This is a genomic window from Pseudomonas sivasensis (genome assembly GCF_052938085.1).
Map to the genome: position 1 here is coordinate 1,018,082 of NZ_CP176442.1, position 57,671 is coordinate 1,075,752.

The 57,671-nt window shown below is 60.8% G+C and carries 47 protein-coding genes (2 of these 47 running past the window's edge); 29 read left to right on the plus strand and 18 right to left on the minus strand.

The genetic code is table 11. The annotated features are described in order from the left end of the window. Positions 1-278 carry the beginning of a LysR family transcriptional regulator gene (locus tag ACKZ62_RS04880; RefSeq protein ID WP_447096391.1) on the minus strand. It extends 613 nt beyond the left edge of the window, so the window shows 278 of its 891 coding nt (coding positions 1-278); the start codon lies at positions 276-278; its stop codon lies beyond the left edge, outside the window. A 99-nt stretch (positions 279-377) separates the two neighbouring features. Here ACKZ62_RS04880 and ACKZ62_RS04885 point away from each other — a divergent pair, with 99 nt between their 5' ends. From ACKZ62_RS04885 to guaA, 4 genes are all read left to right on the plus strand, one after another. After that, positions 378-1,145 (plus strand): sulfite exporter TauE/SafE family protein, encoded by a 768-nt coding sequence (locus ACKZ62_RS04885; protein WP_032890728.1) that lies wholly within the window; start codon positions 378-380, stop codon positions 1,143-1,145. A gap of 137 nt (positions 1,146-1,282) precedes the next feature. Next, positions 1,283-1,831 carry a hypothetical protein gene (locus ACKZ62_RS04890; RefSeq protein WP_032890730.1) on the plus strand — a complete coding sequence of 183 codons (549 nt, stop codon included), beginning with the start codon at positions 1,283-1,285 and terminating at the stop codon, positions 1,829-1,831. A gap of 104 nt (positions 1,832-1,935) precedes the next feature. Continuing rightward, on the plus strand, positions 1,936-3,405 hold the full coding sequence (gene guaB, locus ACKZ62_RS04895; RefSeq protein WP_003209646.1) for an IMP dehydrogenase: 1,470 nt from the start codon (positions 1,936-1,938) through the stop codon (positions 3,403-3,405). Between the two features lie 80 nt (positions 3,406-3,485). After that, on the plus strand, positions 3,486-5,063 hold the full coding sequence (gene guaA, locus ACKZ62_RS04900; RefSeq protein WP_032890732.1) for a glutamine-hydrolyzing GMP synthase: 1,578 nt from the start codon (positions 3,486-3,488) through the stop codon (positions 5,061-5,063). A gap of 661 nt (positions 5,064-5,724) precedes the next feature. On the opposite strand, the gene ACKZ62_RS04905 is transcribed toward guaA, so the two are convergent. Beyond that, a complete protein-coding gene (locus ACKZ62_RS04905) occupies positions 5,725-6,495 on the minus strand; it encodes an APH(3')-II family aminoglycoside O-phosphotransferase (RefSeq protein WP_447096392.1) in 771 nt (256 codons plus the stop codon). Between the two features lie 19 nt (positions 6,496-6,514). Continuing rightward, positions 6,515-7,219 carry a trehalose operon repressor gene (gene treR / locus ACKZ62_RS04910; RefSeq protein WP_032890738.1) on the minus strand — a complete coding sequence of 235 codons (705 nt, stop codon included), beginning with the start codon at positions 7,217-7,219 and terminating at the stop codon, positions 6,515-6,517. A 227-nt stretch (positions 7,220-7,446) separates the two neighbouring features. Here treR and treP point away from each other — a divergent pair, with 227 nt between their 5' ends. The 5 genes from treP (at position 7,447) to ACKZ62_RS04935 (ending at position 14,767) form a co-directional block, all read left to right on the plus strand. Then, complete coding sequence (gene treP / locus ACKZ62_RS04915) at positions 7,447-8,889, plus strand: PTS system trehalose-specific EIIBC component (protein ID WP_032890740.1); 1,443 nt, start codon at positions 7,447-7,449, stop codon at positions 8,887-8,889. Positions 8,890-8,959: 70 nt separating this feature from the next. Further along, positions 8,960-10,606, plus strand: coding sequence for an alpha,alpha-phosphotrehalase (gene treC / locus ACKZ62_RS04920; RefSeq protein ID WP_122753163.1), 1,647 nt, complete (start codon positions 8,960-8,962; stop codon positions 10,604-10,606). A gap of 72 nt (positions 10,607-10,678) precedes the next feature. After that, positions 10,679-11,899 carry a maltoporin gene (locus ACKZ62_RS04925; protein ID WP_447096393.1) on the plus strand — a complete coding sequence of 407 codons (1,221 nt, stop codon included), beginning with the start codon at positions 10,679-10,681 and terminating at the stop codon, positions 11,897-11,899. A 49-nt stretch (positions 11,900-11,948) separates the two neighbouring features. Beyond that, positions 11,949-14,465 carry a phosphoenolpyruvate--protein phosphotransferase gene (gene ptsP / locus ACKZ62_RS04930; protein WP_447096394.1) on the plus strand — a complete coding sequence of 839 codons (2,517 nt, stop codon included), beginning with the start codon at positions 11,949-11,951 and terminating at the stop codon, positions 14,463-14,465. 2 nt (positions 14,466-14,467) lie between these two features. After that, complete coding sequence (locus ACKZ62_RS04935) at positions 14,468-14,767, plus strand: PTS sugar transporter subunit IIB (RefSeq protein ID WP_032890748.1); 300 nt, start codon at positions 14,468-14,470, stop codon at positions 14,765-14,767. A gap of 68 nt (positions 14,768-14,835) precedes the next feature. On the opposite strand, the gene mltF is transcribed toward ACKZ62_RS04935, so the two are convergent. Then, positions 14,836-16,296, minus strand: a complete 1,461-nt coding sequence (gene mltF, locus ACKZ62_RS04940) for a membrane-bound lytic murein transglycosylase MltF (protein WP_032890750.1) — start codon at positions 16,294-16,296, stop codon at positions 14,836-14,838. Positions 16,297-16,582: 286 nt separating this feature from the next. On the opposite strand from mltF, the gene purL reads away from it, so the two are divergent. Together purL and ACKZ62_RS04950 are read left to right on the plus strand one after the other, a co-directional pair. Beyond that, positions 16,583-20,479 carry a phosphoribosylformylglycinamidine synthase gene (gene purL, locus ACKZ62_RS04945; protein WP_095185811.1) on the plus strand — a complete coding sequence of 1,299 codons (3,897 nt, stop codon included), beginning with the start codon at positions 16,583-16,585 and terminating at the stop codon, positions 20,477-20,479. 4 nt (positions 20,480-20,483) lie between these two features. Continuing rightward, a complete protein-coding gene (locus tag ACKZ62_RS04950; protein ID WP_095185810.1) occupies positions 20,484-20,795 on the plus strand; it encodes a YqfO family protein in 312 nt (103 codons plus the stop codon). 66 nt (positions 20,796-20,861) lie between these two features. Here the strand turns inward: ACKZ62_RS04950 and ACKZ62_RS04955 are convergent, their stop codons facing one another. The 8 genes from ACKZ62_RS04955 to ACKZ62_RS04990 all read right to left on the minus strand — a co-directional run bounded on the left by ACKZ62_RS04955 (position 20,862) and on the right by ACKZ62_RS04990 (position 35,118). Beyond that, positions 20,862-26,540 carry a membrane-targeted effector domain-containing toxin gene (locus ACKZ62_RS04955; RefSeq protein ID WP_447096395.1) on the minus strand — a complete coding sequence of 1,893 codons (5,679 nt, stop codon included), beginning with the start codon at positions 26,538-26,540 and terminating at the stop codon, positions 20,862-20,864. A 77-nt stretch (positions 26,541-26,617) separates the two neighbouring features. Then, positions 26,618-28,324, minus strand: a complete 1,707-nt coding sequence (gene nagE / locus ACKZ62_RS04960; RefSeq protein WP_447096396.1) for an N-acetylglucosamine-specific PTS transporter subunit IIBC — start codon at positions 28,322-28,324, stop codon at positions 26,618-26,620. A 26-nt stretch (positions 28,325-28,350) separates the two neighbouring features. Further along, positions 28,351-30,861 (minus strand): phosphoenolpyruvate--protein phosphotransferase, encoded by a 2,511-nt coding sequence (gene ptsP / locus ACKZ62_RS04965; RefSeq protein ID WP_447096397.1) that lies wholly within the window; start codon positions 30,859-30,861, stop codon positions 28,351-28,353. Between the two features lie 36 nt (positions 30,862-30,897). Beyond that, complete coding sequence (locus ACKZ62_RS04970; protein ID WP_032890762.1) at positions 30,898-31,908, minus strand: SIS domain-containing protein; 1,011 nt, start codon at positions 31,906-31,908, stop codon at positions 30,898-30,900. Further along, positions 31,901-33,007, minus strand: a complete 1,107-nt coding sequence (gene nagA, locus ACKZ62_RS04975; RefSeq protein WP_447096398.1) for an N-acetylglucosamine-6-phosphate deacetylase — start codon at positions 33,005-33,007, stop codon at positions 31,901-31,903. The genes ACKZ62_RS04970 and nagA overlap by 8 nt, the downstream gene beginning before the upstream one ends. Positions 33,008-33,026: 19 nt before the next feature. After that, positions 33,027-33,776, minus strand: coding sequence for a GntR family transcriptional regulator (locus tag ACKZ62_RS04980; RefSeq protein ID WP_032890767.1), 750 nt, complete (start codon positions 33,774-33,776; stop codon positions 33,027-33,029). 261 nt (positions 33,777-34,037) lie between these two features. Then, positions 34,038-34,541 (minus strand): L,D-transpeptidase family protein, encoded by a 504-nt coding sequence (locus ACKZ62_RS04985; protein ID WP_095185804.1) that lies wholly within the window; start codon positions 34,539-34,541, stop codon positions 34,038-34,040. Positions 34,542-34,569: 28 nt separating this feature from the next. Next, entirely contained in the window at positions 34,570-35,118 is a 549-nt protein-coding gene (locus ACKZ62_RS04990; protein WP_032890771.1) for an NUDIX hydrolase, read from the minus strand. A 146-nt stretch (positions 35,119-35,264) separates the two neighbouring features. On the opposite strand from ACKZ62_RS04990, the gene ACKZ62_RS04995 reads away from it, so the two are divergent. The 5 genes from ACKZ62_RS04995 (at position 35,265) to purT (ending at position 38,522) form a co-directional block, all read left to right on the plus strand. Then, positions 35,265-35,867, plus strand: coding sequence for a CoA pyrophosphatase (locus tag ACKZ62_RS04995; RefSeq protein ID WP_032890773.1), 603 nt, complete (start codon positions 35,265-35,267; stop codon positions 35,865-35,867). 35 nt (positions 35,868-35,902) lie between these two features. Next, on the plus strand, positions 35,903-36,427 hold the full coding sequence (locus ACKZ62_RS05000; RefSeq protein ID WP_447096399.1) for a gamma carbonic anhydrase family protein: 525 nt from the start codon (positions 35,903-35,905) through the stop codon (positions 36,425-36,427). Continuing rightward, positions 36,424-36,639: a DUF1289 domain-containing protein gene (locus tag ACKZ62_RS05005; RefSeq protein WP_032890777.1), complete on the plus strand. Its 216-nt coding sequence runs from the start codon at positions 36,424-36,426 to the stop codon at positions 36,637-36,639. The genes ACKZ62_RS05000 and ACKZ62_RS05005 overlap by 4 nt, the downstream gene beginning before the upstream one ends. A gap of 164 nt (positions 36,640-36,803) precedes the next feature. Beyond that, positions 36,804-37,271: a VUT family protein gene (locus ACKZ62_RS05010; RefSeq protein WP_032890779.1), complete on the plus strand. Its 468-nt coding sequence runs from the start codon at positions 36,804-36,806 to the stop codon at positions 37,269-37,271. A 69-nt stretch (positions 37,272-37,340) separates the two neighbouring features. Beyond that, complete coding sequence (gene purT / locus ACKZ62_RS05015; RefSeq protein ID WP_003193969.1) at positions 37,341-38,522, plus strand: formate-dependent phosphoribosylglycinamide formyltransferase; 1,182 nt, start codon at positions 37,341-37,343, stop codon at positions 38,520-38,522. A 128-nt stretch (positions 38,523-38,650) separates the two neighbouring features. Here the strand turns inward: purT and ACKZ62_RS05020 are convergent, their stop codons facing one another. The 3 genes from ACKZ62_RS05020 to ACKZ62_RS05030 form a co-directional block, all read right to left on the minus strand. Beyond that, entirely contained in the window at positions 38,651-39,961 is a 1,311-nt protein-coding gene (locus ACKZ62_RS05020; protein ID WP_032890781.1) for an MFS transporter, read from the minus strand. Between the two features lie 222 nt (positions 39,962-40,183). Further along, entirely contained in the window at positions 40,184-41,422 is a 1,239-nt protein-coding gene (locus tag ACKZ62_RS05025; RefSeq protein ID WP_099602734.1) for a transporter associated domain-containing protein, read from the minus strand. Positions 41,423-41,434: 12 nt separating this feature from the next. Continuing rightward, positions 41,435-42,247, minus strand: coding sequence for a cytochrome C assembly family protein (locus tag ACKZ62_RS05030; RefSeq protein WP_122756106.1), 813 nt, complete (start codon positions 42,245-42,247; stop codon positions 41,435-41,437). Between the two features lie 233 nt (positions 42,248-42,480). On the opposite strand from ACKZ62_RS05030, the gene ffh reads away from it, so the two are divergent. From ffh to ACKZ62_RS05085, 11 genes are all read left to right on the plus strand, one after another. Then, positions 42,481-43,857: a signal recognition particle protein gene (gene ffh, locus ACKZ62_RS05035; RefSeq protein WP_003193965.1), complete on the plus strand. Its 1,377-nt coding sequence runs from the start codon at positions 42,481-42,483 to the stop codon at positions 43,855-43,857. A 250-nt stretch (positions 43,858-44,107) separates the two neighbouring features. Continuing rightward, positions 44,108-44,359: a 30S ribosomal protein S16 gene (rpsP, locus tag ACKZ62_RS05040; RefSeq protein ID WP_003175899.1), complete on the plus strand. Its 252-nt coding sequence runs from the start codon at positions 44,108-44,110 to the stop codon at positions 44,357-44,359. Between the two features lie 5 nt (positions 44,360-44,364). Next, positions 44,365-44,901 carry a ribosome maturation factor RimM gene (rimM, locus tag ACKZ62_RS05045; protein WP_027605457.1) on the plus strand — a complete coding sequence of 179 codons (537 nt, stop codon included), beginning with the start codon at positions 44,365-44,367 and terminating at the stop codon, positions 44,899-44,901. Then, the gene (gene trmD / locus ACKZ62_RS05050; RefSeq protein ID WP_024077235.1) at positions 44,883-45,656 is read left to right on the plus strand and encodes a tRNA (guanosine(37)-N1)-methyltransferase TrmD; all 774 of its coding nucleotides are present in this window, start codon (positions 44,883-44,885) and stop codon (positions 45,654-45,656) included. The genes rimM and trmD overlap by 19 nt, the downstream gene beginning before the upstream one ends. 45 nt (positions 45,657-45,701) lie before the next feature. Then, the gene (rplS, locus tag ACKZ62_RS05055) at positions 45,702-46,052 is read left to right on the plus strand and encodes a 50S ribosomal protein L19 (RefSeq protein ID WP_003175895.1); all 351 of its coding nucleotides are present in this window, start codon (positions 45,702-45,704) and stop codon (positions 46,050-46,052) included. An 82-nt stretch (positions 46,053-46,134) separates the two neighbouring features. Next, complete coding sequence (locus tag ACKZ62_RS05060; RefSeq protein ID WP_032890787.1) at positions 46,135-46,548, plus strand: acyl-CoA thioesterase; 414 nt, start codon at positions 46,135-46,137, stop codon at positions 46,546-46,548. Positions 46,549-46,626: 78 nt separating this feature from the next. Next, a complete protein-coding gene (gene xerD, locus ACKZ62_RS05065; protein ID WP_032890789.1) occupies positions 46,627-47,523 on the plus strand; it encodes a site-specific tyrosine recombinase XerD in 897 nt (298 codons plus the stop codon). 144 nt (positions 47,524-47,667) lie between these two features. Continuing rightward, on the plus strand, positions 47,668-48,399 hold the full coding sequence (locus ACKZ62_RS05070; RefSeq protein ID WP_003175893.1) for a thioredoxin fold domain-containing protein: 732 nt from the start codon (positions 47,668-47,670) through the stop codon (positions 48,397-48,399). A 129-nt stretch (positions 48,400-48,528) separates the two neighbouring features. Then, positions 48,529-49,833, plus strand: coding sequence for a homoserine dehydrogenase (locus ACKZ62_RS05075; RefSeq protein WP_032890791.1), 1,305 nt, complete (start codon positions 48,529-48,531; stop codon positions 49,831-49,833). A 66-nt stretch (positions 49,834-49,899) separates the two neighbouring features. Further along, positions 49,900-51,309 (plus strand): threonine synthase, encoded by a 1,410-nt coding sequence (thrC, locus tag ACKZ62_RS05080; protein WP_447096400.1) that lies wholly within the window; start codon positions 49,900-49,902, stop codon positions 51,307-51,309. 315 nt (positions 51,310-51,624) lie between these two features. Beyond that, a complete protein-coding gene (locus ACKZ62_RS05085; RefSeq protein ID WP_447096401.1) occupies positions 51,625-51,909 on the plus strand; it encodes a DUF3509 domain-containing protein in 285 nt (94 codons plus the stop codon). Between the two features lie 170 nt (positions 51,910-52,079). On the opposite strand, the gene ACKZ62_RS05090 is transcribed toward ACKZ62_RS05085, so the two are convergent. Both ACKZ62_RS05090 and ACKZ62_RS05095 read right to left on the minus strand, forming a co-directional pair. Continuing rightward, on the minus strand, positions 52,080-52,949 hold the full coding sequence (locus tag ACKZ62_RS05090; protein WP_179179910.1) for a TIGR02285 family protein: 870 nt from the start codon (positions 52,947-52,949) through the stop codon (positions 52,080-52,082). A gap of 16 nt (positions 52,950-52,965) precedes the next feature. Further along, positions 52,966-54,165: a CaiB/BaiF CoA transferase family protein gene (locus ACKZ62_RS05095; protein ID WP_447096402.1), complete on the minus strand. Its 1,200-nt coding sequence runs from the start codon at positions 54,163-54,165 to the stop codon at positions 52,966-52,968. A gap of 147 nt (positions 54,166-54,312) precedes the next feature. Here ACKZ62_RS05095 and ACKZ62_RS05100 point away from each other — a divergent pair, with 147 nt between their 5' ends. Both ACKZ62_RS05100 and recJ read left to right on the plus strand, forming a co-directional pair. Next, complete coding sequence (locus ACKZ62_RS05100; RefSeq protein WP_032890801.1) at positions 54,313-54,855, plus strand: YaeQ family protein; 543 nt, start codon at positions 54,313-54,315, stop codon at positions 54,853-54,855. A 96-nt stretch (positions 54,856-54,951) separates the two neighbouring features. Then, on the plus strand, positions 54,952-56,661 hold the full coding sequence (gene recJ, locus ACKZ62_RS05105; RefSeq protein WP_122753149.1) for a single-stranded-DNA-specific exonuclease RecJ: 1,710 nt from the start codon (positions 54,952-54,954) through the stop codon (positions 56,659-56,661). 137 nt (positions 56,662-56,798) lie between these two features. On the opposite strand, the gene ACKZ62_RS05110 is transcribed toward recJ, so the two are convergent. Next, positions 56,799-57,671, minus strand: partial view of a virulence factor family protein gene (locus ACKZ62_RS05110; protein ID WP_095185797.1) — the 3' portion only. Its footprint extends 408 nt past the window's final position; only the last 873 of its 1,281 coding nucleotides appear in the window; its start codon lies beyond the right edge, outside the window — the gene reads right to left on this strand; its stop codon occupies positions 56,799-56,801.

Below are 57,671 nucleotides of genomic sequence, written 5' to 3' on the forward strand. Positions count from 1 at the left end.
GTGCCGAGCTGGCCGTTACCGACCTGGGTCGCGGTTTCACTGGCCTTGAGTAGCTCGCTCAGCAAATTGCGTGCCCTCGGGTAGAACGCTTCACCGGCGGCGGTCAGGCGTGGCTGACGCGCGGTGCGTTCGAACAATGGCGTTTGCAGCTGTTTTTCCAGCTCCTTGATCTGTCGGCTTAGAGCCGATTGCGCCACAAACAGACGTTCGGCGGCAGCGCTGAAGCTGCCGCTGTCGGCGATTTCAACGAAGTAGCGCAGTTGGCGAGTGGAAATCACGCGTCATGCCTTTTCGAGATGGGTGGAGGGCTTTGAAGATATTAGTCGCAACCCTCGCCGATGGCTAAAGTGATGGTTATCTCTTTCAAGGAAGACTCCATGAGCCCACTTGAGCTGATGAACCAGTGGTCGTTTAGCGGTGTGGATTGGCTGGTGATCGGCCTGGGTGTCGTCGTGGCGTACATCGTGTTTGGTATTGCCGGCTTCGGGACGGCGCTGGTGGCGGGGCCTATCCTGATTCTGTTTATGCCGCTGTCGAAGATCATTCCGTTGCTGGTGCTGCTGGATTTTGTCGCGGCCTTTGGCGGCCTGTTGCAAACGCGGCGGGATGTGAATACGTCGGAATTGCTGCGGCTGCTGCCGTGTATGGCCATTGGTTGCACACTGGGCGTGGTGTTTTTGCTCAATCTGCATTCGGACTTGTTGCTGCTGTTGATGGGGCTGTTTATCAGCGCCTATGCCGTCTACACCTTGGCAGTAAAAGCCCGTCCCACGCAGCTCGGCAAAGGCTGGTCGATTCCCATGGGCACCGTCGGCGGCCTGTTTGGCGCGCTGTTCGGCAGTGGCGGCTTTTTATATGCGATCTATCTGAACAGCCGATTATCCAAGGACGCGGCGCGGGCGACTCAAAGTGCGCTGATCAGTTGCAGTACCGTGGTGCGCCTGAGCCTGTTCCTGATCGCCGGGGTGTACGCGGATCTGCCATTGTTGCTGTTGGCGCTGTGCCTACTGCCAGCGATGGGCCTTGGGCTGTGGTTTGGGCGTAGGTTGACGATGCGCATGTCGCGTGAGGCGTTTGTGCGGTTAGTGACGTGGCTGGTGCTGGCCAGTGGTATTGCGTTGATTGGACGGTATCTGAGCACTTGACCGGATTTCTTCAGGGATTAAGCTGCCAGCCTCCCGGGCGTCATCGCGGGCAAGCCCGGCTCCCACAGTTGAGCGCATTCCAATATGGGAGCCGGGCTTGCCCGCAATGACGCCAGAAGCCACACCGCAGGACTCTCATGAACTCCCAAAGCATCCTTGTCCCGAAAATCTCCACCTTGCCCGTCCACGAGCCCCGCGCGCGGGCGATCGTGCGTTGGCTGGTGCGCAAGAACATCATCAAGGAAGAACTCACCACTTGCGGGCGCACCGGCAACCGCATGGCCTACGCCCTGGCCGACGGTGCCCGCGCCGTGGTCCGGCACCCCGAAGCGCTGCCGTTCAACGAGCCGGTCAACGGCCTGGAGATCATCTACAAACGCTGCATCTACACCCCGGCCAAGGGCTTTCTCGAAGAGGCCGGCTGCCCGGAATGCCGCAAGGAAGTCGGCGAGGCGCTGTTTGAAAGCCTGGAAGACTGGATGCCCGGCCACACCGACAACTTCACCTGCCCGCTGTGTGGGCATGAAGATGACATCAATGGGTTTCTGTTCCTGCAGGAATGCGGGTTTTCCAACCTGGGATTCATCTTCAATAACTGGGCAGAGGCGGGGTTCAAGCAAAGCTTCATCGACGAATTCGCCGATTGGCTGGACCAAAAGATCAGTTGGGTTAAGGTCGAACTTTAATCCATCTATCAGTATTACCAAGTTTGTCAGAGTTTTACATTGAGCCCGACAGGGTGCATGTATATAATGGCGCGCTTCCATTTTCCCGCTCGGGAGCCCCCGCGATGCTGCGTATCAGCCAAGAAGCTCTGACATTCGACGACATTCTCCTAGTGCCCGGTTATTCCGAGGTGCTTCCTAACGAAGTCAGTCTCAAGACCCGCCTAACCCGTGGCATCGAGCTGAATATTCCCCTGGTTTCCGCTGCGATGGACACCGTTACCGAAGCCCGCCTGGCCATTGCCATGGCGCAGGAAGGCGGTATCGGGATCATCCACAAGAACATGACTATCGAGCAGCAAGCTGCCGAAGTGCGCAAGGTCAAGCGTTACGAAGCCGGTGTGGTGAAAGATCCAATCACCATCGAAGCCGACGCCACCGTGCGTGATCTGTTCGACCTCACTCGTCTGCACAACATCTCCGGTGTTCCTGTGCTGCACGATGGCGACCTGGTCGGCATCGTCACCTCCCGTGACGTGCGTTTCGAAAACCGTCTTGAAGTCACCGTCCGCGAAGTGATGACGCCTAAAGAGCGCCTCGTGACTGTCAAGGAAGGCGCCGACAAGAACGACGTGCGCGAACTGCTGCACAAGCACCGCATCGAGCGCGTGCTGATCGTCGACGACAAATTCGCCCTCAAAGGCATGATGACCGTCAACGACATCGAAAAAGCCAAGGCTTACCCGCTGGCCAGCAAGGATGACCAAGGTCGTCTGCGCGTGGGTGCTGCCGTCGGTACCGGCAAAGACACCGGTGACCGCGTTGCAGCCCTGGTAGCCGCGGGTGTGGACGTGGTGGTGGTCGATACCGCTCACGGTCACTCCAAAGGCGTGATCGACCGCGTACGTTGGGTCAAACAGAACTTCCCTGACGTGCAGGTCATCGGCGGCAACATCGCCACCGGCGCAGCGGCCAAGGCCCTGGCCGAAGCCGGCGCTGACGCAGTCAAGGTCGGTATCGGCCCTGGCTCGATCTGCACCACGCGTATTGTCGCTGGTGTGGGCGTGCCGCAAATCAGCGCCATCGCCAACGTTGCCGCTGCCCTTGAAGGCACCGGCGTTCCGTTGATCGCTGACGGCGGCATCCGTTTCTCCGGTGACCTGTCCAAGGCCATCGTCGCCGGTGCCTCCTGCGTGATGATGGGCTCGATGTTCGCCGGTACCGAAGAAGCACCGGGTGAGATCGAACTGTTCCAGGGCCGTTCGTACAAGGCTTACCGTGGCATGGGTTCGCTGGGCGCCATGTCCCAGGCTCAAGGCTCGTCCGACCGTTACTTCCAGGACTCCTCGGCAGGCGCCGAGAAGCTCGTTCCGGAAGGCATCGAAGGCCGTGTTCCTTACAAAGGCACCCTGAGCGCCATCATCCATCAACTGATGGGCGGCCTGCGTTCTTCGATGGGCTACACCGGCAGCGCCGACATCGAAGAAATGCGCACCAAGCCAGAGTTCGTACGGATCACCGGCGCCGGCATGGCTGAATCCCATGTCCACGACGTGCAGATCACCAAGGAAGCGCCAAACTACCGCGTAGGTTGAGGCTTCCAGCAAAATGTTAAGTAACCGGGGCTGTTCTTCAGCCCCGAGTTGTTTCTGATTCATTAGACGAGACTGACTTCATGGCCCTCGACATTCACGCCCACCGCATCCTGATCCTCGACTTCGGTTCCCAGTACACCCAACTGATCGCCCGCCGCGTGCGTGAAATCGGCGTGTATTGCGAACTGCACCCGTTCGACATGGATGACGAAGCGATTCGCGAATTCGCACCGAAAGGCGTCATCCTCGCCGGTGGCCCCGAGTCCGTGCACGAAGCCAACAGCCCGCGCTGCCCTCAAGCCGTATTCGACCTGGGTGTGCCGGTCTTCGGTATCTGCTACGGCATGCAGACCATGGCCGAGCAACTGGGCGGCAAGGTTGAAGGTTCCGAGCTGCGTGAATTCGGTTATGCCCGTGTAGATGTGGTCGGCAAAAGCCGCCTGCTGGACGGCATCGAAGACCACGTTGACGCCGATGGCCTGTTCGGCCTCGACGTGTGGATGAGCCACGGTGACAAGGTCACCAAGATGCCGGAAGACTTCCACATCCTGGCCAGCACTCCAAGCTGCCCGATCGCCGGCATGTTCAGCGACGAGCGTCGTTACTACGGCGTTCAGTTCCACCCGGAAGTGACCCACACCAAGCAAGGCGGCCGCATCCTGTCGCGCTTCATCCTCGACATCTGCGAGTGTGAAGCCCTGTGGACCCCGTCGAAAATCGCTGAAGACGCCATCGCCAACGTGCGTGCCCAGGTCGGCACCGACAACGTGCTGCTCGGCCTGTCCGGCGGCGTTGACTCCTCTGTGGTTGCTGCGCTGCTGCACAAAGCCATCGGCGACCAACTGACTTGCGTGTTCGTCGACAACGGCCTGCTGCGCCTGCACGAAGGTGAGCAAGTGATGGCCATGTTCGCCGAGAACATGGGCGTCAAGGTGATCCGCGCCAACGCTGAAGACCAGTTCCTCAACAACCTGGCCGGCGAGTCCGACCCGGAGAAGAAGCGCAAGATCATCGGTCGTACCTTCATCGACGTATTCGATGCCCAGTCCAACAAACTGGACAACATCAAGTACCTCGCCCAAGGCACCATCTACCCTGACGTGATCGAGTCGGCCGGCGCCAAGAGCGGCAAGGCCCACGTGATCAAGTCCCACCACAACGTGGGTGGCCTGCCTGAGGAAATGAACCTCAAGCTGGTAGAACCACTGCGCGAATTGTTCAAGGACGAAGTCCGTCGTTTGGGCCTGGAACTGGGCCTGCCGTACGACATGGTCTACCGCCACCCATTCCCAGGCCCGGGCCTGGGCGTGCGTATCCTTGGTGAAGTGAAGAAGGAATACGCCGACCTGCTGCGTCGTGCCGACCACATCTTCATCGAAGAACTGCGCAAGGCCGACTGGTACCACAAGGTCAGCCAGGCATTCGTAGTGTTCCAGCCGGTGAAGTCGGTTGGCGTTGTCGGCGATGGCCGTCGTTACGCCTGGGTCGTTGCCCTGCGTGCCGTAGAAACCATCGACTTCATGACCGCCCGCTGGGCCCACCTGCCGTACGAACTGCTGGAGACTGTCAGCGGCCGTATCATCAATGAGATCGAAGGCATCTCGCGCGTTACTTATGACGTGTCGAGCAAGCCGCCGGCGACGATTGAGTGGGAATGATCGAACGCCCGGCATTGTCCGGCACGATCTAGCAAGAAATACCCTGGAGCCCGCGTAATTGCGGGCTTTTGGTTTTTTGGTGCTGGCAAGTTCTGGCCGCTTTGTGCATCGCTAAGACAGTTACTTCATCAACGATACTAACGCTGTATCACAGTCTTCCAGTGGGGGGCTAAGCCGGTAGATGCAGGGCATTTTCTGCTCCGCCAAATCAAGGATGGAACATTTATGAAAATACGGATCTGGCTCAAAAGCTTCGCGTTGCTAATGCTGGTGGGCCTGGTGTTGAGTACAACGCTTCACTTCGCGCTTTAGCTGCCGTTCATTGTGAAATACGTGGGGGTGGGTAGTTCACTCGGCCAGAAGATGCTGATATTCACTGCCATGGACATCCTTGCTTACCTAGTCTGGGTCTTGCCGGCAGGGTTGTTGTTGATATTCAACTTACGAAAGTCCGCCTACGGTGTAATGCTCATCGTAATTCTGACCTCCCTGAAATTCCCAGAGGCTCTTGCGCTGGCGCAATTGCTGATGTGGCTGTGGGCTGTGTGTCTGGTGCTGAGGACTGTGTTGCTGGCGGTGTGGCTAAGCGGGTGCAAACTTCGCGACCTTTATAACTATCACCGTTCCAAATGATTGCGACCCCAGCAGGGCTCCAAGCGAGTTAGAAGAATTCATCCAGCAAGCAGTAAAACCTCATGCGCTGCTCATCAGGCTCAATACCGTAACGCTCGAAAAATGGCTTTACCCATTCCGGCCCAAGGTTACGCCCGATGCTGCGTGCCGCGAGCGCCAAGTCTTGGTATCGGTCGCTGATACCCAGGCGCCCGCAATCGATGAACCCACTGAAACGGCCGCCTTGTGCCATGAAATTTGGCAGGCAGGCGTCACCATGGGCCACTACCAGATCATGGGTGTTTGGCTGAGTCGACAAGAGTTCGGCCAGCACATCTTCCGCGCTGCGTCCGAGTCGTTCGTCGTCGAAGTCTGTCTCATCGACCAGCCCGGCACGAACGCGCTCCCGCGCGAGCCCGATGCGTTGCTGTAGAGGGTGATCGAAGGGGCATTGCGCGAGGGGTATCTGGTGCAAGGTACGCAGGGCCGTTGCCAGTATGTCGATGGTTTGCGCGGCAGACAGCGTATTGGCGCTGGCCAGATCCTGTCCCGGAAGGGCGGTCATCAGCACCCAGTGGTGATGGTTTTCTGTCAACTGAGCCAGCACGATGGGCGCCGGCAAATTAACCTGCTGGAGCCACCGAAGGCGCTCGACTTCATCCGCAAGCTCACCGAACGCTCCTTGGGGCTCGGCCTTCAGGAACAGGTCTGCACCACAGCCCTGGCTCAGGCGAAACACGTCAGCCCGCGATTCACCGATGGCCTGTTGCTCAATCAGGGCCTGCGGGAACTGTTCACGCCACGCGTTCGGAATATTCACTGTGCTTTCCGTTCTCGGCTCAGCGCCGCGCAATATCCGAAAAGTAAAACTTATCCAACGTATGCCGCGACTCGGTGTACTCGAACTGCCGCCCATCCTGCAAAAACGTCTGGTTGCTCACCACGATCACATGGCTTTGGCCGTCGAGGTCTAGGTGTGTCTGGTCGTCTTTACTGCGGGGCAGGGCTTCGATGGTGCGTTGGGCGTAGCTGATCTGCAGCTGCAAGGTCTGCTCGATAAACGCGTAGATCGACTGCTCGGCAATTGCTTGGTCCAGGCCAGGGATCAGGTCGGCGACAAAGTGGTTGATGTCGAGAATCACCCGTTTACCACCGATACGCCGCACGCGTTTGATGCGGGTGATCAGGCTGCCGGGTTCGGCTTCGATGTGTTGCTGCAATGAGCCTTCCAGCGGGAACTGCGTGAACTCGACCACTTCGGTGTGTACGTCATCGCCCAGGTCGGCGTGAGTTTCGTGGAAGCTGACGATGCCACCCAGTTGAAATTCGATCGGGTTGGGCGACAGGACGAAGGTGCCTTTGCCGTGGATTTTTTGCGCAAAGCCGCGTTCCTGCAGCTGCTCGATGGCGCGACGCACGGTGCCACGGCTGGCCTGGTAGCTGTCCATCAATTCGGTTTCGGAAGGAAGGCGCGTACCGCGTTGCAGGCGTTCAGTGGTGATGCTGGCAAGCAGATCCGTATAGATCTGGTTGTATTTGCTCATGTGATGGCTGCTCTGTGCCCGGCTTTCTGTAGGTGAACGGTGCGTTCAAGGCAGGAACCTTAGTGGCAGCGGTGGGGTTTGTCCATTGGGCCTTGGAAAGCGGTAAGCCAATATTTTTAAACTCGTCTGTACGAGTTATTGCTTTAACTCGTACAGACGAGTACTTTTGGCTTCGGCGTGCTGCCAATGACTGCCCTCAAATAAAAAAATCAAAGTGGAAACCAAGCATGAGCCACGACTATTCAACGATCGCCCGCGAGATTCTCGACAACCTCGGGGGGCGCGAAAACCTTGAGCAAGCTGCCCACTGCGTGACCCGCCTGCGCCTGGCGCTCAAGGACCCAAGCCTGGTCAATAACAGCGCGCTGAACCAGGTCGATCTGGTCAAAGGCTCGTTCTTCACCGGTGGTCTGTTCCAAGTGGTCATCGGCCCCGGCGAAGTGGAAAAGGTCTACGCCGCCCTGCGCGAACAGACCGGCCTCGCCGCTGCCACCATCGCCGACGTAAAGAAGAAGGGCGCCGACAAGACCAACGCCATGCAGCGTCTGGTGCGGGTGTTTTCCGATGTGTTCATGCCGATCCTGCCTGCGCTGATCATCGCCGGCCTGCTGATGGGCGTGAACAACTTGATGGGCGCCAAGGGCATGTTCATCGAGGGCAAGACGTTGCTGGAGGCGTATCCGAACCTGGATGGCCTCTGGAGCCTGATCAACCTGATGGCCAACACCTCGTTCGTGTTCCTGCCGGCGCTGGTGGGCTGGTCGGCGGCGAAGCGGTTTGGCGGCAGTGAAATCCTCGGCATCGTGCTCGGGCTGATGCTGGTGCACCCGGACCTGCTCAACGCCTGGAACTACGGCAAGGCGGTGGCGGGGCTCGACGGCCAGAGCCTGCCGTATTTCGATATTTTCGGCTGGTTCAAGATCGAGAAAGTCGGCTACCAAGGGCAGATCCTGCCGATCCTGATGGCGGCGTATGTGATGAGCGTCATCGAGAAATGGCTGCGTGCTCGCGTGCCCAATGCCATTCAACTGCTGGTCGTGCCGATCACCACCATCGTTGTTACTGGCGTGCTGGCGTTGGCGATCATCGGCCCGGTGACCCGTCACCTCGGCATCCTGATCACCGAAGGCGTGGTCACCCTGTTTGACCTGGCGCCCATGCTCGGCGGGGCGATTTTCGGCCTGCTGTATGCACCGTTGGTGATCACCGGCATGCACCACATGTTCCTCGCCGTGGACCTGCAACTGATTTCCACCCAGGGCGGCACCTTTATCTGGCCGATGATCGTGATGTCCAACCTGGCCCAGGGCAGCGCCGCGCTCGCGGTGTTCTACATGACCCGTAATGCGCGGGACAAAAGCATGGCCTCGACCTCGGCGATTTCCGCGTACTTCGGTATCACTGAGCCGGCGATGTTCGGGGTGAACCTGCGCTTCAAGTTTCCGTTCTATGCGGCATTGCTCGGCTCGGCGCTGGGCAGCATTTTCCTGTCGATGAACAAGGTGCAGGCGTCGGCCATCGGGGTGGGTGGCTTGCCTGGGTTTATTTCGATCGTGCCGAGTGCCATTCCGATGTTTGTGATTGGGATGGTGGTCGCGATGGTGGTGCCGTTTGTTCTGACCTGTGCGTTGAGCATGAAGATTGTTCGGCCGGGTTATCGCGTCGCCTGATCGACCGCTATCGGGGGCAAGCCCCCTCCCACATTTGATCGCGCTCACAATTCTACTGAAGGAACCCAGCATGCAAACCTGGCAACACTCGGTGATCTACCAGATCTACCCCAAAAGCTTCCACAGCCACGCGGGTAACGCCACCGGTGACCTGCTGGGCATCGTGGACAAACTCGATTACCTCCAATGGCTGGGCGTGGATTGCCTGTGGATTACTCCGTTCCTGCGCTCGCCGCAACGGGATAACGGCTACGACATCAGCGACTACTACGCCATCGACCCCAGCTACGGGACCATGGCCGACTGCGACCTGCTCATCAGCGAAGCGGCCAAGCGCGGAATCAAGTTGATGCTCGACATCGTGGTCAACCACACCTCCATCGAGCACGAGTGGTTCCAACAAGCGCGCAGCAGCCTCGACAACCCGTACCGCGACTTCTACATCTGGCGTGACCAGCCGAACAACTGGGAATCCAAGTTCGGCGGCTCGGCCTGGGAATACGAAGCGCAGACCGGCCAGTACTTCCTGCACCTGTTTGACCACACCCAGGCCGACCTCAACTGGGACAACCCCAAGGTCCGTGCCGAAGTGTTCAAGCTGATGCGCTTCTGGCGCGACAAAGGCGTAGGCGGTTTCCGGCTGGACGTGATCAACCTGATCTCCAAGCCTGCCGACTTCCCCGAAGACACCAGCGACGGCCGCCGCTTCTATACCGACGGCCCCAACGTGCACGAATACCTGCAAGAGATGCACCGCGAAGTCTTCGAAGGCCATGACCTGATCAACGTCGGCGAAATGTCGTCCACCAGCCTGGAACACTGCATTCGTTACTCTCGGCCTGAGTCGAAAGAACTGTCGATGACCTTCAACTTTCATCACCTGAAAGTGGACTACCCCAACCTGCAAAAGTGGGTAAAGGCCGACTTCGATTTCCTGCAACTCAAGCGGATCTTGTCTGACTGGCAACTGGGCATGCAGGCCGGTGGCGGTTGGAATGCATTGTTCTGGTGTAACCACGACCAGCCGCGAGTGGTCTCGCGCTTTGGGGATGACGGTGAACATCGCGTGGTCTCGGCGAAGATGCTCGCCACGGCGCTGCACTTCCTCCAGGGCACACCGTTCGTGTACCAGGGTGAAGAGTTGGGCATGACCAATCCGGGTTTCGACGCGATCGAACAGTACCGCGATGTGGAGACCCTCAATATCTATCGCCTCAAACGCGATGCCGGTGAATCCGAGGCGTCGAGCATGGCGGCGATCATGCAGAAGTCCCGCGATAACGGACGCACACCGATGCAGTGGAACACGCAGGCCAACGCCGGATTCAGCAGTGGCGAGCCGTGGATCGGCGTTGCGGCCAATGCGGCGCAGATCAATGTCGACAGCCAGCGTGATGACCCGGACTCGGTGCTGCATCACTACCGTGCGCTGATCGCCTTGCGTCGTCACGAACCGCTGATTCAAGAGGGCGTTTACTGCGAACTGCTGCAAGACCATCCCCAAGTCTGGGCTTACCTGCGCGAGGGCCACGGCGAACGCCTACTGGTGCTGAACAATTTCTACGGGCAGCCCTGTGACATCCAACTGCCCGAGAGCGTGATCAGTGCGGCGAGCGAGCAGCGTCTGTTGATCAGCAATTACCCCGACTGTCCGCGGCGTACGTCTTCGGTGGTGCTGCGCCCTTACGAATCCTTCGTGCTGCACCTCAAGGACTAAGACCCGTTGTAACCCCCGTATGGGAGTGCGGGGGCGCTGCAAAAAAACATAATAAAAATATCGGAGTGCTTCATGAAAACAACAATAAAGTTGGGCCTCGTTGCATCCTGCCTGAGCCTGTCTCTCGGCGCTCAAGCCCTCGAATTCGCCGGCTATTTGCGTAGTGGCGCGGGGACGTCAACCGGCAGTGGCCCGCAGCAATGTTTCCAACTGCCGGGCGCGCAATCCAAATACCGTTTGGGTAATGAATGCGAGCAATACGGCGAACTGGAACTGCGCCAGGACCTGCTGACCTTTGACGATGGCTCGGTGCTTAGCGTCGATGCCATGGCTTCCCTCTACAACAAGTACGACCGCGAGCTGAAATTCCAGGGCGAGAATAACGGCTCGGCGCGCATGCCGCAGATGTATGCGCAATGGTCGAACCTGCCCGCCCTCAACGGCGGTTCGGTGTGGGCCGGTCGGCGTTACTACAAACGTAACGACATCCATATCTCCGATTTCTACTACTGGAACCAGAGCGCCACCGGCGGCGGCATCGAGGACGTGCTGATCGGCGACCTTAAATACAGCTACGCCATTTCGCGCAAGGACAACCTGTACCAGAAGGAATACGCCACCCGTCACGACTTCAACGTCGCGGGCTTCAAGACCAACCCCGGCGGCGAGCTGGAGCTGGGCTTGAGCTATATCGAGAAAGCCGGCGGTCGCGATACCAACAGCGGCTGGGCACTGACAGCGCAGCACGTGCAAAAACCTTTCCTCGGCGGCAAGAACAAATTCGCCCTGCAATACGGCGAAGGCCCCGGCACTGGCCTGGGCTACACCGGCAATACCTTCCTGGATAAAAGCAGCAAAAGTTATCGCGCCGTGGAGTTCTTCGACTGGCAAGTGACCCCGCGCTTTGGTGGGCAGATCGAGGCGGTGTACCAGAAGGATATTCGCCCCGGCAGCCAGGACCAGACCTGGATGTCCATCGGCGTGCGCCCGGCCTATGCCCTCAGCGAGCAATTCAAACTGGTCACCGAGCTGGGCCATGATCAAGTCGATGCCAGCGGCGGTACGCGCAAGTTGAGCAAATTCACCTTCGCCCCGACATGGTCGCCCAAAGGTCCGGATTTCTGGGCACGGCCCGAAGTGCGCTTGTACTACACCTATGCCACCTGGAACGAAGCCGCCAAGCGTGCGGCGAATGAACTGGCGGCTGGTTCGGCGTTATCCGACACCGGGTCCTACGGCACCGCGCGGCATGGATCGAACTTTGGTGTGCAGGTCGAGTATTGGTGGAAGTGATCCCTCTTCTGCCCAATGATTTTTACAGAACCAAACAGCAGGTGACGTCATGACCGCAACTCAACCCCTGGAATTGCTGGCGCCTTTATCCGGCGTGCTGCTGGCGCTGGATCAGGTGCCGGACCCGGTGTTCGCCAGCCGCATGATCGGCGACGGCCTGTGCATCGATCCCACCTCGCAGACCTTGTGCGCACCGTTGACCGGGGTGGTCAGCAATATTCAGAACACGGGGCACGCGGTGAGTATCACCGACGACAACGGCGTGCAGGTGCTGATGCATATCGGCCTGGATACCGTGAACCTGGCGGGCAAGGGTTTCACCCGATTGGTCGAAGAAGGCCAGCGGGTGGAGGCCGGCGAGCCGCTGATCGAATTTGACGCTGACTACGTGGCGCTCAATGCCCGCAGTTTGCTGACCCTGATGCTCGTGGTCAGCGGCGAACCGTTCACCCTGCTGGCAAACGGTGCTGTCGACCTCGGCCAGCCGCTGTTGCAGGTATCCCCAGGCGAGCCGATTGAAGCTGCAAGCGAGGAGGAGGGTGATGCGCTGTTCTCCAAACCGCTGAGCCTGCCCAACGCCAATGGCCTGCACGCGCGCCCGGCGGCGGTATTTGCCCAGGCGGCGAAGGGGTTCAATGCGAGCATTTATCTGCACAAGCAAACCCAAAGCGCCAACGCGAAATCCCTGGTGGCGATCATGGCGCTGCAAACCGTGCAGGGCGATATCTTGCAGGTGAGTGCGGCGGGAGAAGAGGCTGAGGCGGCCATCAAGGCGTTGGTGGAATTGCTGGCGCAAGGGTGCGGCGAGCCGGTCGCGGCAACGGTGGCGGTGGTTGAGTCGGTGGTGTCTGCGACTGTGCTGCGAGGTGTTTGTGCATCGCCGGGTTCGGCGTGTGGTCATGTGGTGCAGGTGGCTGAGCCTGAACTGAACATCCCTGAAAAGGGCGCGGGCGAAGCGGTCGAGCGTGCCGCGCTGGCGCGTGCGCTGCGGGCTGCTACGGAAGCGCTGCAAACCTTGCAAGCCAAGGCGGTCGGCAGTGCCCAGGCGGAGATTTTCCGTGCTCATCAGGAATTGCTCGAAGACCCGACCCTGTTGGAACACGCCCATGGCCTGCTCGCCGCTGGCAAAAGCGCAGCATTTTCCTGGCACAGCGCCACGGCGGCCACGGTCAAGTTGTTCCAGGGGCTGGGCAATGCGCTGATCGCTGAGCGTGCAGCGGACCTGGCCGATGTGGGCCAGCGCGTACTCAAACTGATCCTGGAAATTGAGGACCGCGCCTGGGATCTGCCCGAGCGCGCCATCTTGATCGCCGAGCAACTGACCCCTTCACAAACCGCCAGCCTCGACACCGGCAAGGTGTTGGGGTTTGTTACGGTCGGCGGCGGTGCGACCAGCCATGTGGCGATCCTCGCCCGTGCTTTGGGTTTGCCAGCGATCTGTGGTGTGCCCGTGCAAGTACTGGCGCTGGCCAACGGCAAACACGTCCTGCTGGATGCCGATAAGGGTGAGCTGCACTTGGAGCCGAACCAGGCTGAGATCGAACAGTTGAAAGCCGCACGTCAACAACAGGCACAGCGACAGCAGCGCGACGTTGCACAGGCTGCGTTGCCCGCCATCACGCGCGACGGCCATCACGTTGAGGTCACGGCCAACGTCGCCTCATTGCAGGAGGTGGAGCAGTCGCTGACTCTCGGCGGTGAAGGGGTCGGCTTGCTGCGTTCGGAGTTTCTGTACCTCGACCGCAACCGCGCGCCGAGCCCGGAGGAGCAGGCCAGCACCTACACGGCCATCGCCCGCGCCCTGGGCGCTGAGCGCAACCTGGTTGTGCGCACGCTGGACGTGGGCGGCGACAAACCGCTGGCCTACGTGCCGATGGAGGCCGAGACCAACCCGTTCCTGGGCTTGCGCGGCATTCGCCTGTGCCTGGAGCGCCCGGAACTGTTGCGCGAACAGTTCCGCGCGATCCTCGCCAGCGCCGGCCTGGCGCGGCTGCATATCATGTTGCCGATGGTCAGCCTGCTGTCGGAACTGCACCTGGCCCGCAGGATTCTCGAAGAAGAAGCGCTGGCGCTGGGGGTGGGCGAGTTGCCGAAGCTGGGGATCATGATCGAAGTGCCCTCTGCGGCGTTGATGGCAGACGTGTTTGCGCCCCATGTGGATTTCTTCTCCATCGGCACCAACGACCTGACCCAATACACCCTGGCCATGGATCGCGACCACCCACGCCTGGCCAGCCAGGCGGACAGCTTTCACCCGGCGGTATTGCGCTTGATCGCCACCACCGTCAAGGCCGCCCATGCCCATGGCAAGTGGGTTGGCGTATGCGGCGCGCTGGCGTCCGAAGCGCTGGCGGTGCCGGTGCTGATCGGGCTGGGGGTGGATGAGTTATCGGTCAGCGTGCCGTTGATCCCGACCATCAAGGCCACCGTGCGCGAGCTGGACCTGGTCGACTGCCAGAGCATTGCCCGTCAGGTGCTGGGCCTGGAAGAGGCCGCCCAAGTGCGCGAGGCCTTGCGTGGCTTTCACGCGGCGACTGTCGAAACCTCATCTGTGCTGGAGAACTGAGCATGTTGGATAAATTGAAGCAGGCGTTCTGGAAAGCCCTGACCCCGGATTTGATTGCCGAAACGGTCGAGGCGCCGACGCAGAGTCTAGTGTCGGCCGACGTGCTGAATGCGTTGGGTGGCGCGGATAACCTCACGTCGCAACAGCGTGTGGCACTGACGCGGGTTAGGGTGCAATTGCAGGATGTGGGGCGGTTGGATGAGTCGGCGTTGAAAGCGGCGGGTGTGCCGGGTGTGATGGTGTTGGCGGGAGGTGTGGTGCACCTGATCACTGGCCTACAAGACGACGGTGATCGAATGTGAGCCGTTTGAATGGGGTGGAATTGACTTGCTTGTGGTGAGCGGGCTTGTCCCGCGCTGGTTGGTGGCGTTTAGAGCTTAGGGTTGTCTTCCGCAGGCTTGGTCTTGTCCACACCTGGCACATGCAGGTTGCCTTCGACCACCTGGTTGCCTTCCAGCTGCGGCTGCGTCACCCACGTCAGAATGTCGTAGTAGCGCCGGATGTTCGCCACAAAGTGCACCGGCTCACCGCCCCGGGCGTAGCCGTAGCGGGTCTTGCTGTACCACTGCTTCTGCGACAGGCGCGGCAGCATTTTCTTCACATCCAACCACTTGTTCGGGTTCAGGCCTTCTTTCTTCGCCAGGGTGCGCGCGTCGTCCAGATGGCCGGTGCCGACGTTATAGGCGGCGAGGGCAAACCAGGTGCGGTCCGGCTCGGCGATGCTGTCGTCCAACTCATCCTTGATTTTGGCCAGGTACTTGGCGCCGCCCATGATGCTCTGCTTGGGATCCAGGCGATTGGACACGCCCATGGCCTGTGCGGTGTTCTGTGTCAGCATCATCAGGCCGCGCACGCCGGTCTTGGAGGTGACCGCCGGTTGCCACAGTGATTCCTGGTAGCCGATGGCCGCTAACAGGCGCCAGTCGACCTTTTCTTCCTTGGCATAGGCCCGGAAGTGTTTCTCGTATTTGGGTAGGCGCTGCTGCAGATGCTGGGCGAAGGTGTAGGCGCCGACATAACCGAGCACATCGACGTGCCCGTAATAGCGGTCTTTGAGACGTTGCAGGGTGCCGTTCTTTTCCACCTTGTCCAGGTAGCTGTTGATCTCGTTGAGCAGGCTGTTGTCTTCGCCGGCGGCCACGGCCCAGCTCTGGTTGCTGGCGTTGCCCAGGTCGAAGGCCACGCGTACGTTGGGGAAGTACACCTGGTTCATCGCGACTTCGTTGGAGTCCACCAGGGTCAGGTCGATTTGCCCCTCGTCCACCATGCGCAGCAGGTCGACCACCTCAACCGCGTCGGATTCTTCGTACTCGATTGCAGGGTTTTGCTTTTTCAGCTCGGCCAATTGCTCTGCGTGGGTACTGCCCTTGAGCACCATGATCTTTTTGCCCACTAGGTCCGCCGCGTTCGTCGGCCGTGACTGGCCGTTGCGGTAGATGACCTGCGGAGTGACTTCAAGGTAAGGATGGGAGAAACGCACCTGTTGCTGGCGCTGCTCGCTGCTGACCAGGCCGGCGGCGGCGAGCACCGGGCCATTGGTCTTGCCCAGTTGGCCGAACAGGTCGTCGAGGTTATCGGCAGTCTCGATCTCCAGCTTCACGCCCAGGTCGTCGGCAAAGCGCTTGACCAGTTCATATTCGAAACCGGTTTCACCGTTGCGGTCCTGGAAATACGTGGCCGGGCTGTTCCGGGTAATGACCCGCAATACGCCATCCTCCTTGATTCGCTCAAGCGTGCTGGGTTTATCAACACAGGCGCTGAGCATCAGGAAGAGTCCGGTGGCGATGAGCCATTTGGCGCATCGCGGGCGCAAAGCAGTTGGTGAGAACATCTGCGCAGTATACGCAAACGGCCCACGGCGCCATATCTCGACAGCGGGGGACTTGTCTGCTAGCGCCGCCAAAACTGTGCTGCAGCCCGCAGAAACGTGGCTTGGCGGGCAAATGTGACGGTTAAAATAACTACGCGCAATGCCTTGGATAACGCCCCGATAGTGTGCAAACCGTGCCAACTGACGTCCGGCAGCAGCCAGCGATGCCGTTTCGGGTGCCGTTGGCGATGGTTTACGCTAGAATGCACGGCCTCAAAGCACACCCCTTCCCGAGGCTGTCCCGAAGATGTTGATCCTGCGCGGCGCTCCTGCCCTTTCTGCCTTTCGCCACAGCAAACTCCTTGAACAACTGAGCCAGAAGGTTCCAGCGGTTACAGGCCTGTATGCTGAATTTGCTCACTTCGCCGACGTTACCGGCGTATTGACCGCCGACGAACAGCAAGTGCTCGCACGCCTTCTGAAGTACGGCCCAAGCGTTCCCGTTCAAGAGCCGACCGGCCGCTTGTTCCTGGTTCTGCCACGGTTCGGCACCATCTCGCCCTGGTCGAGCAAGGCCAGCGACATCGCCCGCAACTGCGGCCTGGAAAAAATCCAGCGCCTGGAGCGCGGTATCGCCTTCTACGTTGCCGGCCAGTTCAGCGATGCCGAGGCCGAGCTGATCGCCAGCAGCCTGCACGACCGCATGACCCAGATCATCGTCAGCCAGCTCGAACAGGCTGCCGGTCTGTTCAGCCACGCCGAGCCCAAGCCGCTGACCGCGATTGACGTGCTTGGCGGTGGCCGCGCCGCCCTGGAGAAGGCCAACACCGAACTGGGCCTGGCCCTCGCCGAAGACGAGATCGACTACCTGGTCAACGCCTTCAACGGCTTGAAGCGCAACCCGCACGACATCGAACTGATGATGTTCGCCCAGGCCAACTCCGAGCATTGCCGTCACAAGATTTTCAACGCCAGTTGGGACATCGACGGCCAGAGCCAGGAAAAAAGCCTGTTCGGCATGATCAAGAACACCTACGTGATGCACAGCGAAGGCGTTCTGTCGGCGTATAAGGACAACGCCTCGGTGATCGTCGGCTCCGTCGCCGGCCGTTTCTTCCCGGATCCAGAGACCCGCCAGTACGGCGCGGTTCAGGAACCGGTGCACATCCTGATGAAAGTCGAAACCCACAACCACCCGACCGCGATTGCCCCGTTCCCTGGCGCAGCCACCGGTTCCGGCGGTGAAATCCGTGACGAAGGTGCTACCGGACGTGGCGCCAAGCCAAAGGCCGGCCTGACCGGTTTCACCGTGTCCAACCTGCAGATCCCTGGCTTTGAACAGCCGTGGGAAGTGCCGTACGGCAAGCCTGAGCGCATCGTTACCGCCCTCGACATCATGATCGAAGGCCCGCTCGGCGGCGCCGCGTTCAACAACGAGTTCGGTCGCCCGGCTCTGACTGGCTATTTCCGTACCTTCGAACAGTCCATCACCACGCCCCATGGTGATGAAGTGCGCGGTTACCACAAGCCGATCATGTTGGCCGGCGGCATGGGCAACATCCGTGAAGAACACGTCAAGAAAGGCGAGATTCTGGTCGGCTCCAAGCTGATCGTGCTGGGTGGCCCGGCGATGCTGATTGGCCTGGGCGGCGGTGCTGCTTCCTCTATGGCAACCGGCACCAGCTCGGCTGATCTGGATTTTGCTTCCGTACAGCGTGAAAACCCGGAAATGGAGCGTCGCTGCCAGGAAGTCATCGACCGTTGCTGGCAGTTGGGTGACAAGAACCCGATCAGCTTCATCCATGACGTCGGTGCTGGTGGTTTGTCCAACGCCTTCCCGGAACTGGTCAACGATGGCGACCGTGGTGGCCGTTTCGAACTGCGCAACATTCCAAACGACGAGCCGGGCATGGCCCCGCACGAAATCTGGAGCAACGAATCCCAAGAGCGTTACGTGCTGGCCGTCGGCCCTGAAGACTTCGCGCGCTTCCAGGCCATCTGCGAACGCGAGCGCTGCCCGTTTGCCGTTGTCGGCGAAGCCACTGCCGAGCCGCAACTGACGGTCACTGACAGCCACTTCGGCAACAGCCCGGTGGACATGCCCCTCGAAGTGCTGCTGGGCAAAGCCCCGCGCATGCACCGTTCAGCGGTGCGTGAAGCCGAGCTGGGCGATGATTTCGACCCAAGCACACTCGAACTGGCCGACAGCATCGAACGCGTGCTGCATCACCCGGCCGTGGCGAGCAAAAGCTTCCTGATCACCATCGGCGACCGCAGCATCACCGGCCTCGTAGCCCGTGACCAAATGGTCGGCCCATGGCAGGTGCCGGTGGCCGACGTTGCCGTCACCGCCACCAGCTTCGACGTCTACACCGGTGAAGCCATGGCCATGGGCGAGCGTACGCCGCTGGCCCTGCTGGACGCCCCGGCGTCGGGCCGCATGGCCATTGGTGAAACCCTCACCAACATCGCCGCGTCGCGTATCGGCAAACTGTCTGACATCAAACTGTCGGCCAACTGGATGTCCGCTGCCGGTCACCCGGGTGAGGATGCGCGTCTGTATGACACCGTAAAAGCGGTCGGCATGGAGCTGTGCCCGGAACTGGGCATCACCATTCCAGTGGGCAAGGACTCGATGTCCATGGCCACCCGTTGGAACGAAGACGGCACCGACAAGAGCGTGACCTCGCCGCTGTCGTTGATCGTGACCGGTTTTGCACCGGTTACCGATGTTCGCCAGACCCTGACCCCGCAACTGCGCATGGACAAAGGCACCACCGATCTGATCCTGATCGACCTGGGCCGTGGCCAGAACCGCATGGGCGCCTCGATCCTCGCGCAAACCCACGGCAAGCTCGGCAAAGTGGCGCCGGACGTTGACGACGCTGAAGACCTCAAAGCCTTCTTCGCCGTGATCCAGGGCTTGAACGCCGACGGCCATCTGCTGGCTTACCACGACCGTTCCGACGGCGGCCTGCTGACCAGCGTTGTCGAGATGGCGTTTGCCGGTCACTGCGGCCTGAACATCGTGCTCGACAGCGTTGCCGAGGATGCATCCGAGATCAACGGCATCCTGTTCAACGAAGAGTTGGGCGCCGTGATCCAGGTTCGCCAGGACGCGACCCCGGACGTACTCGCTCAATTCAGCGCCGCTGGCCTGGACGACTGCGTGGCGGTGATTGGCCAGCCGATCAACAACGGTGAAATCAATATCTCGTTCAATGGCGATACAGTGTTTGCCGGTCAACGCCGTCTGCTGCAACGCCAGTGGTCCGAGACCAGCTACCAGATCCAACGCCTGCGTGACAACGCCGATTGCGCCGAGCAGGAATTCGACGTGATCCTGGAAGAAGACAACCCGGGCCTGAGCACCAAGCTCAGCTTCGACGTCAACCAGGACATCACCGCGCCGTACATCAAGAAAGGCATTCGCCCACAAGTTGCTGTGCTGCGTGAGCAGGGCGTCAACGGCCAGGTGGAAATGGCGGCGGCGTTCGACCGTGCCGGCTTCAATGCGATTGACGTGCACATGAGCGATATCCTCGCCGGTCGCGTTGACCTCAACGAGTTCAAAGGCCTGGTCGCTTGCGGCGGTTTCTCCTACGGCGACGTGCTGGGTGCCGGTGAAGGCTGGGCCAAGTCGGCCCTGTTCAACAGCCGTGCCCGCGATGCGTTCCAAGGCTTCTTCGAGCGCAACGACAGCTTCACCCTGGGTGTGTGCAACGGTTGCCAGATGATGTCCAACCTCAGCGAACTGATCCCGGGCAGCGAGTTCTGGCCGCACTTTGTGCGTAACCGTTCCGAGCAGTTCGAAGCCCGTGTCGCCATGGTGCAGGTGCAGGAGTCCAACTCGATCTTCCTGCAAGGCATGGCCGGTTCGCGCATGCCGATCGCCATCGCCCACGGCGAAGGCCATGCGGAGTTCGCCAGCGAAGAAGCCTTGCTCGAAGCCGACCTGTCCGGTTGTGTGGCCATGCGCTTCGTCGACAACCACGGCAAAGTCACCGAAAACTACCCTGCCAACCCGAACGGCTCGCCGCGCGGGATCACCGGCCTCACCAGCCGCGACGGCCGCGTGACCATCATGATGCCGCACCCTGAACGTGTATTCCGCGCTGTGCAGAACTCGTGGCGCCCGGAAGAGTGGAACGAAGACGGTGCGTGGATGCGCATGTTCCGTAACGCTCGCGTTTGGGTGAACTAAGGTCGTGTACAAGCTTGCCTTCTTTGTGCCCGACAGCCATGTAGAGACGGTGAAAACCGCCGTCTTTGCAGCCGGCGGCGGGCGCATTGGCGACTACGACAACTGCGCCTGGCAAGTGCTGGGCCAGGGCCAATTCCGCGCGTTGGACGGCAGTCAGCCGTTTATCGGCCAGGTTGGCCAGGTCGAAGTCGTCGAAGAATGGAAGGTCGAGTTGGTGGTGGCGGATGCGCTGATCGTGGCTGTTGTGGCCGCGTTGAAGCTGAGCCACCCCTACGAGACACCGGCGTATGAGGTATGGCAGTTGGCGGATTTCTGATTCGTTGACGGCATAAACAAGAAACCCGCTGGGCCAGTTTGGTCAGCGGGTTTTTTTTTGCCTGGATTACGGCGCGGGCGTCAGTTGTACCTGGGCGCGTACGGCGTCGATCAAGGTGGTCTGGTAGAGGAAGCGCTGCTGCGCCATGCCCCAGCGATCGATGTAGAACAGGCCCTGGTCATCGACCTGGATCGGGGTCGAGACGATTTCGCCGCTGCGGGATTTGTGCAGCAGGTTGCTTTCGGCCATTGACGGGTGTTCGACCAGAAAGTGTCCGGACACTTTCAGTCGGGTGCGGTCCAGCGGTACGAATGCGGCAGGCTCACGCATGCCAGCCACGCCGACCTTTAGCGTGAAGTCGCTGCGCAGTGCCGTCCAGCGGGTTTCCAGGCCTGTCTCCCAGCGGCCGGGGCGGATGGGGGACGACAGGTTGGGCGCAGCATCGCGGATATGCAGGCTGGCGGCGCCTTGCAGCTCGGCCAGGCCGGGCACTTGCAGGTGGGTGTTGGTGTGGGCGCTGCCGATGAACGCCACCCATTTGTGTGGGCCGTGCGCCGCCTGGTCAGCGTCGATCACCCGTGACGCGAAGTAGCTGAACATCTGGTTGCGCGCCTCTGTGTTGGCGCCCTTGACGTGGTAACTGGCGGTGCAGTCGAGTGCGCGTACACGCAACCCATATTTGTTGGCTTGCTGGATCACTTCGAAGTAGGTGTTGGCGCCACTGTAGAGCGGCATGTGCCCGGCATCCTGGCGTTTGAGGTAGTCCTTGAGCGCGGGCGAAAGGCGTTTGGATTGGCGGAAGGCATCCAGCTCGGCCTGGTGCAGGTCGGTGAGCAAATGTTCGACGTACAGCGTGTCGAACTTGAGCGCCTTGAGTTGCTTCATGTGTTTGATCAGGAACGCCTTGCTCGTCTGCGCGCTGTGGGCCTCGCCGATGACCAGCCCCGCCAGCCGGCTTTCGCTGACAGCGCGCAGAAACGGTTCCGGCTGCGTCTGCCCGCTGAGTCGCGACAGTTCCGGGCGAGCCGGCAGGGTGTGCTGGCTGAAGTACTGCTGTGCATCCTGGGTCAGACGCTCCCGCGTTTTCTTGAACACTGAAAACGCCTTGCGGTGCTCGGGGGCCGGCAGGAAATGACTGTCCAGGCCGTGGGACTGGTATGACTGGGTCTGGATGCTTTCGCGCAGGTCCGCAGCGATATCGTAGTCGCTGTAATGCGTGACCGTTGCCGCACCACTCGACGGGGCACTGGATTCTACGGTTCGTTCAGGCCCGCGCACGGCCAGGGTGTAATCGGCGGAAGCGTCGCTGGCGTCGATGCGCAAACCCACGGCGTGGTCAGCGCCGACATTCTCCACGCGCACAGCAACCGCCTTGTGCAGATCGGCCAAGCCCGGGACTTGATCGGCCGCGCGCATGCGCGCGGGGTCCAATAGGGCAACCCAGCGCTCATCGGGCAGGGCTTCGCTGTCGCCTTGCAGGACTTTGTGCGAGTAGAAGTTGCGCAACGCGGTGCTGCGCGTTGTGGTGGGTGGGGTGTCGCCGAGGTTGAGGGCATCATCCAGGTCGTAGCAGGTCGAGGCGTCCAGTGCCTTGATCTTGATGCCTTTGGCCGAAGCCTTGCGTACCAGCGCCACGTAGGAAAATTCGGCGTTGTCGGCAAAGCCCATTGCCTTGTCGACGAGCTTCAGATGCCGCTCGATGTGCTTCCAGGATTTGCCGCTGTTGAGCTTGTCCAGTTTCAGGCGAAACACATCACCGGGCAGGTATTCGATGTACAGGCGCTTGAAGCCTTTGTTGAGCAGCGCGTCGATGTTCTCGATAAGCACCTGCTGGCCGACACCGCTGCCGGGGATGGCGCCAATGATCAGGTTCGGTGCGCGGCTAAATGCGGGGTTATCGGTGAGCGTGGCCAACGATGTCTCCCGCGTTACCGTAGGTACCTCGGCACGGGGCGCGACGGGCGGCTGCTGGCGGAAAAAGTCCTCGGCGTCGCGGGTCAGTTGGCTGACTTGTTGCTGATACACATCGCGCACCGGCTGCAATTCTCGGGACGCCGCAGCGACGGTGACGTGCGGGTTTTGGTACACCCAGTCACCCTGTTGGCGCAGTTGCGCCGTAAGGTCGGGGTTGAGCACCTGCTCCAGTTTGTCCGCGTACTGGGGGGGCATCTCGTAGTGCTTGAGTGCGTCGGGGTCCTGCGGGACTTTTTGATATTTCGGCGCGCCGCCAGTCACTCCGGTACGGCGCCATACACCTTGGGCATCCGGTGCGGCGAGGCGGGTGGTGGAGACCAGCTTGCCGGTGCCCGGGTCGAGGCGATAGAGCAAATAGCGTCCGATCGGGTCCGGAGTCTGATGAGCCCAGAGATATTCGCCATTGAACAGCACCGATTGCATCCCCGCAGGCTTGAGTGGCGCGGGTTCCACGGCGCTGATCAACTGCAGCGTCGGGCTCTGTACGAGGCGCCTTGGGGCCTGGCGCACGGCGAACTGTTTCAAGGTGCCGAGGGCCGGGCGCAGGTCGGTGAACAGCCCGCCGGCGCTGTTGAGCAGGTAACCCATCAAGTGTTCCAGGGCCTGGGCGTTGTCGCCTTGGTGGTAAGCGTGCAGAGCCAGCATGGCGTCCTTGAACGCCAGCGCCAGGCCGATGCTCAGGCTCAGCACTGGAAAAGGCGCGGTAGCGATGGCGGCAACCCATTCCACACAGGTCCAGGCGATGCCGCTGATCATCTGATTGCGGTTGACGGTAGTCGCGTGAACATCATCAATGGTGCGTTGCAGCTTGAGGTCATACACCTCGCGCCGCAGGTCCTGGATCTGGGTTTGCGCGCGTATCGGGTCATAGCGCGGCGGGCTGATGCTGGTTTTATCCAGCCCTTCAGGCAACTGGTGCCGGGCGTCCTCCAGGAATGTGCGCACTCGTCCCTGGGACTGCACCGCGACGCGTTGCACCAGGTAACCGAGCATGCCGGGCAGTTTTTTCAGCAAGTAGTTGAACTGCCTGGCTTCGCGCACGCTGATGCCATCCGGAGCATTGGGGGTGTAGAGCAGCGTTGGGTCATCGGCATGGGTGAACAGATAGCAGCCGATCACCCAGTCGCCGTCGATGACCAGGCGGTGGATCCCATGGTCGCGGCGGATGGCCGGTGCCGTCTCGCCCATCTTCGCAATACTGCGCTCCAGCCATTCCCGGTCGATGGACGCGATATCCCCCTGCAAGTGAGATTCCAGAGCGGCACTGCGCAATTGCCATTGAGTAATGGCTAGTGTGGTATCGCGGCGCAGCTTGTAGTCCGGGCTGCCGACGTTCAGTAGGCGTGTCTTGATCTCATCGATGTAGCGCTGGCCGATCCAGACGCCGGTGACCGAGCGTGCGACTTTTTCGGCGGTCAATGGGCTCAGGTCGATGCCTTCGGGGCCTTTGAAGCGTGCCGAACGCGAGAACTTTTCGTCGAGAAAACCGATGCCGTCGGCATAGCCGTCGCGATACAGCTGGGTGTAGTTGATGGGCGCAGCCTTAGCCGACCCCGGTGAGTAGGCCCAAACAGTGTCGGGGTCGACATCGTTGCGTGGGCGTCCCAGCAGCTCATTCAGACGGGCGCGCGCCTGCTCATGCAGGTAAGCGCTGAAGCCCGGCACTTGCGTCTCGGACAACGAATAATCGTTGTAGGCGCGCAGACCGCCTTTGGTGTCGTCCGCCAGTTTCATCAGGGTTCGCCGCGTGGTCAGCGGCGCCGCGCGGAACCAGGTGGGCGTGCTGAACTCATCGTCATCCAGGCGCGTGGCCAACACATGGGTGGCCATGGCCTTGAGGCAATCGGCATGGCTGCCGGCGTGTCCGAAGCTGATTTCGCGGTGTTCCTGGGCGTGAAACTTGTAGCTCAGGCCGCTGAGCACCTGTTTCATCTTGGCCCGAAAGCGCAGGGCGACGCGGCTGATCAGGTAATCGGTGAGGGTACCTGGCGGCGATTTGAGGCCATTGTCCAAAGTCCAGCCGAGGATGTGGTTCTGGCAGGCAATTTCACTGTCGAACGCCTGGAACTGTTGCTCGCGCGGAGCCTGCGGCGTACACAGCAACACGCGGTCGACGGCGCCGCTGGCGTCGCGCCGGAGCAGCACCCACAGGTCTTGCAGTTGGGCCTCGTGCAGCGCCAGGGTCGTGGCGCTCAGCAATGGATCGCTGCCTTGGCGCACGCGTTGGATCAGTTCGAAATCGTCAGCAGTGAGATGCCCCTGCAGCATTGCGGTGCAGGCCAGCGCGTTGATTCTGTGGTCGAGCATGGCTTCGATGGCCTGGCACAGCTCGGTCTTGGCATGCAGCTGCTTTTGCAGGTCCCTGAAGTCGATACGCGGTTGCAACGTGCCCATTTGTTGCGCGAGCCAGGCCGGCGTCAGCGCGGCGTAGGTGTCGGGCAGTGGCGCGCCGTCGTAGCTGAGGCTGGTCTTTTCGAGGAAATCGGAACCGGCGTTTTCATCGTCGGGATGCAGGCCACGCAAGGCCAATTCGACCAGGTCGCGTTTGTGGCTGTATTCACCGATCGGTGTGACGGCGCGGCGGGTGGTCACCAGCAAGCGTTGTGGTTCCAGGTCGTGGATATCCAGGTCATCGCTCAGGCGCTCCAGCCATTGGTGGCGTGCCAGGGTGTACGGCGTGGCCAGGGCGCCGAACAGTTGTTCCAGGCGCTGCCGGGACTGGTCGTAATGCTGCAAGTGTTCGGCGAGTCGTGCGCGTTGGGTGTCTGAGGCGCTGCGGTACCAGTCTGGCGCGCTGTGCCGTAACCATCGGTCGAGCAGCAATTGGGCGCGCCATTGCAGTCGCGCGCCGAGGTCGGGCACGGCGCCGACGATGGCCTGCTCCAGCGCATTGATCAGTGCCTGCGCGTCAGTGTGCGGGTTGTCCACCAGGCTCAGGGCGCGGTCGATGTCGGCGCTGCGCTTGGCGATCAGTTGGTTGTCGAGGTGCTCGAACAGTGGCCGTTCGCTGATCGGGGTCAATGCCAGCGGCCAGATGGCTTGCGGCGTCAGTGTGCGGTAGTCGGTTGCCAGCATGCCCATGAAGTGAGCGCGCTCGGCGGCGGTGTCCAGGCGTTGGAACAGATCGCTGTCGAGGTCGGCCAGTGAGGCGAAAAACTCAATCCCGCGCGAGGGAGTGAACAGTGCCACGCGGCCAACCGGCGTGCTCGATTGAAGCTCGCTTACCACCGGGCTTGAATGTTCGGTCAGCACAAACGCACCGGCCAGTTCGATGGTTTGCTCCTGGTATTCAAAGGTCAGTGCATACAGGCCGGGGCGTTGCGTGACGCCCAGTGGTACGCGGTCCAGGATCGCCTGCTCTTGAGGGTGGAACAGGCGATCGGCGACCGCGAGTGCGGTTTCGTGGGTCAGTGCGATGTAGCCGGCTTCAAAGGTCATGAAGGATTTGCGCGCTTTGCCGTCGATCTGCTCGCGGCTATCCATGTCCAGCAATTGCGTGTTGAGCGTGGCCTTGAGCGTGGTCAGCAGGGCCTGACCTTCAGTACTGCGCAGATCGCTGTTGGCCAGGTTCTGGTACAGCACGCGGCTGTTTGTCAGGAACTGCTGGCGGTAGTTTTCCAGATGGGTATTCAGGCGCTCCAGGTACGCGAGTGGAGGCGACGCTGGCTGCGTCGGCAGCAGCGGTGCATCGAGGTCGAGCAGGTGATGGCCGATCAAGTTGAGTGAGCCTTTGATCTCGTCAAAGGTCAGGGGTGGGGTGGAAGTGCTCACGGGCACAGGCTCCATGCTGAGGATTGGAGCCCTCAGCATGGGCACGACCGCCCTGAACAGGGCGGTAGATAGGTAGGTCAGGCGCCGGCGCGGACTGGCTGGCGAGAGGTCAAGGCCTTGAGTGCGGCGCTTAAGCCTTGGGCCTGCTCGCCGACCAGCAGGTGCCACACACCGGCGTCGATCCGGCTGACACCCTGGCAACCGAGTGCCGTGAGCTGCGCCTGCGACAGCGCGTTTTCGTCGGACAGGTGCAGGCGCAGGCGGGTCATGGCCACGCATTCCAACTGGACGACATTGGCCTGACCGCCCAGCGCATCCAGCCATTGCTGCGCCACGGTCGAGGCAACGTTGCTGGCTTGAGTCGGCGCAGTGGCGCTGGCAGGTGATGTGCTGACGGAGGTCGGCATCGCCAGACGAATCTCATCGGCAATGCTGTCTGCCAGCGGCCCGACCACTACCTGCAAACTGCCGCCGTTGCCCGGCCGCACGATAGCCATCGCCCCCAGGGCTTTGAGCTCGGCATCCACTGCCTTGTTGCGGTCAACCATGTCCAGGCGCAGGCGAGTGGTGCAGGCACCGACGCTCAGCAGATTGTCCGCGCCGCCCAAGGCGCGGATGTACGCCGTGGCGCGCTGGTTGTCGCTCATTGCTTCGGCCGGTGCCACTTGGCCGTCTTCACGGCCCGGGGTTTTCAGGTTGAAGCGGCGAATGCAGTAGCTGAACACCGTGTAGTAGATCGCTGCGTACGCCAGCCCCACCGGCACCACCAGCCAGCCATTGGTGGACTTGCCCCAGCCCAGCACCATGTCGATAAACCCGCCGGAGAAGGTAAAGCCCAGGTGGATATTCAGCATATTGGTCACGGCCATCGACAGACCGGTGAGCAGCGCATGGATCAGGTACAGGAACGGCGCGAGAAACATGAATGCGAATTCAATCGGCTCGGTCACGCCGGTGAGAAACGAGGTCAGCGCCATCGATAGGAAGATCCCGCCCATCACCTTGCGCCGTTCCGGCAGGGCGTTGCGGTACATCGCCAGGCACGCGGCAGGCAGGCCGAACAGCATCACCGGGAACATGCCGGTCATGAATTGGCCTCCTTTGGGGTCACCGGCAAAATAGCGGGTCAAGTCGCCGGTCACTACGGCGCCGGTGGCCGGGTCGGTGAAGCTGCCGAACACAAACCAGGCCATGTTGTTGAGGATGTGGTGCAAGCCGGTGACGATCAGCAGGCGGTTGAACACGCCGAACACGAACGCGCCGATGCTGCCGCTTTCCATCAGCAGCACGCCGAAACTGTTGATGCCGTGCTGGATCGGCGGCCAGATCAGGCCAAAGATCACCCCCAGCCCAACCGCTGAGAACCCGGTGACAATCGGCACGAACCGTCGCCCGCCGAAGAAGGCCAGGTACTCAGGCAGCTTGATGTCCTTGAAACGGTTATACAGCGCACCGGCCATCAGGCCGCTGGCGATCCCGGCGAGCATGCCCATGTTGATGCTGGTGTCCATCACCTTGAGGGTAGAGATCATCACCAAGTAGCCAATCGCACCGGCCAGCCCGGCTGTGCCGTTATTGTCGCGGGCAAAGCCCACGGCGATACCGATGGCGAAGATCAGCGCCAGGTTGGCGAAGATCGCCTGGCCGGCATCGTGCATCACTGCGATGTTGAGCAGGTCGGTATCGCCCAGGCGCAACAGCAGGCCGGCAATCGGCAGGATGGCGATAGGCAGCATCAGCGCGCGGCCCAGGCGTTGCAGGCCTTCGATGAACAGTTGGTACATGGCGGGTCTCCTTTTTCTTGTTGTTGTCAGCTCAGCGGCCAGTGGTGTTGACAGGCTTGGCGTACGGCTTTGGCGCTGCTCAGGTCGAGCAGGCTAAGGCTCAGTTGCCGGCATTGCGCCGCATCCAGGTGGCGGACGCGGTCCTTGATTTCTGCGATTTGCGGCGGGCTCACCGACAGCTCGCTGACCCCCAGGCCGATCAGTGCGGGGGTGGCCAGCGGGTCAGACGCCAGCGCGCCGCAGACGCCAACCCAGCGCCCATGCTTGGCTGCGCCGTCGCAGGTTTGTGCGATCAGCCGCAGCAGCGCCGGGTGCAGCGCGTCGACCCGCGCGGCGAGTCCGGCGTGGTCGCGGTCCATGGCCAGGGTGTACTGGGACAGGTCATTGGTGCCGATGGACAGGAAGTCCGCATGTTCGGCCAGTTGTTCGGCCATCAGCGCGGCGGCGGGAACTTCGATCATCACCCCCAGTTCAGGGCGCTGGGTCAGCTTCAGCTGCGCACACAGTTCATCCAGGCGCCGGCGGATCTCCAGCAGTTCGTCGACTTCGCTGACCATCGGCAACAGGATGCGGCAGCGCGCCAACGGTGTGAGTTGCAGCAGCGCGCGCAGTTGCTGGTCGAGCAGTTCGGGACGCACCTGGGCCATGCGAATACCGCGCAGGCCCAAGACCGGGTTGGCTTCGACGGGCAGGGGCAGGTAGTCGAGTTGTTTGTCGCCGCCCACATCGATGGTGCGGATGATTACCGACTTGTCGCCCATGGCATCCAGCACGGCTTGATAGGCCTGGCGTTGCTCCTGTTCATCCGGCGCGGTGCGGCGGTCGACAAAGAGGAATTCGGTACGCAGCAGGCCGACACCATCGGCGCCGTTTTCAAACGCTGTCTGGGCTTCTGCGCTGGAGGCAACATTGGCAGCCACTTCAATGCTTACGCCGTCACTGGTGCGTGCCGGTTGGTGAGCCTGGGCCTGTTGCTGTTGGCGGCGCAGTTTTTGCGCGTCGCGAATCTGGTGCACTTGAGCGTGACGGGCTTCGCTGGGCGCCAGTTCCAGGCGACCGTTGGCGGCGTCCAGCACCACCCGCTGGCCTTGCGGTACGTCGAGGACTTCGCTGCCCAGCGCGACCACGCAGGGCAGCCCTTTGCCGCGCGCCAGAATCGCCACATGGGAGGTCGCGCCGCCTTCGGCCATGCACAGGCCGGCGGCCTGCTGCGCGCTCAGTTGCAGCAAATCCGAGGGCGTCAGTTCATGGGCGCTGACGATGGCGCCAGCGGGTAACTCGAAGTGCCAGGCTTCACCCAGCAAGGTGCGCAGCACGCGTTGTTGCAGGTCGCGCAGGTCGTTGGCGCGCTCGGCGAACAACGGCTTGCCCAATGCCAGCAGCACTGCGCACTGCGCCTGGATCGCATCGCGCCAGGCATGGGTGGCGGCGCTGCCTTGCTCGATGGCACCCGTGGCGGCTTCCAGCAGGGTCGGGTCTTCCAGCAGGGCCAGGTGGGCGGCGAAGATGTCTTCTTCCTCGACGTTTTTACGCTGGCGGGCGTGCTCCAGGGTGTTGCGAATTTCACCGCGCACCTGCTCCAGCGCCGTGTCCAGACGTTGCAGTTGTTCGTCGGCCGAATGCTGGCCCGTGTCTGCGGGCAGCTCGATACCGCTCAGGCGAAACAGCGGCCCGCAGACCAGGCCGGGCGCCGCGCAGACACCTTGCAATACACCGGCTTCGGTATTGGCTCGGCGTGGCGTAACGGAGGCAGGCGCGTGATGTTCTTCTTTCATCGGTGCAGACAGCGCGGCAACCAGGGCCTGCAAGGCCGCCTCGCAGTCCTTGCCCCGGCAAGTGACGCGCACTTCGTCGCCTTCGCCGATGCCGAGCCCCATCAAACCGATCAAGCTGTCGCAGGCGGCCGACTTGTCAGCGTAGTGCAAGCGCGCCTGGCTGCTGAAGCCCTGGGCCGTCTTGCGGATCAGCGCTGCGGGCCGAGCATGCAAGCCGCCTCGATGGGTGATGTGCAAACGGGCGCTGGCTTCTTCGATGGAGTTATCCACAGCCGTCTGAGCGGGCGCTGTCGACCGCGCGATGACCTGCATCAGTGGCTCGCCGACGTTGACGGTTTGCGACGCCAGAGGCAGCACGTCAAAGTGCTCGCCATTGGTTAGGATGATCAGGCTGATAAGGCTTTTGCACTGGCGCGCAATGCAATCCAGGTCAAACCGTACCAGTGCCTGGCCCAGGCTCACCCGCGCGCCCTGTTTGACCAGCAGCGCAAAACCTTCGCCCTTCAGCTCGACGGTGTCGATGCCCAGATGCATCAGCAGCTCGGCGCCATTGTCGGCGCGGATTGTCAGCGCGTGGCCGGTACGCGCGACGTGAATGATCTCGCCGTCGCAGGGCGCATGCAGGCAGTTATTAAGCGGGTCGATCGCAAGGCCGTCGCCCATGGCACCGCTGGCGAATACTTCGTCGGGGACGTTGCCCAGGGTCAGCACCGGCCCACTGAGGGGGGCGCTGAGGGTCACTGCATTATTGTTGTTAGACATGGGCACGGTACTCATCAGGAAAACACGGCACACCACTCAGTGAGTGCGGGTGACTTTGCTCAGGTGGCGCGGTTGGTCCGGGTCCATGCCGCGGGCGACCGCCAGACCGGCGGCCATGACGTAGAAACTCTGGATCGCCAGCACCGGGTCCAGGCTCGGGTGTTCGGCGCGGCTCAGGGTCAGGTCGCGTTCGGCGATATCGTCCGGCGCGGCCAACAGCACGCGGGCACCGCGCTGGCGCATGTCGGCGGCCAGGCTCAACAGGCCTGCCTGCTCGGCGCCGCGCGGGGCAAACACCAACAGTGGATAGTTGTCGCCGATCAAGGCCATCGGCCCATGGCGCACCTCGGCGCTGCTGAAGGCTTCGGCCTGGATCGCCGAGGTTTCCTTGAGCTTGAGTGCGGCTTCCTGGGCAATGGCAAAACCGGCGCCACGGCCGATCACCATCAGGCGCTGACTGTCGCGCAGGGCGTCGATGGCGCGGCTCCAATCCTGGCGGGCCGCTTCACGCAGGCCATCGGGCAACGCCTGGCAGGCTTGCAGCAGGTCGGCTTCCTGATTCCAGTGGCCGACCAACAGCGCGCTGGCGCTGAGGGTGGCGATAAAGCTTTTGGTCGCGGCCACGCTGAGTTCCGGCCCGGCGCACAGCGGCACGTGGAATTCACAGGCGGCTTCCAGCGGCGAGTCTTCGGCGTTGACCAACGAGATGCTCAAAGCCCCGCGCTTACGCAGCAGGCGCAGGCTGTTGACCAGGTCCGGGCTTTGGCCGGACTGCGAGAAACCGAACGCCACCTGGCCGCTGACCTTCAACGGCGCTTGCAGCAAGGTCACCACCGACATCGGCAACGACGCCACCGGAATGCCCACATGCTGCATGGCCAGGTAGGCGAAATAGCTGGCGGCGTGGTCCGAGCTGCCACGGGCGATGGTCATCGCCACTTGCGGCGGCTGGCGGCGCAGGCGGCCGGCGATTTCTTCCAGTGCCGGGTTCAGGCGTTGCAGTTGCGCCGCGACGGCGTCACAGGAGGCCAAGGCCTCTTCAAGCATTTTTGAAGACAATGGTTTCTCCTTCGACCATGACGTCGGTGAGTTGCAGGGAGCGGTCCAGGCGCACGCAGTCGGCAAAGCTGCCGGGTTGCAGGCGGCCGCGTTCTTCCAGGCCCAGGTAATCCGCAGGAAATTGCGACAGGCGTTGTGAGGCTTCGCTGATAGGCAGGCCGATCTTCACCAGATTGCGCAGCGCCTGGTCCATGGTCAGCGTGCTGCCGGCCAGGGTGCCGTCGACCAGGCGTACGCCGCCCAGGCATTTGGTCACGGTGTGGCTGCCCAGCTTGTATTCGCCATCGGGCATGCCGGCGGCGGCGGTGGAGTCGGTAACGCAATACAGGCAAGGGATCGACCGTAGCGCCACGCGTATCGCGCCGGGGTGCACATGCAGCAGGTCCGGAATCAACTCGGCGTACTTGGCGTGGGCCAGCGCGGCGCCGACGATCCCCGGCTCGCGGTGATGCAACGGGCTCATCGCGTTGTACAGATGGGTAAAACTGGTGGCGCCCGCGGCGAGGGCGGCGACGCCTTCTTCATAGCTGCCCAAGGTGTGGCCGATCTGCATGCGTACGCCGCGCTCGCTGAGGGTGCGGATCAGGGCGTCGTGGCCGGCGATTTCCGGGGCGATGGTGATCACTCGGATGGGCGCCAGGCGCAGGTACGACTCGACTTCTTCCATCAGCGCGGTGTGGGCGAAGTTGGGTTGGGCGCCAAGTTTGCCTGGGTTGATGTAAGGCCCTTCCAGGTGTACGCCGAGTACTCGGGCGCTGCCGGCAGGGCGCTGCTCGCAAAAGCCGCCGAGTTGACCGAGCACGCTGGAGATTTCATCCACCGGCGCGGTCATGGTGGTGGCCAGCAGCGAGGTGGTGCCAAAGCGCACGTGGGTGCGGGTGATGGTCTCGAAGGCGTCGATGCCTTCCATGATGTCCTTGCCACCGCCGCCGTGCACATGCAGGTCGATAAAGCCCGGCAGCAGGTAGGGCAAATCGTTTTGCGTCGGGTCGCAAGGCACGCCTTCAATGGCGGTCACCTTGCCGTGTTCATGCACCAGGCGGCCGCGAATCCAGCCGTGGGGCGTGAGGATATTATCTTCGGACATGGGCAGTTCTCTAAGGCCGCTACTCGGCGGCAAAGTCATATCGACGCAGCTCTGCGACAAAGTCGTAGTAGTCGTTGCGGCAGTAGGTGTCGGTGATTTCAATCGGTGTGTTGTCGGCGGTGTAGCCCACGCGGGTCATCAGCAGCATGGCGGTGCCGGGGGCGATGCCCACCAGGGCGGCGAACTCGTCCGAGGCGTTGACCGCCTGGATATGCTGCAAGGCACGGACGATGGGCTTGCCGATACTTTCCAGGTACTCGTACAGCGAGCTGCCGATGGCTTGCGGTTGCGGCAGCACCGAGGCGGGCATGGTGGTCATCTCAATGGCCATGACGGTGTCGTCGGCTTTACGCAAACGCTTGAGGCGCGCCACTTTGTCGGTTGGCGACAGGGCCAGGCGGATCAGCTCTTCATGGGTCGGCGGGGTGATGTCACGCTCCAGCCATTGGGAGCTGGGCACAAAGCCCTTGAGGCGCAACATCTCGCTGAAACCCGACAGGCGTGAGAGCGGCTGTTCCAGGCGAGGCGTGATAAAGGTACCGGAGCCCTGGCTGCGGCGGATCAGGCCTTGGGCAAACAACACTTCCAGCGCCTTGCGGGCGGTGACTCGCGAGATGCTCAGTTGCTCGCTAAGGACGCGTTCAGACGGCAATGCCTGTTCGGATTTCCACTCGCCGGCATGGATGGCCGCTTCCAGCTTGCGGGCCAATTGCAGGTAAAGCGGCGTGGATTGTTTGTCGTCAGGGCGCAGGGCCAGGATGGGATTCATCTGTCAGGTTTCCGATGCGTTATTGGAGTGTTGTCGCCCGGTATTGGCCGGAAATTAATACCACTTAAATACCATGTCAATGCAGCGAAAACGGTGAAAATCCGGTTTTTATGGCCCTATAACGGGGCTTGGTCTTAAGTGGTATTAGAGAGGTCTTTATGGCGCGCAGAACGGCGCAGCCCGCGCGGTGAACTGGTATTCACCGGCGGGCGCTGTTGAAGGCGGGAAAAATTTTCGAATTATTTTACGAACGGTCGACGATTACGGCCGAATTTCGATCAGGGTGCCGTCTTTGACCAGGGTCCAGACTTCACGCATATCGACGTTGCGCATGGCGATGCAGCCGTCGGTCCAGTCCAGGGTGTGGAACCACTGTTCGGGGTAGTCTTCGGTGTCAGGCGTGCCGTGGATCATGATCATGCTGCCGGGCTTCACTCCTTCGCGGCGCGCGCGGGCGGCGTCGCTGATATTGGGGTAGGAGATGTGCATGGCCAGGTTGAAGCGGTCGCTGGTCTTGCGCCAGTCGATCCAGTACAGGCCTTCCGGGGTGCGGCGGTCGCCCTCTATCAGCTTGTGGCCCTTGGGGTTTTTGCCCAGGGAAATGCGGTAAGTCTTGATCGGCTTGCCGTCGTTGATCAGTTGCAATTGATGGGCGGACTTGAGCACCAGGACTTTTTCGACGGTTTTGCCGCCCAGGGTCTCCACGGTAGAAGCCGGCGAAAGGGTAGCGAACGACAGGCAGAGCAGAGCAAGCAACCAACGCATTAAAACGATTTCCCTTGATGCCGGATTATTATTGGGCGGGCTTGCCCATCGGCGGCACAGCCTCGCTGCGCACCGGGTAGGACTCAAGTCTGCGGTCAGCGAAAAAGCATTCTAAGGTACGTCCCACCGTGCGGAAAGCCAGCTCGGACCAAGGGATGTCGGCTTCGTCAAACAGCTGCACTTCAAGGCTTTCGGGGCCTGCGGCGAAGTCCAGGTCGACCAGTTCGGCGCGGTAGAAGATATGCACCTGATTGATGTGCGGCACATCGATCAGGGTGTAAATCGCCAGGTTGCGCACGCGGGCGCAGGCTTCTTCCTGGGTTTCGCGCGTGGCGGCCTGTTCGACGGTCTCGCCGTTTTCCATAAAGCCCGCGGGCAGAGTCCAGTAGCCCAGGCGCGGCTCGATGGCGCGCCGGCACAGCAGCACTTTATCGCCCCACACCGGCACGGTCCCGGCGACGATATTGGGGTTCTGATAGTGAATGGTCGAGCAGTGATCACACACAAAACGCAGGCGCCCGTCGCCTTCTGGAATGCGTTGGGTGACCGGTTTACCGCACTGGCTGCAGAATTTCATGCTGGGGTTCCTGGAAAGTGCGCCTATCTTGGCGTGGCGGGCAGGGGCCTGCAAGTTGTCGTTTAGCGACACCCGCCGGGTTTTGGGGTTGGGCGCCCGCACGCTTTGGTGCATGATGCATGGTAGCCAACAGACCGAGATGACTCATGCTGGACGAGCTACTTCGCCGGGTAAGCAACCACACCCCCCACACGCTGGAAACCGACGGGCGTTTCCCCGAGGCTGCGGTGCTGGTGCCGATTACCCGCAGTGATGAACCCGAGCTGATCCTGACCCTACGCGCCAGCGGCCTGTCGACCCACGGTGGCGAAGTGGCGTTTCCCGGCGGTCGTCGCGACCCCGAAGACCCGGACCTGATTTTCACCGCCCTGCGTGAGGCCGAAGAGGAAATCGGCCTGCCGCCTGGCTTGGTCGAAGTGATCGGCCCGTTGAGCCCCCTGATCTCCCTGCATGGTATTCGCGTCACACCGTATGTCGGCGTGGTCCCTGATTACGTCGAATACCTGGCCAATGATGCAGAGATTGCCGCCGTTTTCAGCGTACCCCTGGACTTTTTCCGACAGGATCCGCGCGAACATACCCACAGAATCGATTACCAGGGCCGCAGTTGGTATGTGCCCAGCTATCGGTTTGGCGAATACAAGATTTGGGGGCTGACGGCGATCATGATCGTCGAGTTGATCAACCTGCTCTATGACGACGCCCAGATCAGCCTGCACCAGCCGCCCAAGAGCTTCATCAATATCTAAGCCATCGTTTGAATGGCAAGCCGTGAGGACACACCATGAAATACCGCCTGGGCGACGCCTGCGTCGAGACGCATCCCAACAGCTGGGTGGCGCCGAACGCCACGCTGGTGGGCAAGGTCAAGCTGGAAGAGGGCGCCAACGTCTGGTTCAACGCGGTATTGCGTGGCGACAACGAACTGATCCTGATCGGCAAGAACAGTAATGTGCAGGACGGCAGCGTGATGCACACCGATATGGGCTATCCGCTGACTCTGGGCACGGGCGTGACCATCGGCCATAACGCCATGCTGCACGGCTGCACCGTGGACGATTACAGTCTGATCGGCATCAATGCAGTGATCCTCAACGGCGCGAAAATCGGCAAGCACTGCATCATTGGCGCTAACTCGCTGATTGGCGAAGGCAAGGAAATTCCCGATGGCTCGCTGGTAATGGGCTCGCCGGGCAAAGTGGTGCGGGAGTTGACTGACGCGCAAAAGCGCATGCTCGAAGCCAGCGCCGCCCACTATGTGCATAACTCACAGCGCTATGCCCGCGACCTGGCTGAGCAGCAAGAATGAACCCGATTGAACGCCCCGTTGGCTCGCCGTGCGTGAGCATTTGCGCGCTGGATGATGACGACATCTGCACCGGCTGCCAGCGCACCGTGGATGAAATCACGCGCTGGAGCCGCATGGACAACGCCGAACGCCGGGTGGTGTTGGGCTTGTGCCACGAGCGAGCGGTGGCGGCTGGGCTGGTGTTTATGGCTTCTGGTAAATCCGGCGCCTGATAGATCGCCATCAGCGGCAAGCCCCCTCCCACACTTAACCGCGTTTAATCTGTAGGAATACGGTCAAAATGTGGGAGGGGGCTTGCCCCCGATGGGACCCTCCCAGACGACATATTTCAAAATGTGAAGTACCCTGTGCCCCTTGTTCACAGGTCTCTCGCCCCATGCTCTTCCTGATCGCCTACATCAGCAGCGTCGTGCTGATCAACTTCGCTTTCTCCACCGCCCCGCACCTTGACGTGATCTGGTCCGCCTGGGGTGGCCTGGTATTTATTCTGCGCGACATGGTGCAAACCCGCTTCGGCCACGGTGCGATCATCGCCATGTTGGCGGCGCTGGTACTGTCCTATGTCACTTCCGACCCTGCCATTGCCCTTGCCAGTGCCACGGCATTCGCGGTGTCCGAATGCATCGACTGGCTGGTGTTCAGCATCACCAAGCGCCCGCTCCACGATCGCCTGTGGATAAGTTCGGCGCTGAGCATTCCCCTCGACACGTTTATCTTCTTCGGCCTGATCGGCGCGCTGACGCCGGCGGTGGTGGGTACGGCCTTGGCATCGAAATTCGCCGGGGTCACGGTGGTGTGGCTGATCATGGCCTGGCGTATCCGCAAGCGGGCCGTCGCCAACTGAGGCCAATTTTTACAGTTCATGTAAAATGCCGGCCTTTCTCCCCATGATCCGCTCCCCTGAGGACCTGAGATGACCCGAATCGGAACTCCATTGTCGCCAACCGCGACCCGCGTTTTGCTGTGTGGCTGCGGTGAGCTGGGCAAGGAAGTGGTGATCGAACTGCAACGCCTGGGCGTTGAAGTGATTGCCGTGGATCGCTACGCCAATGCGCCGGCCATGCAGGTTGCCCACCGTAGCCATGTGATCAACATGCTCGACGGCGCCGCCCTGCGTGCGGTGATCGAAGCGGAAAAACCGCACTTCATCGTGCCGGAAATCGAAGCCATCGCCACCGCTACCCTGGTGGAGCTGGAAGCCGAAGGCTTCACCGTGATCCCGACCGCACGCGCCACGTCGCTGACCATGAACCGCGAAGGCATCCGTCGCCTGGCCGCCGAAGAGCTGGACCTGCCGACCTCGCCGTACCATTTTGCCGACACCTTTGAAGACTACAGCAAGGCCGTCCAGGATCTCGGCTTCCCGTGCGTGGTCAAGCCAGTGATGAGCTCGTCGGGCAAAGGCCAGAGCTTGCTGCGCAGCGCTGACGATGTGCAGAAGGCCTGGGATTACGCCCAGGAAGGCGGGCGGGCTGGCAAAGGCCGCGTGATCATCGAAGGTTTTATCGACTTCGACTACGAAATCACCTTGCTGACCGTGCGCCATATCGGCGGCACCACCTTCTGCGCGCCAGTCGGCCACCGTCAGGAGAAGGGCGACTATCAGGAATCCTGGCAGCCACAGGCCATGAGCCCGGTTGCCCTGGCGGAATCCGAGCGCGTTGCCAAAGCCGTGACCGAAGCCTTGGGTGGCCGTGGTCTGTTTGGCGTGGAGCTGTTCATTAAGGGCGATCAGGTGTGGTTCAGCGAAGTGTCGCCGCGCCCGCACGACACGGGTCTGGTGACCTTGATTTCCCAGGACCTATCGCAGTTTGCCCTGCACGCGCGCGCCATTCTGGGCTTGCCAATCCCGTTGATTCGCCAGTTCGGGCCTTCGGCCTCGGCGGTGATTCTGGTGGAAGGGCAGTCGACCCAGACCGCATTCGCCAACCTCGGCGCTGCACTGAGCGAGCCGGACACCGCGTTGCGTCTGTTTGGTAAGCCAGAAGTGAATGGCCAGCGCCGCATGGGCGTGGCGTTGGCGCGGGATGAGTCGATTGAAGCGGCTCGGGCCAAGGCAACCCGTGCTTCCCAGGCGGTTGTGGTAGAGCTCTAGAAAGCATCGGGGGCAAATCGAATCTTCGCACCGCCCCTCCCACACTTGACCGCGTTTAATCTGTAGAAATGCGCTCAAAATGTGGGAGGGGCGGTGCGACGATTCGACTTGCCGCCGATAGCGGTCTATCAGGCAACCTTGTTCAAATCATTATCCCGCGTCTCTTTCAGGCACAGCACAGCAATCAAGCTGAGCAACGCTGCCGCCGACACATACCCGCCGACATAACTGAGCCCGCCCATCGCCACCAGCTTGGTTGCGAAAAACGGTGCCGCCGAAGCGCCCACAATTCCACCCAAGTTATACGCCGCCGAAGCGCCGGTATAACGCACGCGGGTTGGGAATAGCTCTGGCAGCAGGGCGCCCATCGGTGCGAAGGTCACACCCATCAGGAACAGCTCCAGCGCCAGGAACAGTGCCACGGCCCAGGTCGAGCCATGAGTCAGCAGTGGCTCCATGGTGAAGCCGGACAGGATCGCCAGGACTGCGCCGACGATCAGCACCGGCTTGCGCCCGTACCGATCACTGGCCAAGGCAGCCAACGGTGTGGCCAAACCCATGAACAGCACCGCGAAGCACAGCAGGCCAAGGAATGTCTCGCGGCTGTAGCCCAAGGTCGACACGCCGTAGCTCAGGGAGAACGCCGTGGTGATATAGAACAGCGCATAGCACACCACCATCGATGCGGCGCCCAGCAGCACCGGCAGCCAATGCTGGCTGAACAATTCCACCAGCGGCACCTTTACCGGTTTTTCCTTGGCCACGGCGTTGGCGAACACCGGGGTTTCATGCAATTTCAACCGCGCGTACAGGCCGACCATCACCAGTGCTGCGCTGAGGATGAACGGGATGCGCCAGCCCCAGCTACGGAATTGCTCGTCGTTGAGGCTCATGGCCAGGATCAGGAACAAGCCGTTTGCGGCCAGGAAGCCGATCGATGGGCCAAGCTGCGGGAACATGCCGAACCAGGCGCGTTTGCCCTTTGGCGCATTCTCGGTAGCCAGCAGCGCCGCGCCGCCCCATTCCCCGCCCAGGCCAAGGCCCTGGCCGAAACGCAGCACGCACAACAGAATCGGCGCCCAGGCCCCGATGCTGTCATAGCCGGGCAGCAAACCGATCAACGTGGTGCACACGCCCATCAGCAGCAGTGAAGCCACCAGCGTCGACTTGCGGCCGATACGGTCGCCAAAGTGGCCGAACAGCGCTGAACCCAATGGGCGGGCGATAAAGGCGATACCGAAGGTCAGGAATGACGCCAGCATCTGCGCGGTGCCGGAGGTTTGCGGGAAGAATACCGGGCCGATCACTAGGGCAGCAGCGGTGGCGTAAATATAGAAGTCGTAGAACTCGATGGCGGTACCGACGATGCTCGCAGTGGCGACTCGTGCAGTCGAGTTGGTCGGGGCGGCGGTCGCAGCCTCGTTATAGGTGGTGCTCATTGAGTTATCCCTGACAGTCATTGCGCGTTTGGACGCGGATTATTATTGGTCGAACACCCCTGGATCAGGGTTGTGCGCGGGGCGGCTCGGGATGGGAGCGTACACCGGTCAGACAGGATGCTGCGGTGCCTGGACGCGCTCAGTGCGGATAGCACACGGTCGGGCGGGGCTTGGGTAAGCCGACCCGATTATAGGAAGGGGGTTGCGCATCGAACAAGCGGATTAAACGGCCACCGGCACTCGACTGGTGTGCCAGATCAGTACCTTGCTCACCCGGTTGTCCTCGGTTTCGAGGATTTCCAGGCGGTAGCGGCCAATCTTCAGGCACACCGCGCAATCCGGAATGGTCTCCAGGGCTTCGGTCACCAGGCCGTTGAGCGTCTTGGGGCCGTCGCTTGGCAGGTGCCATCCCAGGCTCTTGTTCAGTTCGCGGATCGAAGCGGCGCCATCAATGATGTAGCGGCCATCGGGCTGCGCTTCGATATGCGGGTTGTCCGTACCCTGTTCACTTTCGAACTCTCCGACGATTTCTTCGAGTATGTCTTCCAGGGTAACGATGCCCAGCACTTCGCCATATTCATCCACCACCATGCCCAGGCGCCGCTGCTGTTTGTGGAAGTTCAGCAGTTGCAGCTGGAGGGGCGTGCTTTCCGGTACGAAGTAGGGTTCGTAGGAGGCCTCGAGCAAGGCTTCCTTGGTCAGGCTGGCGTCCGGCAGCAGATGCTGGATCAGCCGGGTGTTCAGTACGGCTTCGACCTGATTGATGTCACTGTGGAACACCGGCAGGCGAGTGCGCGGGGAGGTGCGCAGTTGCTCGATGATTTCTTCGATCGAGTCATCCAGGTTGATACCGTCCACTTCGCTGCGGGGTACCAGGATGTCATTGACGGTGATGTTGTCCAAGGCGTGGATGCCCGGCATGCGCGGGGTGCGGCTGTCGTCGGCCTCGGGCTGCGGCTCATCGTCGTGGTCGGGCTGTGGCTCGTCGCTGTTTTTCACCACGCCGGGCTTTCGGGCAAACGGGCGTAGCAGCAACAGGCTGATGCCATTGAGCAGCCAGGCGGCGGGATAGAGGATTTTCAATGGTACGCCCAGCAGCGTGTTGCCGAAGCCCAGCACCGCTTGCGGATGGCGGGTTGCCAGGGCGCGTGGCAGGTAGTCGGCCAGGATTAGTAGAACAGCGCAGGAGATCAGCCAGCCGAGCCACGGGCCGTTCTGTGCCCAGGCATAAATCGCCAGCAGGGTGCAGAGGATTACCACGGCCGCACGGCACAGGCTGTTGCACAGGATCAGGCTGTGGCGCGGGAAACTCAGGCGGGCGGCAGCCTTGTCGCCCTGACGTGTACCGGGGCGCAGGGCCAGCAGGTGTTGTTGTGCGGCTTCGATGGCGGTAAACAGCGCCGCCCATAACACCAGCAAGGCGATTACCGCGAGCATCGGCCCAAGGGGCAAGTTGTCCATGATTGCTGCCCGTCAAATATGCAGGATGTATTCGCGAACCAGCTTGCTGCCGAAATAGGCCAGCATCAGCAGGCAGAAACCGGCCAGGGTCCAGCGGATCGCCTTGTGCCCGCGCCAGCCGAGGCGATTGCGGCCCCACAGCAACACGCTGAACACCACCCAGGCCAGGCACGCCAGCAGGGTCTTGTGCACCAGGTGCTGGGCAAACAGGTTCTCGACGAACAACCAGCCGGAGATAAGCGACAGCGAGAGCAGCGTCCAGCCGGCCCATAGGAAACCGAATAGCAGGCTTTCCATGGTTTGCAGCGGAGGGAAGTTCTTGATCAGGCCGGAGGGGTGCTTGTGCTTGAGCTGGTGATCCTGCAGGAGCAGGAGCAGGGCCTGGAACACCGCGATGGTGAACATGCCGTAGGCCAGTATCGACAACAGAATATGGGCGAGGATGCCGGGTTCTTCGTCAATCACCTGCACCGTGCCGGTGGGCGCGAACTGCGCCAGTAGCACCGTCAGTACGCCCAGGGGGAAGAGCAGGACCAGTAGGTTCTCAACGGGGATCCGGTAGCAGGCCAGCAGCGTCAGCGCGATGACCGCTGCAGCGATCAGGCTGGCGGCACTGAAAAAGTCCAGGCCCAGGCCGACCGGCGTCATCAGGTGGGTGAACAGGCTCGCGGCATGAGCCAGCAGGGCGAGTACGCCCAGGCTGACCAGCAGGCGTTTGTCCGCCTTGGTGCCTTGGGCAAGACGAGTGCCCTGATAGAAGGTCGCAGCGGCATATAAGAGGGCGGCGGCGAGACTGGGTAGCAAACTGGGTGACAAGGGGACCATAAATCCTGATAGACAAGCCCGAAAGGCGCTGAGTTTGGCATACACCTGCGTTCCACGAAAGACTCCCGGACCAGACAGCGGGTGTGCATGGGCTCAGTCTTCGCTATAATCCGCGACCTGCCCACGCCGCAGGCTCGCCGAGCGCTGTTTTTAATAGCGATTTACCACAGCCTGGGCCGCCATTACCTCGGTCTACAATGCATTTCGATGAATAGGGCCTGAAAGGATCGCGCATGTTTGAAAACCTGACTGACCGTCTCTCGCAGACGCTGCGCCACGTAACCGGCAAGGCCAAGCTGACCGAGGACAATATTAAAGACACCCTGCGTGAAGTACGCATGGCGTTGCTGGAAGCCGACGTGGCCTTGCCTGTGGTCAAGGACTTCGTCAACTCGGTCAAGGAACGTGCGGTCGGCACTGAAGTGTCCCGCAGCCTGACCCCGGGCCAGGCCTTTGTGAAGATCGTCCAGGCCGAACTCGAAAGCCTGATGGGCGCCGCCAACGAAGATTTGAACCTCAGCGCCGTGCCACCGGCCGTCGTGCTGATGGCCGGTCTGCAAGGTGCGGGTAAAACCACCACCGCCGGCAAGCTGGCGCGCTTCCTTAAAGAGCGCAAGAAGAAGTCGGTAATGGTTGTGTCGGCCGACGTGTACCGTCCTGCGGCCATCAAACAGTTGGAAATGCTGGCGGGCGAAGTGGGCGTAACCTTCTTCCCGTCCGATCTGAGCCAGAAGCCAGTCGACATTGCCAACGCAGCTATTAAAGAGGCCAAGCTCAAGTTCATTGATGTCGTAATCGTCGATACCGCCGGTCGCCTGCACATTGATGAAGAGATGATGGGCGAGATCAAGGCGCTGCATGCCGCGATCAATCCGGTCGAGACACTGTTCGTGGTCGACGCCATGACCGGCCAGGATGCAGCCAACACCGCCAAGGCTTTCGGTGATGCACTGCCGCTGACCGGCGTGATCCTGACCAAGGTCGACGGCGACGCCCGTGGCGGTGCTGCGCTGTCGGTACGCGCCATTACCGGCAAGCCGATCAAGTTCATCGGTATGGGTGAGAAGAGCGAAGCGCTCGAACCGTTCCACCCTGAGCGTATCGCCTCGCGTATCCTCGGCATGGGCGATGTGCTCAGCCTGATCGAACAGGCCGAAGCCACCCTCGACAAGGACAAGGCCGATAAACTGGCCAAGAAGCTGAAGAAGGGCAAGGGCTTCGACCTCGAAGACTTCCGCGACCAGCTGCAACAAATGAAGAACATGGGCGGCCTCGGCGGCCTGATGGACAAGCTGCCGAACATCGGCGGTGTGAACCTGGCGCAAATGGGCAATGCCCAAGGCGCGGCAGAGAAGCAGTTCAAGCAGATGGAAGCCATCATCAACTCCATGACCCCGGCCGAGCGCCGCGACCCTGAGCTGATCAGCGGTTCGCGCAAGCGTCGGATCGCCATGGGTTCCGGCACCCAGGTGCAGGACATCGGTCGCTTGATCAAGCAGCACAAGCAGATGCAGAAGATGATGAAGAAATTCTCCGCCAAAGGCGGAATGGCCAAGATGATGCGCGGCATGGGCGGTATGTTGCCCGGCGGCGGCATGCCGAAAATGTAAAGAATTCGAGCGCAAGTTCGCTTGCGCTCCGACCCACAGGGATGTGGGATCTCCAGCAAACCCGCCGTTGGCGGGGGCTGACCTGCCGTTTTAAACGACGGCTCTATAGCAGATCTGAATGGCACGCTGATAGGCGCCAGAAAAAGACATTTGCAAAAGTCCGGATATTCCTTAGAATATGCGGCCTTTCGGGCACCTATGCCCGCTGTGCATTTAGATTTGCAGCACCGACTACAGGAACGATCTTCACATGCTAACAATCCGTCTTGCCCTCGGCGGCTCCAAAAAGCGCCCGTTTTACCACTTGACCGTAACCGACAGCCGCAACCCGCGCGACGGTTCGCACAAAGAACAGGTTGGTTTCTTCAACCCTGTTGCTCGTGGTCAAGAAGTTCGTCTGTCCGTGAACCAAGAGCGCGTAGCCTACTGGCTGAGCGTTGGCGCACAGCCATCCGAGCGCGTTGCAAAACTGTTGAAGGACTCGGCTAAGGCCGCAGCCTGAGCAATATGAACGCGACGCCAACTGTTGCTGATGATTTGATCGTTATCGGCAAGATTTATTCTGTTCATGGCGTTCGCGGCGAAGTGAAGGTGTATTCCTTTACTGATCCGACAGAAAACCTGTTGCAGTACAAAACCTGGACGCTCAAGCGCGAAGGTAGTGTGAAACAGGTCGAGCTGGTCAGTGGGCGTGGGAGCGATAAGTTCCTGGTCGCGAAGCTCAAGGGTCTTGATGATCGTGAAGAAGCTCGTCTTCTGGCTGGTTATGAGATCTGCGTGCCGCGCAACCTGTTCCCTGAATTGACCGACGGCGAGTACTACTGGTACCAGCTGGAAGGTCTGAAGGTTATTGATCAACTCGGGCAATTGTTCGGGAAAATCGATCATCTTCTGGAAACCGGCGCCAATGATGTAATGGTGGTCAAGCCTTGTGCTGGCAGCCTGGATGATCGCGAACGCTTGTTGCCCTATACGGAGCAATGCGTGTTGGCTGTTGACCTGGCAGCGGGCGAGATGAAGGTGGAATGGGACGCGGACTTCTAAGCGTGGCTAATTTGCGCATTGAAGTGATCAGTTTGTTTCCCGAGATGTTCTCCGCCATCAGCGAGTACGGCATCACCAGTCGGGCGGTGAAACAGGGGCTGTTGCAGCTCACCTGTTGGAACCCGCGAGACTACACGACGGATCGACATCACACTGTGGACGATCGCCCATTTGGCGGTGGCCCGGGCATGGTGATGAAGATCAAGCCCCTGGAAGACGCGTTGGTTCAGGCCAAGGCAGCTGCTGGGGAGAAGGCGAAGGTAATTTACCTGTCCCCTCAAGGCCGTCAGCTGAAACAGGCGGCGGTACGCGAACTGGCGAATGAGGAAGCATTAATCCTGATTGCCGGTCGCTATGAAGGCATTGACGAGCGCTTTATTGAGGCTCATGTCGATGAAGAGTGGTCGATTGGGGACTATGTCCTGTCTGGCGGCGAGCTGCCGGCGATGGTCCTGATAGATGCGGTTACACGACTGCTGCCTGGAGCTTTAGGGCATGCGGACTCCGCGGAGGAAGATTCCTTCACGGATGGTTTGCTGGATTGCCCGCACTACACCCGTCCGGAGGTGTATGCGGATCAGCGTGTTCCCGACGTATTGCTAAGTGGCAATCACGCACACATCCGGCGTTGGCGTTTACAGCAGTCCCTTGGTCGGACCTATGAACGACGCGCCGATCTTCTGGAAAGCCGCTCGCTTTCTGGAGAAGAGAAGAAGCTGCTCGAGGAATACATCCTCGCGCGGGACGATAGTTAACAACGTATCGATGGTAGGTCCATTGACTTACCTTAGGAGCACAGCATGACTAACAAAATCATCCTTGCACTCGAAGCAGAGCAGATGACCAAAGAGATCCCTACCTTTGCCCCGGGCGACACTATTGTCGTTCAGGTGAAAGTGAAGGAAGGCGACCGTTCGCGTCTGCAAGCGTTCGAAGGCGTGGTAATCGCCAAGCGTAACCGTGGTGTGAACAGTGCTTTCACTGTTCGTAAAATCTCCAACGGTGTTGGCGTAGAGCGTACTTTCCAGACCTACAGCCCGCAAATCGACAGCATGGCCGTTAAGCGTCGCGGTGACGTACGTAAAGCCAAGCTGTACTACCTGCGTGACCTGTCCGGTAAAGCAGCTCGCATCAAGGAAAAACTGGCTTAAGTCCAGCTTTCCGATGCAGAAAAAAGCAGCCTACGGGCTGCTTTTTTGTGCCTGAAATTTGTCCATTTTCCGGTATTTGCCCATGACTACTCGCCTCGAAGAAATTCAGCGCCGTACTGACCTCTCTGTCACCCATGTGACCAAGGCTGTATTCCCGCCGACGACCAACCACCACAACACCTTGTTCGGCGGCACTGCGCTGGCCTGGATGGATGAAGTATCGTTCATCACCGCCACGCGTTTTTGCCGTTTGCCGTTGGTGACGGTTTCTACCGACCGCATCGACTTCAATCATGCGATCCCGGCGGGTTCCATCGTTGAGCTGATCGGCCGTGTGATCAAGGTCGGCAACACCAGTCTCAAGGTTGAGGTTGAAGTGTTCGTCGAGAGCATGAGTGCCGATGGACGTGAAAAGGCGATCCAGGGCGTGTTCAGCTTTGTCGCGATTGATGCGGACAAGCGCCCAGTACCTGTGCTGCCGGGATTTGCAAACTGAAACATCCTTTTGTAAGAGCCGGCAAGCCGACTTCTACATGCGTTAGCATCCCCCTATTCTTTTCAGCCACGAGCCCTCATGCCTGCTATCGACCACCCCCTGATCGACCGCTTCCTCGACGCCCTCTGGCTGGAAAAAGGCCTTTCGGACAACACTCGCCAGGCTTACCGCAGTGACCTGGCGCTGTTCAACGGCTGGCTGCAGGAGAATAACCTTGAACTGGTCAGCGCTGGCCGTGAGCTGATTCTCGATCACTTGGCCTGGCGCCTGGATCAGAATTACAAGCCGCGTTCCACTGCACGTTTTCTATCTGGTGTACGTGGCTTTTATCGCTATCTGCTGCGAGAAAAGCTGATTGCCCTGGACCCGACCTTGCAAGTCGACATGCCGCAACTGGGCAGGCCATTGCCCAAATCCCTATCGGAAGCCGACGTCGACGCCTTGCTCGCCGCCCCTGACCTGAGCGAAGCCATCGGCCAGCGTGACCGCGCGATGCTCGAAGTGTTGTACGCATGCGGGCTACGGGTTACCGAGCTGATCAGCCTGACCCTGGAGCAGGTTAACCTGCGTCAGGGCGTGCTGCGTGTGATGGGCAAGGGCAGTAAGGAGCGTCTGGTGCCGATGGGAGAGGAGGCGATTGTGTGGGTCGAGCGTTATATGCGCGATGCCCGTGGCGAATTGCTCGGTGGGCGCCCCAGCGATGTGCTGTTTCCCAGCCTGCGCGGTGAGCAAATGACCCGCCAGACTTTCTGGCATCGCATCAAGCACCAGGCCAAGGTCGCCGGAATTGGCAAGAGCCTGTCTCCCCACACGCTACGCCATGCATTTGCCACCCATTTGCTCAACCACGGTGCGGATTTACGCGTGGTGCAAATGCTGCTCGGGCACAGCGACTTATCCACCACCCAGATCTACACCCATGTGGCGCGTGCGCGATTGCAGGATATGCACGCCAAGCACCACCCGCGAGGCTGAAAACCGCCAATTTATCCCGCCGCGGGCTGCCCTGCGGCCCAACTGTGGTAGGCTTTGCCGGTTAGCAAAGGTGACGGTCCCGACCCGTGTCTACAGAGACAGCGGTGTTCCTTCCCGTCCCTGCATCTGCCTTCAGGAGTTCCCATGCGCTTGACCCAGATTATTGCCGCCGCAGCCATTGCGTTGGTTTCCACCTTTGCCGTCGCCGATGATGCTGCCGAGCAGACCATCCGCAAGAGCCTGGCCAACCTGCAACTTGATACCCCGATCGAAAGCATCAGCGCCAGCCCGATGGCCGGCCTGTATGAAGTCAAGCTCAAGGGTAGCCGCGTGTTGTACGCCAGTGCCGATGGCCAGTACATCGTCCAGGGTTACCTGTTCCAGTTGAAAGACGGCAAGCCGGTCAACCTGACTGAGAAAGCCGAGCGTCTGGGCGTGTCCAAATTGATCAATGGCATTCCGGTGGCCGAGACTGTGGTGTACCCGGCCATCGGCGAGACCAAGACTCACATTACCGTGTTTACGGACACCACCTGCCCGTACTGCCATAAGCTGCACGCCGAAGTGCCTGCGTTGAACAAGCTGGGTGTGGAAGTGCGCTACGTAGCGTTTCCGCGTCAGGGCCTGGGTTCGCCGGGTGACGAGCAATTGCAGGCGGTCTGGTGCTCGGCCGACAAGAAAGCGGCCATGGACAAGATGGTCGACGGCAAGGAAATCAAGGCTGCCAAGTGCGCCAATCCGGTCTCCAAGCAGTTCGCATTGGGCCAGTCCATTGGCGTGAACGGTACACCGGCTATCGTTTTGGCTGATGGCCAGGTTATTCCGGGCTACCAGCCGGCGCCACAAGTTGCCAAACTGGCGCTGAGTGCCAAATAAACAAGCATCGTCGAACCTTTGACGATCATGGCTCGTTGATCAGTCGACGGGTCATTAATTGAAAGCCGCAGTTGTGCGGCTGTTTTCCACGGCCGACCTAGCGTCGGCCGTTTCATGGGGAGTTCTTCAGTGAAACCGGTCAAAGTAGGCATCTGTGGTTTAGGGACCGTCGGTGGCGGCACCTTCAACGTACTTCAGCGTAATGCTGAAGAAATTTCCCGCCGTGCAGGGCGCGGGATTGAAGTGGCGCAAATTGCCACGCGTTCGCCAAAGCCTCAGTTCGAAACGACCGGTATTGCGATTACCAACGATGTCTTCGCCGTGGCCACCAATCCGGAGATCGATATCGTCATCGAGCTGGTAGGCGGCTATACCGTTGCCCGTGAGCTGGTGCTCAAAGCCATCGAGAACGGCAAGCACGTGGTCACTGCCAACAAGGCGCTGATCGCCGTGCACGGCAACGAGATCTTCGCCAAGGCGCGTGAGAAGGGCGTGATCGTAGCGTTCGAAGCCGCAGTAGCCGGTGGTATCCCGGTGATCAAGGCGATCCGTGAAGGCTTGTCCGCCAACCGTATCAACTGGGTGGCCGGCATCATCAACGGCACCGGTAACTTCATTCTCACCGAAATGCGTGAGAAGGGCCGTACCTTCGAAGACGTGCTGGCAGAAGCCCAGGCTCTGGGTTACGCCGAAGCCGACCCGACTTTCGACGTGGAAGGGATCGACGCGGCCCACAAGCTGACCATCCTGGCGTCCATCGCCTTTGGTATCCCGCTGCAGTTCGACAAGGCCTACACCGAAGGCATCACCAAGCTGACCACGGCCGACGTGAACTACGCCGAAGCCCTGGGCTACCGCATCAAGCATCTTGGCGTAGCGCGCAGCACCCCGGCTGGTATCGAGCTGCGTGTGCACCCGACGCTGATCCCCGCCGATCGCCTGATCGCCAACGTCAACGGCGTGATGAACGCAGTGATGGTCAACGGTGACGCTGCGGGTTCCACGCTGTTCTACGGCGCCGGCGCCGGTATGGAGCCGACCGCTTCCTCGGTGATCGCCGACTTGGTGGACGTGGTTCGCGCCATGACCAGCGACCCGGAAAACCGCGTCCCGCACCTGGCCTTCCAGCCTGATTCACTGTCGGCCCACCCGATCCTGCCTATCGAAGCGTGCGAAAGTGCCTACTACCTGCGCATCCAGGCCAAGGATCATCCGGGCGTGTTGGCCCAGGTCGCCAGCATCCTGTCGGAGCGCGGTATCAACATCGAGTCGATCATGCAGAAGGAAGTCGAGGAGCAAAATGGCCAGGTGCCGATGATCCTGCTGACCCACCGCGTGCTTGAGCAGCACATCAACGACGCCATCACCGCGCTGGAAGCCTTGCAAGGCGTTGTCGGCCCGGTCGTTCGTATTCGTGTTGAACACCTGAACTAACCGATTGTTCCAGGGGCCCCGCGCGTTCGGCGGCCTCTGTTCGAGAATGTTTTAGAGGAGCCAGTCATGCGTTACATCAGCACCCGCGGCCAGGCACCGGCCCTGAATTTCGAAGACGTTTTGCTGGCAGGCCTTGCCACTGACGGCGGCCTGTACGTGCCGGAAAACCTGCCACGCTTCACTCAGGAAGAAATCGCCTCCTGGGCCGGGCTGCCGTACCACGAACTGGCGTTCCGAGTGATGCGTCCATTCGTCACCGGCAGCATTCCAGATGCGGACTTCAAGAAGATTTTGGAAGAAACATACGGCGTGTTTTCCCACAGCGCCATCGCGCCGTTGCGCCAACTGAACGGCAATGAGTGGGTGCTGGAACTGTTCCACGGCCCGACTCTGGCGTTCAAGGACTTTGCCCTGCAACTGCTCGGTCGCCTGTTGGATTATGTGTTGGAGAAGCGCGGCGAGCGCGTTGTGATCATCGGCGCTACCTCCGGTGATACCGGTTCGGCCGCCATCGAAGGCTGCAAGCACTGCGAAAACGTCGACATCTTCATCCTGCACCCGCACAAGCGTGTGTCGGAAGTTCAGCGCCGTCAGATGACCACCATCTTTGGCGAGAACATCCACAACATCGCCATCGAAGGCAACTTCGATGACTGCCAGGAAATGGTCAAGAACAGCTTCGCTGACCAGAGCTTCCTCAAGGGCACCCGCCTGGTCGCGGTGAACTCGATCAACTGGGCGCGGATCATGGCCCAGATCGTTTACTACTTCCACGCATCCCTACAGTTGGGCGGCCCGGCGCGTTCGGTGTCGTTCTCGGTGCCGACCGGCAACTTCGGCGATATCTTCGCCGGTTACCTGGCGCGTAACATGGGCCTGCCGATCAACCAGTTGATCGTCGCCACCAACCGCAACGACATCCTGCACCGCTTCATGAGCGGCAATCAGTACGTCAAGGAAACCCTGCACGCTACCCTGTCGCCTTCCATGGACATCATGGTCTCGTCGAACTTCGAACGCCTGCTGTTCGACATGCACGGTCGCAACGGTTCGGCGATTGCCGGCTTGATGGACACCTTCAAGAGCGGCGGCGGTTTCAGCGTTGATGAGGAGCGCTGGACCGAAACCCGCAAGCTCTTTGACTCCCTGGCCGTGGACGATGCACAGACCTGCGAGACCATCGCCGAAGTCTATGCCCAGACCGGCGAACTGCTCGACCCGCACACCGCCATCGGTGTGAAGGCCGCCCGCGAATGCCGTCGCAGCCTGGATATTCCAATGGTGATCCTCGGTACCGCGCACCCGGTCAAATTCCCGGAAGCGGCGGAGAAAGCCGGTGTCGGCAAGGCGTTGGAGCTGCCGGTGCACTTGACCGACCTGTTCGAGCGCGAAGAGCGTTGCACGGTGTTGGCCAATGACTTGAAAGCAGTGCATGCGTTTGTCAGCCAGCACGGCAATCGTGGTAAGCCGTTGTAAGGCAGACCGCGTACACAAAAACGCCGCTCTCCCTTGCTTGGGTCAGCGGCGTTTTTTGTTTTTTGGCAGCGCTCATTAAGTAAAGGGGCGACCTGCGATAGCGCCCGGCCAAACCCCAAACCACCGCCCATTGCGCAAGCATTTATGTGTCGCCGTTTTTTGCTTGTCATATTGCAAGCGCATGCTGGAAACCTCATCCCCCGGTAACCCCCGTAAATACGAAAAAGCGAACTTTCCTACGTCATAACCAGTCACTTAGGATAGATGCAGTTCCCGTTGAAACGATTGTTCCCGAACTATTGAGTGGTGATCGAGATGGAAAGTATCAGCCTATTGCTCGAAGAAGCACTGACCCCTTATCAGGTTGCGCTGACCACTGCGGGTGTTCAGGACGAGTGCTTGGTGACAGTAAAGAATCCTACTGGCGCTATTGTGGTCGAGCGTGAAGTTGACCGTGCCCAATTGATGGATAAACGCGTGCTAGTGGACGTAGTGGACTGCCTGCTGCGTGACATCAAAATTGCAGAAGGCCGATTGGAACCCTCGGTCATTGCCGCCTTACGCAATGCCGCCCAGACCCGTGGCATTGCCCGCGCATGAAGAATTGTTCATCGATGGAAACTTCCTACGGCATGGCCGGTCAGATTTTGTAACAGCAAGAGCAAACATTGTGCTCCGGTGTTTGTGGCTTGCTGTACTGGTCTTTGTTGGCCACGTTTAACCCTGAAGTGTCTCCCCACGCTTCGGGGTTTCTTTTTGCCCGCGATTTGTCAGGGCGTAGTCGCGTCTTGGTAAAACTGGACATGGTCGGTCAGATATTGCGCGCGCAGCGCCGGGTCGAGCCAGGCGGCATAGGCGTGCAGTAGTGGAGCCTGGGGCAGCCCGTTCAACACTTGGTTGATGTGTTCAATTGCCTGGTGGCCCTCAGGCGTATCGGAGCAGCCGATATGCACACGCTGGTAGGGCATGACGCCAGCAATCGGATAGAACGCCAAAGTCAGCGGATCAATCCCCTGGCGCAGGGCGTGATAGCGAATTTCAGTCCAGTAGCCCAGCACGGCTTCCAGGCGACCCAATCGTTGCATTTGCAGCAGGCTGCCCAGGGCGTCGTTTCCGTAGTGCAGCACGCGGGTGGGCGCATCCGTTTGGTCCAGCATTTCATCGATGAGCGTCCCGTAGCTGCGCTCGGCCACCACGCCCAGGCGTGCGCGCTTATCCAGCAGGAGCGCCGCGAGGTCCACCCTTTGCTGTGCGACAAGCGGCGCGAGCACGTCACGGCGGTCCTGACGTACCACCACCCCATTACTGACCATGGAAAAAGCCGGGCGCGAATACACCACCCACTTGGCCCGTTCTGCTGTCCATAGCATGGTGGGGTCGCAGGTCAGTGCGGGGGTCTGAAGTATCTGCAGGCCGCGTGCACGGTTAACGTGCAAAATCTTGTGTTGGTACTCGGGCAGGCGCTCCATCAGCATCGGCAGCAATTCGTCGATGACGCCCTGGCCCTTTTGCGGGCCGTCGAGGATGGTCATCGGGGGCAGGTCGCGGATTAACCAGGTCAAGGTGTCCGCTGCCTTGGCAGACAGCGGCAGAAGCCCGAGCAACGGTGCACAAACACCCAGGAGCCAACGCCGCGCCATTATTGCGAGTGCGCCATCAGATCGCGCCTTGTTCACGTAGCCGGGTGATCGCGGCCGCGTCGTAACCTAGCTCGTTAAGCAGCACGTTGGTGTGCTCGCCCAACTGCGGCCCGACCCACTCGCAGCTCCCGGGCGTGTCCGACAGCTTGGGCACGATGCCCGGCATCTTGAAGTCCTTGCCGTCTGGCAGTTGCGCCTTGAGGAACATCTCCCGCGCCAGGAATTGCGGATCGCCAAGCATGTCCTCGGCGCTGTAGATCCGGCTGGCGGGTACCTCGGCCTTGTTCAGTTGCTCCACCACCTGCTCCAGTGACAGCGAATTGACCCAACGATCAATCACGCCATACAGCTCATCACGGCGGGTATCACGCCCGTCATTGCTCGCCAACTGCGCATCATTCGCCAGGTCTTCACGGCCAATGGCACTCATAAACCGTTTGAAGATTGCATCCCCATTTGCGCCGATCTGCACATGCTTGCCGTCCGCGCTGGTATGGATCGACGACGGTGTAATGCCGGGCATGATGTTGCCGGTGCGCTCACGGATGAATCCGAACACGTCAAACTCAGGAATCATGCTTTCCATCATGGCGAAGATAGCTTCATACAGCGCCACATCCACCACTTGGCCTACGCCGCCATTCACTTCGCGATGACGCAGCGCCATCAATGCACCGATTACTGCCCACAACGCAGCGATGGAGTCGCCAATGGAAATCCCTGTGCGCACTGGCGGGCGGTCCTCGAAACCGGTGATGTAACGCAGCCCGCCCATGGATTCACCGACGGCACCAAACCCCGGCTGGTCTTTCATCGGTCCGGTCTGGCCAAAGCCCGAGAGGCGCACCATCACCAGTTTCGGGTTCAGCGCGTGCAGGGTTTCCCAGCTCAGGCCGAGCTTCTCCAGTACACCGGGGCGAAAGTTCTCGATGAGAATGTCGGCGTCCGTCAGGAGTTGCTTGAGAATCTCCAGACCGTCCGGGTGCTTTAGGTTCAGCGTCAGGGATTTTTTGTTGCGTGCCTGCACGAACCACCACAGCGAGGTGCCCTCGTACAGCTTGCGCCATTTGCGCAGCGGATCGCCGCCATTCGGGGATTCGACCTTGATCACTTCTGCACCAAATTCAGCGCAGATACGCGAAGCGAACGGGCCGGCGATCAGGGTGCCGAGTTCGATGACTTTCAGGCCGGCAAGCGGTTTGGCATTAAACGACATGGGGATCCTTGTCTGCGCGGAGCGGGTGTGTGATGCCTTTTAACATAGGCGAGCGGCCAGGGATAAGCGTGAAACAGCGCAGGATTCGTTGAATGGCACCACCATCAGTTAGACTGGCCGCCTTTCCCTGTCTCTAGAAGCCCGTTCATGGCCCAGCCGTCCACGACCTACAAATTCGAACTCAACCTCACCGACCTCGACCGTTCGGTGTACGAGAGCGTCAAACAGACCATCGCTCGCCACCCTTCGGAAACCGAAGAACGCATGACTGTGCGCCTGCTGGCCTACGCCCTTTTTTACAATGAGCAATTGGCATTCGGTCGTGGCCTTTCAGATGTAGACGAACCGGCCCTGTGGGAAAAAAGCCTGGATGATCGGGTTTTGCACTGGATCGAAGTCGGCCAGCCCGATGCCGACCGCCTGACCTGGTGCTCGCGCCGTACTGAACGTACCAGCCTGCTGGCTTATGGCAGCCTGCGTGTATGGGAAGGCAAAGTGGTGCCGGTGGCGAATAATCTGAAAAACGTACACATCGCTGCGGTGCCCCAGGAGATTCTGGAGGTTCTGGCCAAGGACATGCCCCGCGTAATCAAGTGGGACGTGATGATCAGCGAAGGCACGATCTTCGTCACTGATGACCGTGGCCAGCATGAAGTGCAACTGCAATGGCTGGTCGGCGAGCGCGGTTGAATACTGCGGGGAGGGCTTGCCCCTTCCACATGTGCCCCGTGTTGCCTTCAGCGTTGTCGTTTAACCGTCGTATCAAAGAGAAGCGCCCATCACCCCATGCGTATTGATCCTCGTCCGTTGCCCGCTGTCCTGCCATTTCTCGGTGAACTGCCACCGCTGTTGACCCGTCTTTATGCCGCACGCGGGGTGCAGTCCGAGGCCGAGCTGGATAAAAGCCTGGCGCGCTTGATTCCCTATCAACAGCTCAAGGGCATCGACGCCGCCGTAGACCTTTTGGTGACGGCCCTGGAGCAACGCCAACGCATCCTCATCGTTGGTGACTTCGACGCCGATGGCGCCACCGCCAGCACTGTAGGCACCCTGGGCCTGCGTTTGCTCGGTGCCGCCCATGTCGATTACCTGGTGCCCAATCGCTTCGAATACGGCTACGGCCTGACGCCGGAGATTGTTGCCGTGGCCCTGCAGCGCGAGCCGCAGTTGCTGATTACCGTGGACAACGGCATCTCCAGCGTCGAAGGCGTGGCCGCAGCGAAGGCGGCGGGGTTGCAGGTGTTGGTCACCGACCACCACTTGCCCGGTGACGAGTTGCCGGCGGCAGACGCCATCGTCAATCCTAACCAGCCAGGCTGTGAGTTTCCGAGCAAGGCGTTGGCCGGTGTTGGCGTGATTTTCTACGTGCTGATGGCGCTGCGCGCGCGCTTGCGTGAGCTGGGCTGGTACGCGAACAAGCCGCAGCCGAATATCGGCGATCTGCTCGACTTGGTTGCCCTGGGCAGTGTCGCCGACGTGGTGCCGCTGGACGCCAACAATCGCATCCTGGTGCACCAAGGCCTGGAGCGTATCCGCGCAGGTCGCGCGCGGCCGGGGATCAAGGCGATCCTTGAAGTGGCCAAGCGCGATGCGGCGCGCATCACCTCCACCGACCTGGGCTTTATTCTCGGGCCGCGGCTCAACGCCGCCGGGCGCCTGGACGACATGAGCCTGGGTATCGAATGCCTGCTCACCACGGATTTCGCGGCGGCGCGGGAAATGGCGGCGCAACTGGACGGCATGAACCAAGACCGTAAATCCATCGAGCAAGGTATGCAGCGCGAGGCTCTGGCCCAGCTCAAGGACTTGCCGGTGGAATCAATGCCCTATGGCCTGTGCCTGTTCGACCCTGAATGGCACCAAGGCGTGATCGGCATTCTGGCGTCGCGCATGAAAGAGCGTTATTTCCGCCCGACCATCGCCTTCGCCGATGCGGGTGATGGCCTGCTCAAGGGCTCTGGGCGCTCTGTGCCGGGTTTTCACATCCGTGATGCGCTGGCGGTGGTTGCTAGCCAGCATCCCACTCTGATCGCCAAGTACGGCGGCCATGCCATGGCGGCGGGTCTGACATTGCCAGAGGCGAATTTCCCTCTGTTTGCCGAAGCTTTTGATGCCGAAGTGCGTCGTCAACTGCGTGAAGAAGACCTCACCGGTCGCCTGTTGTCCGACGGCACACTGGCGGTTGAGGAGTTTCACCTGGAGCTGGCCCGCGCCCTGCGGCATGCTGGTCCTTGGGGGCAGCACTTCCCCGAGCCGCTGTTTCACGGGGTGTTTCAGTTGGTGGAGCAACGCGTGGTGGGGGAGCGGCACCTGAAAGTAGTGCTCAAGAGCGAATGCGGTTCAGTGAAGCTCGATGGCATCGCCTTTGGCGTGGACCGTGAGGTCTGGCCGAATCCGACCGTGCGATGGGTGGAGTTGGCCTACAAGCTGGACGTGAACGAGTTTCGTGGGAATGAAACCGTGCAGTTGATGATTGCCCACATCGAGCCGCGTTAGATTTTACTAACACCGCAAAACAACTGTGGGAGGGGGCTCGCCCCCGATAGCTGAGTGTCAGTCAACAATGCTGTGACTGACCTACCGCTATCGGGGGCAAGCCCCCTCCCACATTTTGATTTGTGTAAGGCCTGGGGTTATTCGCTTTTGGCCTGGTGCTTGACGATGATATCCACCAACCGCTTGGCCAGCGCCGGGTAGTTCTCATCGAAGTGATGCCCGCCGGGCAGCTTCACAGCCTCGCCCACGGCGGTCTTGTCGGTGCAGCCACTCTCGTCGACTTCTTCGGCGCCGTAGATGCACACCACTTTCTCAGGCGGCAGCTTCGCCATTTCCGGGCCGGTCGCGGCTTCTTTGCCGGCGTTGCCCAGCCAGCCTTCCACTTCGATCTCAAAGCTACCGGTGCGGGCGAAGGCCAGCAGGATGATCGCATCGACGCGCTGTTGCTCGTTCTCCGGCATGCGGTTATAGATCGCTGGCAACACGTCGGCGCCGAACGAATAGCCGGTCAGCACAAAGCGCTTGGTGCCCCACTTTTGCCGGTAGTGCTGCATCAGCTCGGTCAGGTCTTTGGCGCTTTGTTCCGGCGTCTTGTGCTGCCAGTAGTAGCGCAGGGTATCGATGCCGACCACTGGGTAGCCGATCTTGGCCATTTCACCGGCCACGTCGCGGTCCAGGTCCCGCCAGCCGCCGTCCCCGGAGAGGAACAGGGTCACGGTGTCCTTAGCCTGGCCTGCCGGGACTTCCACCACGGGAATCGCCAGGCCACCGTTATCCGAACCCACCAGTTGCTTGCGCAGTTCGTTGTTCAGTACTTGCGGGTAGTGAATGTCGTAGTCACTGATGCTGGTTGTGGCGCGTGGTGTATCGCGTACGAAACTGGCGCTCTCGTCGTCAGGGTTGTCGTTCCACGCCACCAGCCAGTTGCCGTGCTCTGCAGTTTTCGGCAGCGGATCTTTGCAGCCTTCCTGCGCCAGAGCGAAGCCGACAGAGATGGCATTGGCCTTGTC

Coding starts and splice junctions, on each gene's coding strand:
- ACKZ62_RS04890 (WP_032890730.1), top strand. CDS start 1,283: ATGAACTCCCAAAGCATCCTTGTCCCGAAAATCTCCACCTTGCCCGTC.
- ACKZ62_RS04885 (WP_032890728.1), top strand. CDS start 378: ATGAGCCCACTTGAGCTGATGAACCAGTGGTCGTTTAGCGGTGTGGAT.
- rplS (WP_003175895.1), top strand. CDS start 45,702: ATGACTAACAAAATCATCCTTGCACTCGAAGCAGAGCAGATGACCAAA.
- ACKZ62_RS05020 (WP_032890781.1), bottom strand. CDS start 39,961: ATGAGCACCACCTATAACGAGGCTGCGACCGCCGCCCCGACCAACTCG.
- purT (WP_003193969.1), top strand. CDS start 37,341: ATGACCCGAATCGGAACTCCATTGTCGCCAACCGCGACCCGCGTTTTG.
- thrC (WP_447096400.1), top strand. CDS start 49,900: ATGCGTTACATCAGCACCCGCGGCCAGGCACCGGCCCTGAATTTCGAA.
- ACKZ62_RS05095 (WP_447096402.1), bottom strand. CDS start 54,165: ATGTCGTTTAATGCCAAACCGCTTGCCGGCCTGAAAGTCATCGAACTC.
- guaA (WP_032890732.1), top strand. CDS start 3,486: ATGGCCCTCGACATTCACGCCCACCGCATCCTGATCCTCGACTTCGGT.
- nagA (WP_447096398.1), bottom strand. CDS start 33,007: ATGTCCGAAGATAATATCCTCACGCCCCACGGCTGGATTCGCGGCCGC.
- ACKZ62_RS04980 (WP_032890767.1), bottom strand. CDS start 33,776: ATGAATCCCATCCTGGCCCTGCGCCCTGACGACAAACAATCCACGCCG.
- trmD (WP_024077235.1), top strand. CDS start 44,883: ATGGGACGCGGACTTCTAAGCGTGGCTAATTTGCGCATTGAAGTGATC.
- rimM (WP_027605457.1), top strand. CDS start 44,365: ATGAACGCGACGCCAACTGTTGCTGATGATTTGATCGTTATCGGCAAG.
- ACKZ62_RS04990 (WP_032890771.1), bottom strand. CDS start 35,118: ATGAAATTCTGCAGCCAGTGCGGTAAACCGGTCACCCAACGCATTCCA.
- ACKZ62_RS04970 (WP_032890762.1), bottom strand. CDS start 31,908: ATGCTTGAAGAGGCCTTGGCCTCCTGTGACGCCGTCGCGGCGCAACTG.
- recJ (WP_122753149.1), top strand. CDS start 54,952: ATGCGTATTGATCCTCGTCCGTTGCCCGCTGTCCTGCCATTTCTCGGT.
- ptsP (WP_447096397.1), bottom strand. CDS start 30,861: ATGTCTAACAACAATAATGCAGTGACCCTCAGCGCCCCCCTCAGTGGG.
- ACKZ62_RS04935 (WP_032890748.1), top strand. CDS start 14,468: ATGTTGGATAAATTGAAGCAGGCGTTCTGGAAAGCCCTGACCCCGGAT.
- ACKZ62_RS05025 (WP_099602734.1), bottom strand. CDS start 41,422: ATGGACAACTTGCCCCTTGGGCCGATGCTCGCGGTAATCGCCTTGCTG.
- ACKZ62_RS04925 (WP_447096393.1), top strand. CDS start 10,679: ATGAAAACAACAATAAAGTTGGGCCTCGTTGCATCCTGCCTGAGCCTG.
- ACKZ62_RS05005 (WP_032890777.1), top strand. CDS start 36,424: ATGAACCCGATTGAACGCCCCGTTGGCTCGCCGTGCGTGAGCATTTGC.
- ACKZ62_RS05100 (WP_032890801.1), top strand. CDS start 54,313: ATGGCCCAGCCGTCCACGACCTACAAATTCGAACTCAACCTCACCGAC.
- mltF (WP_032890750.1), bottom strand. CDS start 16,296: ATGTTCTCACCAACTGCTTTGCGCCCGCGATGCGCCAAATGGCTCATC.
- ACKZ62_RS04995 (WP_032890773.1), top strand. CDS start 35,265: ATGCTGGACGAGCTACTTCGCCGGGTAAGCAACCACACCCCCCACACG.
- ACKZ62_RS05000 (WP_447096399.1), top strand. CDS start 35,903: ATGAAATACCGCCTGGGCGACGCCTGCGTCGAGACGCATCCCAACAGC.
- ptsP (WP_447096394.1), top strand. CDS start 11,949: ATGACCGCAACTCAACCCCTGGAATTGCTGGCGCCTTTATCCGGCGTG.
- ACKZ62_RS05070 (WP_003175893.1), top strand. CDS start 47,668: ATGCGCTTGACCCAGATTATTGCCGCCGCAGCCATTGCGTTGGTTTCC.
- treC (WP_122753163.1), top strand. CDS start 8,960: ATGCAAACCTGGCAACACTCGGTGATCTACCAGATCTACCCCAAAAGC.
- ACKZ62_RS05060 (WP_032890787.1), top strand. CDS start 46,135: ATGACTACTCGCCTCGAAGAAATTCAGCGCCGTACTGACCTCTCTGTC.
- nagE (WP_447096396.1), bottom strand. CDS start 28,324: ATGTACCAACTGTTCATCGAAGGCCTGCAACGCCTGGGCCGCGCGCTG.
- xerD (WP_032890789.1), top strand. CDS start 46,627: ATGCCTGCTATCGACCACCCCCTGATCGACCGCTTCCTCGACGCCCTC.
- treR (WP_032890738.1), bottom strand. CDS start 7,219: ATGAGCAAATACAACCAGATCTATACGGATCTGCTTGCCAGCATCACC.
- guaB (WP_003209646.1), top strand. CDS start 1,936: ATGCTGCGTATCAGCCAAGAAGCTCTGACATTCGACGACATTCTCCTA.
- purL (WP_095185811.1), top strand. CDS start 16,583: ATGTTGATCCTGCGCGGCGCTCCTGCCCTTTCTGCCTTTCGCCACAGC.
- ACKZ62_RS05085 (WP_447096401.1), top strand. CDS start 51,625: ATGGAAAGTATCAGCCTATTGCTCGAAGAAGCACTGACCCCTTATCAG.
- ACKZ62_RS05030 (WP_122756106.1), bottom strand. CDS start 42,247: ATGGTCCCCTTGTCACCCAGTTTGCTACCCAGTCTCGCCGCCGCCCTC.
- ACKZ62_RS05090 (WP_179179910.1), bottom strand. CDS start 52,949: ATGGCGCGGCGTTGGCTCCTGGGTGTTTGTGCACCGTTGCTCGGGCTT.
- treP (WP_032890740.1), top strand. CDS start 7,447: ATGAGCCACGACTATTCAACGATCGCCCGCGAGATTCTCGACAACCTC.
- ACKZ62_RS05010 (WP_032890779.1), top strand. CDS start 36,804: ATGCTCTTCCTGATCGCCTACATCAGCAGCGTCGTGCTGATCAACTTC.
- rpsP (WP_003175899.1), top strand. CDS start 44,108: ATGCTAACAATCCGTCTTGCCCTCGGCGGCTCCAAAAAGCGCCCGTTT.
- ffh (WP_003193965.1), top strand. CDS start 42,481: ATGTTTGAAAACCTGACTGACCGTCTCTCGCAGACGCTGCGCCACGTA.
- ACKZ62_RS04985 (WP_095185804.1), bottom strand. CDS start 34,541: ATGCGTTGGTTGCTTGCTCTGCTCTGCCTGTCGTTCGCTACCCTTTCG.